Source organism: Kitasatospora sp. NPDC034533, assembly GCF_055575155.1.
On record NZ_JBVITE010000025.1, the window covers coordinates 57,084 to 100,980 of the forward strand.

The 43,897-nt window shown below is 75.8% G+C and carries 37 protein-coding genes and 1 pseudogene (1 of these 38 running past the window's edge); 22 read left to right on the top strand and 16 right to left on the bottom strand.

What is annotated here, in order from left to right; translation table 11 throughout:
* Together ACZ55U_RS19155 and ACZ55U_RS19160 are read right to left on the bottom strand one after the other, a co-directional pair.
* Positions 1-21, bottom strand: the beginning of a protein-coding gene (locus tag ACZ55U_RS19155) for a S8 family peptidase (protein WP_465527314.1). 822 nt of this gene lie to the left of the window's left edge; only the first 21 of its 843 coding nucleotides appear in the window; its start codon is at positions 19-21; the stop codon falls past the left edge of the window.
* On the bottom strand, positions 18-3,134 hold the full coding sequence (locus ACZ55U_RS19160) for an adenylate/guanylate cyclase domain-containing protein (RefSeq protein ID WP_465527315.1): 3,117 nt from the start codon (positions 3,132-3,134) through the stop codon (positions 18-20). The genes ACZ55U_RS19155 and ACZ55U_RS19160 overlap by 4 nt, the downstream gene beginning before the upstream one ends.
* 392 nt (positions 3,135-3,526) lie before the next feature.
* Here ACZ55U_RS19160 and ACZ55U_RS19165 point away from each other — a divergent pair, with 392 nt between their 5' ends.
* The 3 genes from ACZ55U_RS19165 to lanKC all read left to right on the top strand — a co-directional run bounded on the left by ACZ55U_RS19165 (position 3,527) and on the right by lanKC (position 7,644).
* Positions 3,527-3,694: a hypothetical protein gene (locus ACZ55U_RS19165; RefSeq protein ID WP_465527316.1), complete on the top strand. Its 168-nt coding sequence runs from the start codon at positions 3,527-3,529 to the stop codon at positions 3,692-3,694.
* A 155-nt stretch (positions 3,695-3,849) separates the two neighbouring features.
* Positions 3,850-5,070: an MFS transporter gene (locus tag ACZ55U_RS19170; RefSeq protein ID WP_465527317.1), complete on the top strand. Its 1,221-nt coding sequence runs from the start codon at positions 3,850-3,852 to the stop codon at positions 5,068-5,070.
* 51 nt (positions 5,071-5,121) lie between these two features.
* Positions 5,122-7,644, top strand: coding sequence for a class III lanthionine synthetase LanKC (gene lanKC, locus ACZ55U_RS19175; protein WP_465527318.1), 2,523 nt, complete (start codon positions 5,122-5,124; stop codon positions 7,642-7,644).
* 116 nt (positions 7,645-7,760) lie between these two features.
* On the opposite strand, the gene ACZ55U_RS19180 is transcribed toward lanKC, so the two are convergent.
* A complete protein-coding gene (locus ACZ55U_RS19180) occupies positions 7,761-9,641 on the bottom strand; it encodes an AfsR/SARP family transcriptional regulator (protein ID WP_465527319.1) in 1,881 nt (626 codons plus the stop codon).
* Between the two features lie 602 nt (positions 9,642-10,243).
* Between ACZ55U_RS19180 and ctaD the strand changes: the two genes are divergently transcribed.
* The 5 genes from ctaD to ACZ55U_RS19205 all read left to right on the top strand — a co-directional run bounded on the left by ctaD (position 10,244) and on the right by ACZ55U_RS19205 (position 15,055).
* On the top strand, positions 10,244-12,064 hold the full coding sequence (gene ctaD, locus ACZ55U_RS19185; protein ID WP_465527320.1) for an aa3-type cytochrome oxidase subunit I: 1,821 nt from the start codon (positions 10,244-10,246) through the stop codon (positions 12,062-12,064).
* Between the two features lie 136 nt (positions 12,065-12,200).
* The gene (locus tag ACZ55U_RS19190; protein ID WP_465527321.1) at positions 12,201-12,734 is read left to right on the top strand and encodes a hypothetical protein; all 534 of its coding nucleotides are present in this window, start codon (positions 12,201-12,203) and stop codon (positions 12,732-12,734) included.
* A gap of 141 nt (positions 12,735-12,875) precedes the next feature.
* A complete protein-coding gene (locus ACZ55U_RS19195; protein ID WP_465527322.1) occupies positions 12,876-13,595 on the top strand; it encodes a response regulator in 720 nt (239 codons plus the stop codon).
* A 132-nt stretch (positions 13,596-13,727) separates the two neighbouring features.
* Positions 13,728-14,138 carry a pyridoxamine 5'-phosphate oxidase family protein gene (locus ACZ55U_RS19200; RefSeq protein ID WP_465527323.1) on the top strand — a complete coding sequence of 137 codons (411 nt, stop codon included), beginning with the start codon at positions 13,728-13,730 and terminating at the stop codon, positions 14,136-14,138.
* Between the two features lie 86 nt (positions 14,139-14,224).
* Positions 14,225-15,055 (top strand): alpha/beta fold hydrolase, encoded by an 831-nt coding sequence (locus tag ACZ55U_RS19205; protein ID WP_465527324.1) that lies wholly within the window; start codon positions 14,225-14,227, stop codon positions 15,053-15,055.
* Positions 15,056-15,080: 25 nt separating this feature from the next.
* Here ACZ55U_RS19205 and ACZ55U_RS19210 read toward each other — a convergent pair whose 3' ends face one another.
* On the bottom strand, positions 15,081-16,778 hold the full coding sequence (locus tag ACZ55U_RS19210; RefSeq protein ID WP_465527348.1) for a sensor histidine kinase: 1,698 nt from the start codon (positions 16,776-16,778) through the stop codon (positions 15,081-15,083).
* Between the two features lie 391 nt (positions 16,779-17,169).
* Here ACZ55U_RS19210 and ACZ55U_RS19215 point away from each other — a divergent pair, with 391 nt between their 5' ends.
* Both ACZ55U_RS19215 and ACZ55U_RS19220 read left to right on the top strand, forming a co-directional pair.
* Positions 17,170-18,021 carry a universal stress protein gene (locus tag ACZ55U_RS19215; protein ID WP_465527325.1) on the top strand — a complete coding sequence of 284 codons (852 nt, stop codon included), beginning with the start codon at positions 17,170-17,172 and terminating at the stop codon, positions 18,019-18,021.
* A gap of 179 nt (positions 18,022-18,200) precedes the next feature.
* On the top strand, positions 18,201-19,214 hold the full coding sequence (locus ACZ55U_RS19220; RefSeq protein WP_465527326.1) for an Acg family FMN-binding oxidoreductase: 1,014 nt from the start codon (positions 18,201-18,203) through the stop codon (positions 19,212-19,214).
* Between the two features lie 77 nt (positions 19,215-19,291).
* Here the strand turns inward: ACZ55U_RS19220 and ACZ55U_RS19225 are convergent, their stop codons facing one another.
* From ACZ55U_RS19225 to ACZ55U_RS19235, 3 genes are read right to left on the bottom strand one after another with little or no spacing between them, the layout of a single operon-like run.
* On the bottom strand, positions 19,292-19,774 hold the full coding sequence (locus ACZ55U_RS19225; protein WP_465527327.1) for a copper chaperone PCu(A)C: 483 nt from the start codon (positions 19,772-19,774) through the stop codon (positions 19,292-19,294).
* Positions 19,771-21,963 (bottom strand): heavy metal translocating P-type ATPase, encoded by a 2,193-nt coding sequence (locus tag ACZ55U_RS19230; RefSeq protein ID WP_465527349.1) that lies wholly within the window; start codon positions 21,961-21,963, stop codon positions 19,771-19,773. The genes ACZ55U_RS19225 and ACZ55U_RS19230 overlap by 4 nt, the downstream gene beginning before the upstream one ends.
* A gap of 47 nt (positions 21,964-22,010) precedes the next feature.
* A complete protein-coding gene (locus tag ACZ55U_RS19235; protein WP_465527328.1) occupies positions 22,011-22,172 on the bottom strand; it encodes a hypothetical protein in 162 nt (53 codons plus the stop codon).
* A gap of 277 nt (positions 22,173-22,449) precedes the next feature.
* On the opposite strand from ACZ55U_RS19235, the gene ACZ55U_RS19240 reads away from it, so the two are divergent.
* Complete coding sequence (locus ACZ55U_RS19240; RefSeq protein ID WP_465527329.1) at positions 22,450-23,658, top strand: beta-ketoacyl-[acyl-carrier-protein] synthase family protein; 1,209 nt, start codon at positions 22,450-22,452, stop codon at positions 23,656-23,658.
* A 1-nt stretch (position 23,659) separates the two neighbouring features.
* Here the strand turns inward: ACZ55U_RS19240 and ACZ55U_RS19245 are convergent, their stop codons facing one another.
* The 4 genes from ACZ55U_RS19245 to ACZ55U_RS19260 are packed head-to-tail and all read right to left on the bottom strand — an operon-like array spanning position 23,660 to position 26,862.
* Positions 23,660-24,070: a PIN domain-containing protein gene (locus tag ACZ55U_RS19245; RefSeq protein WP_465527330.1), complete on the bottom strand. Its 411-nt coding sequence runs from the start codon at positions 24,068-24,070 to the stop codon at positions 23,660-23,662.
* Entirely contained in the window at positions 24,067-25,023 is a 957-nt protein-coding gene (locus ACZ55U_RS19250) for a hypothetical protein (protein ID WP_465527331.1), read from the bottom strand. Before ACZ55U_RS19250 ends, ACZ55U_RS19245 begins: the two co-directional genes overlap by 4 nt.
* Before the next feature lie 59 nt (positions 25,024-25,082).
* A complete protein-coding gene (locus tag ACZ55U_RS19255) occupies positions 25,083-25,496 on the bottom strand; it encodes a PPOX class F420-dependent oxidoreductase (RefSeq protein ID WP_465527332.1) in 414 nt (137 codons plus the stop codon).
* 31 nt (positions 25,497-25,527) lie between these two features.
* On the bottom strand, positions 25,528-26,862 hold the full coding sequence (locus tag ACZ55U_RS19260) for a D-alanyl-D-alanine carboxypeptidase family protein (RefSeq protein ID WP_465527333.1): 1,335 nt from the start codon (positions 26,860-26,862) through the stop codon (positions 25,528-25,530).
* Positions 26,863-27,029: 167 nt separating this feature from the next.
* Here ACZ55U_RS19260 and ACZ55U_RS19265 point away from each other — a divergent pair, with 167 nt between their 5' ends.
* Positions 27,030-27,227, top strand: a complete 198-nt coding sequence (locus ACZ55U_RS19265; protein WP_465527334.1) for a hypothetical protein — start codon at positions 27,030-27,032, stop codon at positions 27,225-27,227.
* 119 nt (positions 27,228-27,346) lie between these two features.
* Here ACZ55U_RS19265 and ACZ55U_RS19270 read toward each other — a convergent pair.
* Positions 27,347-28,120: pseudogene (locus ACZ55U_RS19270) on the bottom strand (TetR/AcrR family transcriptional regulator); the annotation flags it as partial.
* A gap of 81 nt (positions 28,121-28,201) precedes the next feature.
* Between ACZ55U_RS19270 and ACZ55U_RS19275 the strand changes: the two are divergent.
* From ACZ55U_RS19275 to ACZ55U_RS19285, 3 genes are all read left to right on the top strand, one after another.
* Complete coding sequence (locus ACZ55U_RS19275) at positions 28,202-29,053, top strand: siderophore-interacting protein (RefSeq protein WP_465527335.1); 852 nt, start codon at positions 28,202-28,204, stop codon at positions 29,051-29,053.
* Between the two features lie 275 nt (positions 29,054-29,328).
* A complete protein-coding gene (locus ACZ55U_RS19280; protein WP_465527336.1) occupies positions 29,329-32,745 on the top strand; it encodes a S8 family serine peptidase in 3,417 nt (1,138 codons plus the stop codon).
* Positions 32,746-32,881: 136 nt separating this feature from the next.
* Positions 32,882-33,865, top strand: a complete 984-nt coding sequence (locus tag ACZ55U_RS19285) for an alpha/beta fold hydrolase (protein ID WP_465527350.1) — start codon at positions 32,882-32,884, stop codon at positions 33,863-33,865.
* Positions 33,866-33,908: 43 nt separating this feature from the next.
* Here the strand turns inward: ACZ55U_RS19285 and ACZ55U_RS19290 are convergent, their stop codons facing one another.
* Positions 33,909-34,172 (bottom strand): nuclear transport factor 2 family protein, encoded by a 264-nt coding sequence (locus tag ACZ55U_RS19290; protein WP_465527337.1) that lies wholly within the window; start codon positions 34,170-34,172, stop codon positions 33,909-33,911.
* Between ACZ55U_RS19290 and ACZ55U_RS19295 the strand changes: the two genes are divergently transcribed.
* A complete protein-coding gene (locus ACZ55U_RS19295) occupies positions 34,150-34,707 on the top strand; it encodes a TetR/AcrR family transcriptional regulator (RefSeq protein WP_465527338.1) in 558 nt (185 codons plus the stop codon). The two genes, ACZ55U_RS19290 and ACZ55U_RS19295, sit on opposite strands and share 23 nt — an antisense overlap.
* Here ACZ55U_RS19295 and ACZ55U_RS19300 read toward each other — a convergent pair.
* The 3 genes from ACZ55U_RS19300 to ACZ55U_RS19310 form a co-directional block, all read right to left on the bottom strand.
* Positions 34,696-36,123: a vWA domain-containing protein gene (locus ACZ55U_RS19300; protein WP_465527339.1), complete on the bottom strand. Its 1,428-nt coding sequence runs from the start codon at positions 36,121-36,123 to the stop codon at positions 34,696-34,698. The genes ACZ55U_RS19295 and ACZ55U_RS19300 overlap by 12 nt on opposite strands.
* On the bottom strand, positions 36,120-37,001 hold the full coding sequence (locus ACZ55U_RS19305; RefSeq protein ID WP_465527340.1) for an AAA family ATPase: 882 nt from the start codon (positions 36,999-37,001) through the stop codon (positions 36,120-36,122). The genes ACZ55U_RS19300 and ACZ55U_RS19305 overlap by 4 nt, the downstream gene beginning before the upstream one ends.
* Positions 37,002-37,219: 218 nt before the next feature.
* On the bottom strand, positions 37,220-37,891 hold the full coding sequence (locus ACZ55U_RS19310; RefSeq protein ID WP_465527341.1) for a Tat pathway signal sequence domain protein: 672 nt from the start codon (positions 37,889-37,891) through the stop codon (positions 37,220-37,222).
* A gap of 518 nt (positions 37,892-38,409) precedes the next feature.
* Here ACZ55U_RS19310 and ACZ55U_RS19315 point away from each other — a divergent pair.
* From ACZ55U_RS19315 to ACZ55U_RS19340, 6 genes are all read left to right on the top strand, one after another.
* Positions 38,410-39,138 (top strand): TetR/AcrR family transcriptional regulator, encoded by a 729-nt coding sequence (locus ACZ55U_RS19315; RefSeq protein WP_465527342.1) that lies wholly within the window; start codon positions 38,410-38,412, stop codon positions 39,136-39,138.
* A gap of 188 nt (positions 39,139-39,326) precedes the next feature.
* A complete protein-coding gene (locus ACZ55U_RS19320; protein ID WP_465527343.1) occupies positions 39,327-39,983 on the top strand; it encodes a DUF6230 family protein in 657 nt (218 codons plus the stop codon).
* Position 39,984: 1 nt separating this feature from the next.
* Positions 39,985-40,518 carry a DUF6114 domain-containing protein gene (locus ACZ55U_RS19325; RefSeq protein ID WP_465527344.1) on the top strand — a complete coding sequence of 178 codons (534 nt, stop codon included), beginning with the start codon at positions 39,985-39,987 and terminating at the stop codon, positions 40,516-40,518.
* A 293-nt stretch (positions 40,519-40,811) separates the two neighbouring features.
* Positions 40,812-42,065: a globin domain-containing protein gene (locus ACZ55U_RS19330; protein WP_465527345.1), complete on the top strand. Its 1,254-nt coding sequence runs from the start codon at positions 40,812-40,814 to the stop codon at positions 42,063-42,065.
* Positions 42,066-42,192: 127 nt separating this feature from the next.
* On the top strand, positions 42,193-43,164 hold the full coding sequence (locus ACZ55U_RS19335; RefSeq protein ID WP_465527346.1) for a GlxA family transcriptional regulator: 972 nt from the start codon (positions 42,193-42,195) through the stop codon (positions 43,162-43,164).
* Entirely contained in the window at positions 43,164-43,793 is a 630-nt protein-coding gene (locus ACZ55U_RS19340) for a DJ-1/PfpI family protein (protein WP_465527347.1), read from the top strand. The genes ACZ55U_RS19335 and ACZ55U_RS19340 overlap by 1 nt, the downstream gene beginning before the upstream one ends.
* The last annotated feature ends 104 nt before the right edge of the window (positions 43,794-43,897 follow it).

The following is a 43,897-nucleotide window of genomic DNA, read 5'->3' on the forward strand; positions in this document are numbered from 1 at the left end:
GAGTCCGGCCGGGCCGCTCACCGGGTGCCCCCGAGCCGCTCGGCCCGGCGCGCGCCCGGCAGGTGGCCCTTGGCGGCGAAGCGGTCCCGGGCGGTGCCGGCGGCGGCCGCGGCCTCGGCGGGGCGGCCGAGCAGCAGCAGGGCGTGCGCGCGGTCGAGCGCGGTCAGCGCCTGGAGCAGCAGGGACTCGGTGGCCTCGGCGCCGGCCAGGGCGGCGGCGGTCAGGTCCAGCGCCGGGGCGGCCTCGCCGCGGGCGGCGGCGAGCCGGCCGCGCAGCGCCTCCAGCTCGATCGCGAGCACCGGCGGGAGCGCGGCGACGGCGTCCGCGCCGTCCAGGTGGCGGGCGGCCTGGGCCGGGCGGTCGGTGTCCAGCAGGACCCGGGCGGTGGTCAGCGCCAGGCGGGGCAGCGGGGCGACGGCGCCCTGGTGGCGGGCGATCTCGGCGGCGTCGGCGAGCAGGTCCAGCGCCTGGCCGCTCCGTCCGAGGGCGGCCGCCGCCTGGGCGGTCAGCGCGGGCAGCGCGACCATGGCCTCGGCCAGCGACAGCTCCCCGGCCAGGCCGTTGGCCTCGGCGAGCAGCAGCTCCGCCTCCTCGGGGCGGTCGCGCAGCGCCAGCAGCACGGCCAGCGGGCCGTTCAGCGCCACCCGGGCGGCCCGTCGGCCGGTGCCGTGCTCGGCGAGCAGGGCGCGCAGCCGGAAGGTGGCGTTCGGGACGGGCTCGGGGCCGGCCAGCAGCGAGGCGGCGATCGCGGCCAGCACGGCGGCCCGGTCCAGTTCCGCGTCGGTGCGCGAGACCTGGCCGAGCGCCTGGTCGAGCAGCTGCTCGGCCTCGGTGTGCCGGCCGGCCAGCAGGTGCTCCTCGGCCAGCCGCAGCCGGGCCCGGGCCTGGCCGAGGTCGTCCCCGGCGTCGGTGAACAGCGGCAGCACGGCGCGGGCGGTCGCGGCGGGCTGGTCCTGGCCGGGCGGCAGGCCGCGGGCGGCCAGCGCGAGCCGGGCGTGCGCGGCGTCCAGCGGGTCGGCGGCCGCGTCCCGCACCTGGGCGAGGACGGGCAGCGCCTCCTCGGCGCGGCCGAGGGCCAGCCGGGCCTCGCCGAGGCGGCGCAGCGCGGGGCCGGCGGCCCGCTCGCCCGGGTAGTGCAGCCGGACGGCCCGCTCCAGCAGGTCGGTGGCGGCGGGCAGGTCGGTGCGGGCCAGCGCGTCGGCCCCGGCGGCGCCGAGGGCGGCGGCCGCGCGGGTGCGCAGCACGTCGGTGCGGGTGTCCAGCAGGCCGAGTTCGAGCCGGTAGCGGTGGGCGTGCTCCAGGTGGCCGCCGACGGCGGCCGGTCCGGTGGTGCGGACGGCCGGCAGGTCGGCGGCGCGCTCGTGGCGCTCGGCGCGGGCCCGCTTGGACATCGACTGGTAGACCGACTCCTGGACCAGGCCGCTGCTGAACCGGTGGCCGAGGCCGGCCGGTTCGATCAGCCGCAGCTCGGCCAGCCGGGTCAGCGCGGCGTGCAGCCGCGGCGGGGTGTCGTCGCCCGCGGCCGGCGGGCCGGCCGGCAGACCGTCGAGCGGGCCGGTGAAGACGTCGTCCTCCGGGTCCGCGAAGGCGTCCTGGTCGGCGCCGCCGTGGGCGAGTTGGGCGAGTTCCGCGGCGGTGAAGACGCGGCCGAGGACGGCCGCCAGGTCGAGGGTGGCGCGCTCGTCGCGCTCCAGCCCGTCGATCCGGGCGCTGAGCAACGCCCTTCCGGTGGGCGGCAGTTCGTCGGTCAGGGCGGGGCCGTCGGCCTCGGTGAGGGCGGCCAGCAGCTCCTCCAGGTGCAGCGGGTTGCCTTCGGCGCGCTCCAGCAGCCGGGTGGGCACCGTGTCCTGGTGGGCGCTCAGCTCGGTCAACTGGGCGGCGAGCAGGGCTGATTCGTCCCAGGACAGGCTGCCGACCGGCAGCGTCGGGAGCTTCGGCCGGGCGGCCGGGAGTTCGGGCCGGGTCAGGCAGAGCAGCAGGACGGGGGCCGCGCCGAGTTCGGCCGTCAGCCGCTCGGCGGCGTCCAGCAGCGCCGGGCCGGCCCACTGGCAGTCGTCCAGCACGAGGACGGCCGGGCGCTCGACGGTGCGGCCGCGCAGGATCGCGGCCAGCAGCTCCAGCGAGCGGCGGGCGTCCAGCCCCGGCGCCGTCGCCTCGGCCAGCCGGGCCAGGGCCTCGGCGGGGGCGGCGCCCTCGGGCTCGTCCAGCAGGGTGCGGACCGCCTCGGCGAGCGGCGCGAGGAGGCCCTGCTCCCCGAAGCTGCGGCAGCGGGCGGTGCCGCAGCGGGCGGTGCGGCGGCCGACCCGCTCGCGCCACTCGCGCACCAGCCGGGTCTTGCCGATGCCCGCCTCGCCGGCCACCAGCAGCAGTTCGGCCCCCTGGCCGCCCGCCACCCGGGCCAACGCCGCGTCCAAGTGGCCGAGTTCGCGCTCCCGGCCGACCAGCGGGACGTCGAAGCGGCGCAGCAGTTCCGGGTCGTCCTCGTCCAGGCCGACCAGGCGGTAGGCGATGACAGGCTCGGCCTTGCCCTTGAGCCGCAGCGGGCCGACCTCGTCCACCTGGGCGGCCGGGCCGGCCGCGCGCAGCGTCTGCGCGCCGATCAGCACCTGCCCGGGCTCGGCCCGGGTCTGGAGCCGGGCGGCGATGTTCACGGTCTCGCCGGAGATCAGGGCCTGGCGTGCCGAGGCGTCCGAACCGGCCACCACCTGGCCGGTGTTGACGCCGATCCGGACGTCGAGGCGGACTCCGAGGGTGGCGTCCAGCTCGGTGTTGAGGTCCTCCAGGTCCTCCAGCATGGCGAGCGCGGCGGCCAGTGCCCGGTGGGCGTCGTCCTCGCGGATCACCGGAACGCCGAAGACGGCCATCACCGCGTCCCCGATGAACTTCTCCAGGGTGCCGCCGTGCGCCTCGATCCGGCGGTGCATCCGCTCGAAGTAGCGCAGGACCACCTCGCGCAGGGTCTCCGGGTCGAGCGCGCCGGACAGGGCGGTGGAGTCGACCAGGTCGCAGAAGACCACGGTGACCAGCTTGCGCTCCTCGGCGGCCAGGTCGAGCGCGGCGGACCGGGAGGTGCCGCAGGCGGGGCAGAACTGGTCGTTGGTGGCGACGAGTTGCGCGCAGTGTGGGCAGGGCATGGTGGCCGTCCTTCGGTCGTCCTTCGCGGTGCCGGGCGGAGCGGTTGCCCGGGGCCTGTGCGGTGGTGCGGGGCCGGTGCGGTGGTGTGCCTGCGTCGTGGTGCGGTGGTGCGGGGGCGCGGGCGTCCCGGGCCAGGGTCGCGGGCCCGGCTTCGGGCCCGGTTCGGGAACGCCTGGCGAACGGTATGGCCGCAGGCGGGGCGGGGTGCGCGGGCCTTCCCCCCGTCCCGTGCGGGGGCCGGACGGGCCGGTGGAGCGGCGCCGGCCTGCGGCCATACCGGTTCCCAACCGGCCCCGAAGCCGGGTACAGCCGGCCCCGCCCAACCTGGTGTCCAACGGCGGGCAGCCGCTCGCCGGAACCGTGACCACCCCATGCGGGAAGGAGTTCGACCATGGCCGAGAACATGGAGCAGCAGAACGGCGAGGAGACCCCCGAGGTCGAGGCGCACGCCGCCAACGTCCTGGACCTCCAGGGCCTGAAGGTCCTGAGCGACGCCTCCGACGGCAGCTGCTTCAGCCTGATCAGCTACGTCAGCGGCGCCGAGACCGTCGCCGAGTGACCTGAGCCCGGACATCCGGCCGTGCGCCGGGGCAGTGGCACCACCGCCCCGGCCGCCCGGTCGCCGCAAGGCTTCCGGGGCGGTCCCGTCGAAGGACGGGGCCGCCCCGGCCCGATGACGTGAACGCCCGGCGTCACCCACCACGGAGGACGGCCATGGAGCCCACCCCACTCGCCCGCAACCGGGACTTCCGGCTGCTCTGGATCGGCGGCCTGCTGGCCTCGCTCGGGTCCCAACTCGCTTCGATAGCACTGCCGTTGCTCGTCCTCCGGGAGACCGGTTCGGCGGCTTCGGCGGGCGCCATCGGCACCGTCTCGGTGGGCGCGCTGCTGCTCACCACGCTGCCCGGCGGGGTGCTCGCCGACCGGATCGAGCGGCGCCGGCTGATGCGGATCTGCGACGTCCTCAGCCTGCTCGCGGTCAGCGCCCTGGTCGTCGCCGTGCTGCGCGGCCACACCCCGCTGCCGCTGGTCCTGCTGGTCGCCGCCGCCGGGGCACTGATCTCCAGCGTCTACGGGCCCGCGGCTGGCGCCCTGGTGCGCGCGGTGGTGCCCACCGGGCAGGCTCGCGAGGCCTCCTCCCGGATGCAGGCGCGCGGCGCCGCCGCCCGGCTGGTCGGACCGATCGGCGGCGGGGCGCTGTTCGCCTGGCACCCGGTGCTGCCGTTCCTCGCCGAGGGCGTCGGGCTGCTGCTGTCCACCGTGTGCGTGACGCTGATGCGGACCCGCTCGCGGCCCGCCGCGAACCGCGGATCGGTGTTCAGCCGGGCCGAGTTGACCGCAGGGCTGGCCTTCATCTGGCACCAGCCCTATCTGCGCACCCTGCTGCTGATCTTCGGCCTCGGGATGAACTTCGCGTTCAGCGCGCTGATGTTCACCACCCTGGCCGTCGCCTCCGACGGCGGCCGCTCCGGGATCGGCGGCGGCACCGTCGTCTCCTGCACGGCCGTCGGCGCCCTGGCCGGGGCGCTGCTCGCCCCGAGGCTCGACGCCCGGGCCCGGGACGGCAGCCTGGTGGCGCTCGCCTGCTGGGCCTGCGCGCTGACCGCCGGGGTGCTGGTGCTGACCAGGGCGCCGCTGCTGATCGGGCTGCTCTGCGCCGTCTGCATGTGCCTGTCCACCGTCGCCAGCATCGGTTTCGTCTCCGGCATGATGGTCGCCGCGCCGCGCGACCGGATCGGCCGGGTGCAGAGCGCCGCGGGCTTCCTGTCCACCCTGATCCAGCCGTTCGGTCCGCTGGCCGGCGGCACCCTGCTCGGCGCGCTCGGCGGCACCCGGACCTTCGCCCTGCTGGCCCTCGCCATCGCGCTCTGCGCGGCCGTGGTCACCTGGGCGCCGCCGGTGCGGCGCGGACCGGCGCTGAGCCCCGCGGCCTGAACACCGCCCGCTCCCGGAAGACTTCGGAAGATTCGGAACAGGAGGCCCGCCATGGCCGACACCCAGCTGTACTGCCTCGCCGACCCGACGTACTACGACACCCCCGGACGGCTGCGCGACGAGGCGAGCCGCTACCCGCTGGGCCTCGGCGAGCCGCCCGAGGGCTGGCGGCGGGAGCGGCGCGGGCTGTGGACGGCCCTGCGGCCCGACGGTGTCCGGCTGCCGGAGCAGGGCTGGAAGCTGCACGTGTCGGCGACGGTGGAAGGCGCCGAGCGGACGTTGGCGGCCGTGGCGCGGATCTGCACCGACCGCCGGGTGTCATTCAAGTTCCTGCGCAGCCCCGTGGCGCTGCGGGTGACGAACGGCAAGTCCATGGGCCGGGGCGGCAGCGGCAAGTTCATCACCGTCTACCCCGTCACCGAGGACGAGTTCCTGGACCTCGCCGAGGAGTTGGCGAAGGAGCTGGACGGCCTCCCCGGGCCGTACGTGCTCACCGACCTGCGGATCGGCGACGCCCCGGTGTACGCGCGCTACGGGGCCTTCGTCGAACTGTGGTGCCTGGACGGCGCCGGGCGGACCGTCCCGGCCGTGCGGGACCCGTCCGGCGCGCTGGTGCCGGACTCGCGCGAGCCGGTGTTCCGCACGCCCGGCTGGGTCGAGCTGCCGCAGGCGCTGCGCCCGCACCTGGCCGCCCGGGAGGCGGCCACCGGGGACCTGCCGTACCGGATCGTCGAGGTGCTCCAGTTCTCCAACGCCGGTGGGATCTACCTGGCCGAGCGGGCCGGCGGGGAGCGGGTGGTGCTGCGCGAGGCCCGTCCGCACGCCGGACTGGACGGCAGCGGCGCGGACGCGGTGACCAGGCTGCGGCGCGAGCAGTGGGCGCTGGAGCGGCTGGCCGGGCTGGACTGCGTGCCCCGGCTGCACGAGGTGCGCACGGTGTGGGAGCACACCTTCCTCGTCCAGGAGCACATCGAGGGCGTCCAGCTGTTCGCCGAGGCGATCCGGCGCTACCCGCTGGTGCACCAGAACTGCACGGCGGAGCAGCGCGCCGAGTACGCGCGGTGGGTCGGCGGGGTGGTGGAGGGGCTGGAGAAGGCGCTCGGCGCCCTGCACGAGCGGGGCGTGCGCTTCGGGGACCTCCACCCGGCCAACGTGGTGCTGCGGCCGGACGGCTCCGTGGTGCTGGTGGACTTCGAGTACGCGGCCGAGCTGGACGACCGGCGGGTGCCGACGGCCGGCGCGGCCGGGCAGCACGTCCCGCCGGGCGTCCACGGCGCCGAGGCCGACCGCTACCTGCTGTGGGCCACCTGGCTGATGCTGCTGATGCCGGTGCTGGAACTGGCCGACTGCGAGCCGGGCAAGCTCCCGGCGCTGGAGCGGCGGGCCCGTGAGTGGTTCGGACTGGGCGAGGAGGCGGGGCCGGTGCGGCCGGGTGGCGTGGCGCTGGTGGAGTCGGCGAGCGAGCGCCGCGGGCGGGAACTGCTGGCCGGGCCCTCGCTGGAGCCGGCGCGCCGGGAGCTGGTCGCGGGCATCCACGCGGGCGCCGACCCGGACCGGACGGACCGGCTCTTCCCCGGGGACGCGGCCGGATTCGCGGACGGCGGCACCGGAGTGGCCCACGGCGCGGCCGGGGTGCTGTACGCCCTGCACCGCGCCGGGGCCGACTGGCCGCCGCAGTACGCGGACTGGCTGGTCGCGGCCGTGCGCCGGCGGCCGGACCGTCCGGACACCGGAGGGCTGTACGACGGGCCGCTCGGCACCGCGCTGGCGCTGGCCCGGATCGGCCGGACGGAGGCGGCCGAGGAACTGGTCGAGCGCACCCGCGCCGCCCGGCCGGCGCGCGAGGCGGGACTGTTCGGCGGCCGGGCCGGCGCGGCGCTCGCCCGGATGCGGCTGGCGGAGGCGCTGGACAGCCCCCGGGAGCTGGTCCACGCGGTGGTCGACGCCCGGGAGCTGGCCGCGGTGCTGCGCGGCGAGTCGGTGGCCGGGCTGGACGAGCCCGCGGCCGCCGGGCTGCTGTACGGGCTGACCGGGATCGCGCTGCTCCACCTGCGGCTGTACCGGCGCACCGGGGAGCGGTGGCTGCTGGACTCCGGGCGGACGGCGCTGGAACGGGCGGTGGCGCGGTGCGTCCGGGTGCCCGACGGGTCGGTGCAGGTGCTGGAGGCCGGGCGCCGGCTGGCCTACCTGGACCGGGGCAGCAGTGGGATCGCGCTGGTGCTGCGGGAGTACCTGGAGCACGGCGACGTGCCGGGCGGGGAGACCTTCCTGGCGGACGTGCGGAAGGTCTGCGCGCCGGGGTTCATCCGGGAGCCGGGGCTGTTCCGGGGGCGGGTCGGGCTGACCCTGGCGCTGGACCGGCTGGGCGGGGCCCGGGCGCGGGAGGACGTGCTCGGGCAGGTGCGGAAGCTGCACTGGCACCTGGCGGCCCGGCCGGAGGGGCTGCTGGTGCCGGGGATTCAGCTGCGGCGCTTCTCGGCGGACCTGCACACGGGAGCGGCGGGGGTGCTGCTGGCGCTCTACGGGCTGGAGGAGGAGCGGACGGACGTGCTGGACCTGCTGACGCTGGGATGAGGCTGCGCGGGCCCGGGGTCTCCCGGCCCCGCGCTTCCGGACCCGGAACTTCCGGCCTCCGAGCTCGCGGGCCCGCCACCTCCCCGCCTCCGGGCCCGGGAGGGCGGCCCGCGAGATCACCCCGGGGCGGGCGCTCCGGCCGCCTCGGCGGCCCGTTCGCGGGCGTGCAGGTGGACGAGCCGGGGGAGGGCGTACAGGGCCGCGTGGGCGGTGACCTCGCCGGCGGGTGAGGTGACGGCGCCGGTGTCCGTCAGGGCCTCCAGGGTGCGCAGGGCGAGGCGTTCGGGGCGGCCGAGGGCGGCGGCGGCCTCGGGCAGGGTGAAGAGCAGCGCGAGGGGCAGGGCGGCGAGCCGGGCGAGGCCGAGGCGGCCCTGGTCGGAGAGGTCGCGCCAGCCGGCGTCCAGCCGGGCCCGGACGGTGACGTCCCCGGCGACCAGCTCGTCCAGCGCGCCCGCCGGGTCCTCCAGCCGGGCCGCGTACTCGGCGAGCGGGAGGTGGCGCAGGACGGCCAGCCGGGTGCCCGCGACCCGGACGGCGAGCGGCAGCAGCCCGCAGGCGGCGACGATCCGGGCGGCGGCCGGGCGGTCGGCGCCGATCCGGCCTCCGCCGACGATCCGGCCGAGCAGGTCGAGCGCCTCGGCGGGGGCGAGCGGGGGGACGGCGACGCGCCGCACCGAGGCGAGGCCGGCCAGCTGGCTGCGGGCGGTGACCAGCACGGCGCTGGGGCCGAAGCCCGGCAGCAGCTCGCGGACCACGGCCTCGCCGGGGGCGTCGTCCAGGATCAGCAGCAGCCGGCGGCCGGCCAGCGAGGCCCGCCAGAGGGCGGCGGCCTGGGCGGTGCCGGCGGGTCTGGAGCCGTCCGGGCCGGGCCCGGCGGCGGCCGGGGGTTCGGCGGGTGCCGCGCCGGGGCGTCCGGTGAGGGCGGCGAGTTCGGCGAGCACCTCGGGCAGCGGGCGCGCGGTGCCGTCCTCGGTGCGCAGCCGCACCAGCACCCGGCCGTCCGGGAAGCGGTCGGCGAGCAGGTGGCCGACGCGCACGGCGAGGGCGGTCTTGCCGCTGCCTGCCGGGCCGGAGAGCACCGCGACGCGCCCGCTGCCCTCGCCCAACCGGTCGATCAGGTCCCGTAGTTCCTCGGTTCGGCCGGTGAAGTCGGGGGTGTCGGCGGGCAGCAGGGCGCCGGTCGGGGCGGCGCCGCGCCCGGGGCGGGCGGCGGTGGTCCGGGCGTGGCCGCGGGCGAGCAGTTCGCGGTAGCGGGCGGTCAGCGCGGGGCTCGGCTCCAGGCCCAACTCCCGTGCGAGCAGCTGGCGGTGGGTGTCGTAGACGGCGAGCGCCTCGGCCTGGCGGCCGCAGCGGTGCAGGGCGTTCATCCGGGCGGCCTGGAGGCGTTCGCGCAGCGGGTGGCGTTCGGCGAGTTCGGCCAGTTCCTCCACCACGGCGGCGGCGTTGCCGAGCTCCAGCTCCGTCTCCGCCCAGTCCTCGTGGACGCCCAGGCAGCGGGCCTCCAGCCGCTCGGCCTCGGTCTCGACGGCGGGGGAGCAGCGCAGGTCGGCGAGCGGCGGGCCCTGCCACAGGTCGAGGGCCTGCCGCAGCAGCCGGGCGGCGGGGGCGAGCGCCCCGCCGTCGGCGGCGGCCCGCCCGGCCCGGGCGAGGGCGCGGAACCGGAGCAGGTCCAGCTCGGGTTCGGCGGCCCGCAGGAGGTAGCCGCCGGCCGAGTGCACCAGCCGGTCGGGCCGGTCCTCGCGGCCGAGCAGGGTGCGCAGGGCGCAGACGTAGACCTGGAGGTTCTTGCGGGCGGTGCGCGGCGGCTCCTCGGGCCAGACCGCGTCGGTGAGCAGGTCGACCGGGACGGCCGTGTTGGCACGGCTCAGCAGGACGGCCAGCACCAGCCGCTGCTTCAGCGGCCCGAGAGGCAGCGGGCGGCCGGCGGATTCGCCGGCGAGCGGGCCGAGGACGGCGAAGCTCAGCCGGGTGGGGGCGGCGGTCTGGGCCAGGGGCATCGGCGTACCTCCGGGGCGTGGGCGGCGGCCGGGCCGGGCGGCGGCCGGGCGTCGGTGGGCGCAGGCTACTTGACGGCCGATCGGCGCTGAAGGGCACGGAATCGGCGGGGTTCGGTCACGTCATGCACACAACCGGGGCGTCGGCGGGCAGGACTGGGGGTGGTGCGGAGGCCATGGTCCCGGCGGTGTCCGCGCAGGTGGGAGGCGGTGGCGGGGACCGTCCGGGCGGGCCGGTCGGGCGGCTCGGGGGGAGCGTTCGGGCGGGTGTGCGAAGGCGAGGGGAGGGGGGCGTTCCGGCGGTTCTCGACCGGGGCTCCGCACACCGGCGAGCGCGGCCCGAGCGGGTGCGGGCCCCGCTGGGCCCCGAGCGGGTGCGGTCCGGGCGGGCGGGGGTACGGCCCCCGCGCGGACCCCGCCCCGGCCCCGCACCCGACGCCCGGTCAGGAGGTCCCGGGCGCCCGGTCGGGAGGTCCCGGTCGGGGCCCGGGAACTCGGGCCCAGCGGCCCCGGGCGGGCGGGCCGAAGGGCCCTGGGGTGCGCGGGCGCCCTGTTCGGATCATGGATCGCCATCCATTCGCACGACGTTCCGAAGGAGTGCGTCCTTGAGCGCCACCCAGGCACAGGGCGACCCCACCGCACCGCCAACAGCCCTTCCGACAGCGGCGGTCAGGGTCAGGAGGCCCGGTTCGGCCCTGGTCAGACTGCTGACCACCACCGACCACAAGACGATCGGCACCATGTACCTGGTGTCGGCGTTCGCGTTCTTCCTGATCGGCGGCATCCTCGCCCTGGTCATGCGCGCCGAACTCGCCCGGCCCGGAACGCAGATCCTCTCCAACGAGCAGTTCAACCAGGCCTTCACCATGCACGGCTCGGTGATGCTGCTGCTGTTCGCCATGCCGCTGTTCACCGGCTTCGCCAACTGGATCATGCCGCTCCAGATCGGCGCGCCGGACGTCGCCTTCCCGCGGCTGAACATGCTGTCCTACTGGCTGTTCATGTTCGGCTCGCTGATCGCCGCGGCCGGCTTCGCGACCCCGCAGGGCGCCGCGGACTTCGGCTGGTTCCTCTACGCGCCGCTGTCCGACGCGATCCACTCGCCCGGCGTCGGCGCCGACATGTGGATCATGGGCGTGACGCTGTCCGGCTTCGGCAGCATCTTCGGCGCGGTCAACTTCATCACCACCATCATCTGCATGCGCGCGCCCGGCATGACCATGTTCCGGATGTCCATCTTCTGCTGGAACGTGCTGCTGACCTCGATCCTGGTGCTGCTGGTCTTCCCGGTGCTGGCCGCCGCGCTGCTGGCGCTGGAGTGCGACCGCAAGTTCGGCTCGCACGTCTTCGACCCGGCCAACGGCGGGGCGATGCTCTGGCAGCACCTGTTCTGGTTCTTCGGGCACCCCGAGGTGTACATCCTGGCGCTGCCGTTCTTCGGGATCGTGTCGGAAGTCATCCCGGTGTTCAGCCGCAAGCCGATGTTCGGCTACGCCGGCCTGATCGCGGCCACCATCGCCATCGCCGGCCTCTCGGTGACGGTGTGGGCGCACCACATGTACGTCACCGGGCAGGTGCTGCTGCCGTTCTTCTCGTTCATGACCTTCCTGATCGCCGTGCCGACCGGGGTGAAGTTCTTCAACTGGGTCGGCACCATGTGGAAGGGCTCGCTGTCCTTCGAGACCCCGATGCTCTGGACGGTCGGCTTCCTGATCACCTTCCTGTTCGGCGGTCTGACGGGCGTGCTGCTCGCGGCCCCGCCGATCGACTTCCACGTCTCCGACTCGTACTTCGTGGTCGCGCACTTCCACTACACGCTGTTCGGCACCGTGGTGTACGCGATGTTCGCCGGCTTCCACTTCTGGTGGCCGAAGATGACCGGCAAGAAGCTCGACGAGCGGCTCGGCCGGATCACCTTCTGGACACTCACCGTCGGCTTCAACGCCACCTTCCTGGTCCAGCACTGGCTGGGCGTCGAGGGCATGCCGCGCCGGTACGCCGACTACCTGGCCTCGGACGGCTTCACCACCCTGAACACCGTCTCGACCATCGGCTCGTTCCTGCTCGGCCTGTCGATCCTGCCGTTCCTCTACAACGTCTGGAAGACCGCCAAGTACGGCGAGCGGGTCACCGAGGACGACCCGTGGGGCTGGGGCCGCTCGCTGGAGTGGGCCACGTCCTGCCCGCCGCCCCGGCACAACTTCGTCAAGCTGCCGCGGATCCGCTCCGAGTCCCCGGCCTTCGACCTCCACCACCCGGACATCGCGGCCCGGGACTTCCTGGAGTACAGCGGCAAGCCCGCCAAGCACCTGGCCGGCGTGGAGCCGGTGAAGTACGACCGGCCGCTGAGCCGGGCGGACCGGGCGGCCGCCGCCCTCGCCGCCAAGCGCTCCGCGCCCGCCGATCCGCCCTCCTCGGACGGCTGATCCCAGGGCCCGTCCACGGACCGGCCCCGCCCCGAGCGCCGTCCCCGCCCGCGTCGCCGCCCCCGCGGGCGGGCGGGGACGGCCCCGTCACATCCAGTCCAGTTCGATCTCTCGTTCGATCCAGGAAGGCCGGATCGTGAACCACACCGTTCTCGCCATCGGCACCGCCGCGCTCACCGCGAGCGGCTGCGTCTGGTACCTGCCAGCCATCGCCGACCTCCAGGCCGGCGCCGACCGGCCCCGCTCCACCCGCACCGCCGCCGCGGCCTGCGTGCTGTGGTGGGCCGGGCTCGCGCTCGCGGGCGGGCTGCTGCTCGTCCTGCCGGACTGGCGCCCGGCCGCGCAGGTCGCGCTCGCGGGACTGGTCGGCGGCGCCGCACTGCGCGTACGGGCCCTGTGGGACCGCCGCCGGGAGGTGCGGGAGACGGCGGCGCGCTGGGCCGCCCTGGACGCCGGGCCCGCCCCGCGCTCCGACCGGCCGCTGGCGCTCGCGCTGGCCGGCTGGCTGGTGGTGGGCGCGGCCGTCGCCTCGCTCGGGGCGGTGGCGATCCTGCTCTCGGGCGGCGGCGAGGTCGTGCCCCGGGTGGTGCTCGCGGCCGTCAGCGGGGCGGGCGTCGCGCTCGCCTTCCTGCTGATGGGCCTGGGGAGCGTCCGGCGCCAGGGGCGCTGAGCCTCCGCGAGCCACCCGGGCCCAGGCACTCCGGCCCCCTCCGAATGGGGCCGTTGGGCCCTGGGCCCGCGCCCGCTTCCGGGGGATGATGCCCTGGGCCCCGCTGGGAGTGTGCGGGGGTGACGAAGGTGGAGCCGCGTGATGGCGACCAAGACGGAGGGCGCCGAGGCCTCGGCGCCGGTCCGGGTGTTCCTGCTGGACGACCACGAGGTGGTGCGCCGCGGGGTGTACGACCTGCTGGACGGCGAGCCGGACCTGGAGGTGGTCGGAGAGGCGGCGACGGCCGAGCAGGCGCTCGTCCGGGTGCCGGCCCTGCGGCCCGACGTGGCCGTGCTGGACGTCCGGCTCGGCGACGGCGACGGCGTCTCGGTCTGCCGGGAGCTGCGCTCGCGGATGCCCGACCTGGCCTGCCTGATGCTGACCTCCTTCGACGACGAGGAAGCACTGCTGGACGCCGTGATGGCGGGCGCCGCCGGGTACGTGCTCAAGCAGATCAGCGGGACGGACCTGATCGCCGCCGTGCGCACCGTCGCCTCCGGGCGCTCGATGCTCGACCCCGGCGCCGCGACCCGCCTGCTGAACCGCCTGCGCAGCGACGCCGAGCCCGTCCAGCCGGTCACCACCGGGCCGGGCCTGACCGCGCGCGAGCAGGAGGTCCTCGAACTGATCGGCGAGGGCCTGACCAACCGGCAGATCGGCGAGCGGCTCTACCTCGCCGAGAAGACCGTCAAGAACCACGTCTCGCGGCTGCTCGCCAAGCTCGGAGTCGAGCGGCGGGTGCAGGCCGCCCTGATCGCCACCGAGCTGCGCCAGGCCTCCGCCGCCCCGCAGCCCTCCGGGCCGCGCTCCGGCCGCTTCTGACACCGGCGGGCCGCCAGGGCCGTGGCCGACGGGCCTTGGGTCCGTCGGCCTCCGCCCGCCGGGCGGAGGCCCGGGCGCGCCGGGACCATCGGCCCTCGCGACCCGGCCCGCCGCCGGGCGAGCATCGCTCGCATGAAGCGCGACCACGTTCCGTCCCCCCGGTCCTCCTCGTCCGGCCGAACCGATCTCCCCGGACTCCGTGAACTCGACCGGACGCGGTCGCTGGAGCTGCTCTCCCGGGCCGCCGTCGGCCGGGTGGTCTACACCGTCCACGCCCTCCCGGCCGTCCTGCCGGTGCCCTTCCGGCTGGGCCCCGGCGGGGTGCTGGTCTCGGCGCCGGCCGACTCCGAACTGGCCCGGGCGGTCGACGGCGCCGTGATCGCCTTCGAGGCCGACGAGGTGGACGGCCGGGACGGCTCCGGCTGGTTCGTCACCGTCCTCGGCCGCGCCCAGGTCCGCCCGGCCACCAGGGCGGCCGACCCGGAGCCCACGGTACGGATCCGGATCCGCCCGGAGGTGGTCATCGGCCGCCGCCTGGTCTGAACCCGGCCCGGCGGACGGCGGCAACGTCCGGAGGACGAAGGGGGGTTGGGGTCGGCCGGGTTCGGCCCCGGCCTAGGATCGGCACCATGACCGCCACCGCCTCCACCCCCGAGCCGCGCTCCTTCGACACCGGCCACGGCCGCCTCGCCTACCTCGACGCCGGGGCCGGCGAACCGCTGGTGCTGCTGCACGGCGGCCTGCTGGACCACCGGAGCTGGGCCGGCCAGCTCCCCGCCCTGCTGCCCGAGTACCGGGTGATCGCGCCGGACACCCGGGGCCACGGCGCCTCCGACACCGCGGACGGCCCCTTCCGCCCCGCCGACGATCTGGCGGACCTGCTGCGCCACCTCGGCCTCGGCCCGCTGGTCGTGGCCGGGCTCTCCATGGGCGGGACGATCGCCCTCGACCTGGCGCTCGAACACCCCGAGCTGGTCAGCGCGCTGGTGATCAGCGGCAACGGCACCAGCGAGCCCGAGTTCACCGACCCGTGGCTCGGCGAGGTCGCCGCCGAGCAGGAGGCCGCGCTGGCCCGCGGCGACGGAGAGGGCTGGATCGAGGCGTTCACCCGCCTCGCCGCCGGGCCGCACCGGAGCCTGGACGAGGTCGACCGGGAAGTGGTGCGCCGGCTCAAGGAGATGACCCGGAACACCGTCTCCAAGCACACCCCCGACGAGCCCCGGTACCTGGTGCCGGTGGCCGACACCTGGAAGCGGCTGGCCGGGATCACCGTCCCGCTGCTGGCGATCAACGGCGGCCTCGACTCGGTCGACCACATCGGCATGGCCGAGCGGGTCGCCGGCACCGTCGCCGACGGGCGGGTGGTGACCGTCGAGGGCACCGGGCACTACCCGAACATGGAGCGGCCGGAGGAGTTCAACGCCCACCTGCTGGGCTTCCTGCGCTCCCTGCGGGGCTGAGAGCAACCCCCGGCGAGGCGGGGCCTCAGGACCCGATCGGCGCCTGCCACACCAGCCGGGTGCCGCCGCCCTCGGCCGGCTCGACGGCGAAGGAGCCGTCGACCCGCTCGGCGCGCTCCGCCAGGTTGCGCAGCCCGCTGCGACGCCCGCCCTCGGGCACCCCGACGCCGTCGTCCGTCACCGTCAGCACCACCTGCCCGGCCAGGGCGCGCAGCGTCACCTCGACCCGGGACGCCTTGGCGTGCCGGGCGGCGTTGCTGAGCGCCTCGGCGAGGACCGCGACCACGTGCCCGGCCAGCTCCTGCGGCACGTCGGTGTCCAGCAGCCCCTCCATGCTCAGCCGGGGCGGGAACCCGAGGGTGCCCTGGGCGTCGGTGACCGCCCGGGTGGCGCGGGCGCGCAGGCCGCGGTCCGGCTCGCTGTGGGCGCGCAGGCCGAAGATGGTCGAGCGGATGATCTTGATGGTCTCGTCCAGGTCGGCCACCGCCCGGGCCACCCGGTCCGCCGCGGCCTCGCTCTCGATCAACCGGCCCGCGCTCTGGAGCGTCATGCCGGTCGCGAAAAGCCGCTGGATCGCCAGGTCGTGCAGGTCCCGGGCGATCCGGTCGCGGTCCTCCAGCAGGTTCAACTGCTCGGCGTCGCGCCGCCGTTCGGCCAGCTCCAGGGCCAGCGCCGCCTGGTCGGCGAAGCCCAGCAGCGGGCCGGTCTCCTCCGGGCCGAAGGGCGGCTGCCCCTGCCGCCGGGCCAGCAGCAGCACGCCCCGCCCGTACCCGGCGCCGGTGCCCAGCGGCACCGCCACCGCCGCGCCCAGCCCGTCGAACCGGCCCGCGGGGCCGGCCGGGAAGCGGGCGTCGGAGGCCAGCTCGTCGCTGGTGGCGGGCGAGCCGGAGAGGTACGCGGCGCCGGACAGCGTGCCGTCCACCGGCACCGTCACCCCCAGCCGCGCGGACGGCGTGCCGCCCAGCGCGACCTCCACGCTCAGCTCCTCGGCCCGCTCCTCAGGCCCGGCCACCGCCACCGAGACGTCCGCCAGCTCGGCGCCGGATATCTCCCGGGCCCGGCGGGCGATCAGCTCCACCACCTCCAGCCGCGGCGCCCCCGACAGCAGGCTGCGGGTGATCTCGGTGCTCGCCCGCAGCCAGCGCTGGCGCAGCTGGGCCTCCTCGTACAGCCGGGCGTTGTCGATCGCCACGCCGGCCGCGACCGCCAGGGTGGCGATCACCGCCTCGTCGTCCTCGTCGAAGTCCAGCCCGCCGCGCTTGTCGGTCAGGTAGAGGTTGCCGAACACCTCGCCGTGCACCCGCACCGGCACCCCCAGGAAGGTGTGCATCGGCGGATGGTTCGCCGGGAAACCGACGCTCGCCGGGTGGTCGGACAGCACCGGGCAGCGCAGTGGCCGCGGATCGCGGATCAGCTCGCCCAGGATGCCCCGGCCGGAGGGCGGCGGGCCGATCTCGGCCATCTCCTCGGCCGACAGACCCACGGTCAGGAACTGCGACAGCGTGTGCCCGTCCGGACCGATCACCCCGAGCGCCCCGTACCGGGCGTCCACCAGGTCGGCGGCGGCCTCCACGATCCGGTGCAGCGCCTGCGCCAGGTCCAGCTCCCGCCCGACCGCCAGCACCGCCTCCAGCAGGCTGTGCACCCGGTTCTGGGTGCCGCGCGCCGCGTCGATGCGCCACTGGAGCTCCTCCAGCAGCTCGTCCAGGCGCAGCCGTGGCATCCGCGCGCCGCCACCCGCCGCGCTGCCGTCCGCTCCGCCCACCGCTGTCCTCCTCGTCGTGCCCTGACCGGCCCGTCCGGCATCCGGACGCGTCCCGACCGCCTCGCGGACGGTCGCCCCCGCCGTCCCGCTCGGCCCGGGTGCCCGCCCGACCAGCGGGATTGCCGTGTTCACGGTAATGCCCACGTGTCGGTGGTGGGGACGGCGGGGTCGACCGTAGGCTCCGTCGGGCGGGCCTTTCGGCCCGTCGCGCAGGGTCCTGCGGCCTCTGCCGCCGGGCCGTGAGCGGCTGCCAGGGTGGGGACGGAGCGGACGGGGCGTCAGAGCGCACCGCGGCCCGCACCGAACCGCCGAGCGTCGACAGCGTGTCGACAGTGTTGGAGGAAGACTCATGACGTCAACCGTTCTGGTCGGGATCGACGGCTCGCCGCAGAGCACCGCCGCCGCCCACTGGGCCGCCGCCGAGGCGGTGCGCCGGGGCGCCTCGCTGCGCCTGGTGCACGCCTGGCCGTGGCTGACGGACGGGGTGTCCTCCTTCGCCGAGGCGGACGACCTGCCGGAGGCCGTCCGGCGCACCCTCGCCGAGGCCGCCGAGGAGGTCCGCGGCCCGCACCCCGACCTGACCGTGGAGACCGACGCCGTCCTGGACGCGCCGGTGGACGGCCTGCTGGCGGCCGCCGCCGAGGCGGAGCTGCTGGTGCTCGGCTCGCGCGGGCGCGGCGGGTTCACCGGGCTGCTGCTCGGCTCCGTCAGCATGTCGGTGGCCGGGCGCAGCACCGTGCCGCTGGTCGTGGTGCGCGAGGAGGCGACGGCCGGCGCGGCCGAGGTGGTGGTGGGCGTCGACGCCCACGCCCCCGAGGCCGAGGTGCTCGACTTCGCCTTCCGCGAGGCCGCCCTGCGCGGCGCCCGGGTGCGGGCGGTGCACGGCTGGGACCTGCCGCCGGTGTTCGGCTACGCGGGCGGCGCCGTCCCGGCGGCCGAGCTCGACCAGCTGGAGGCCCTGGAGGCCAAGCTGCTCTCGCTCGCCCTGGAGGGCCCGCGCGAGCGGCACCCGGACGTCGAGGCGGTCGAGGTCGTGCGGCTCGGCGCCGCCCGGGCCCTGGTCGAGGCCTCCGCCGGCGCCGCCCTGGTCGTGGTCGGCCGGGGCCGGCGCCCGATCGAGATCGGCCCCCGGCTCGGCCGGGTCGCGCACGCCGTCCTGCACCACGCCGAAGCCCCCGTCGCGGTCGTCCCGCACGGGTGACGGTCGGCCCGCCCGGTGGATCGGTCCCCGTCCCCGATCCACCGGGCGGGTTCCACCGGGCGGGTCTTTGGGCCCTGTCGTGGGCCGGTCCCGGGGCGCACGCTCGGAAGCAGCGGGCCCCGGGACGCCCGCCCCCAGGCCCCGCAGCCGAAGCCCCGCGGTTGAAGGAGTGGAACGCCATGACGCTCGACCCGGCTCTCACCCCGATGCTCAGCGCAGCCGACCTGCGCCTGCTGGCCGCCGCGGGCGGCGCGGCGCCGTCGCTGCACAACAGCCAGCCCTGGCGGTTCGTGCCGACCCCGGACGGCCGCGGGCTCGCCGTCCACGCCGACACCGGGCGCGCCGTACCGCTGGCCGACCCGGTTGGCGCCGCCGTGCACATCGCGGTCGGCGCGGCCGTGTTCAACCTGCGGGTGGCGGCCGGGCGGCTGGACCGGGAACCGGTGGTGCGGCTGCTGCCGGAGCCCGCCGAACCCGACCTGCTCGCCGTGCTCGACCTCTCCCGTCCCGCCGCCACGGCCACGCCCTTCGGCCGCGACCTCTACCCCGCCATCGCCGCCCGGCACACCAGCCGCGAGCCCTTCGCCCACCGCGACGTGCCCGAGGCCGTGATCGGCGAGCTGATCGACGCCGCCCGCGCGGAGGGCGTGGCGCTGGCCGCGCTGGAGGAGGAGGGCGTACGGCGGGTACTGGCCCTGACCGCCGAGGCGGAGAGCCGCAACGCCGCCGACCGGGCCCGCACCGCCGAGACCCGCGCCTGGCTGCGGCCCGACGACGGCACCGCCGAGGACGGCATCCCGCGCTCCGCGCTCGGCCCGCAGGACCACGAGGCCCGGGTGCCGATGCGCGAGTTCTCCGGCCACCCGCCGCAGGGCCCCGCCCAGCCCTCCCAGCGCTTCGAGGCGCTGCCCCAGCTGTGCACCCTCTCCACCCCCGGCGACGGTCCGCTCGACTGGCTGCGCACCGGCCAGGCGCTGGAGCGGGTCTGGCTGCTGGCCACCCTGCACGGCGTACGGCTCACCGTCTGGCACCAGGCGATCGAGTGGCCGGACACCCGCTGGGCGCTGCGCGACCCGGCCGCCGGGCCGGGCCACGTCCAGCTGGTGCTGCGCACCGGCTACGGCCCGCCCGGGGCCGCCACCCCGCGCCGCTCCGTCGAGGAGACCCTCGGCGAACGCGGCCCGGTGGCCTGAGCCGCGCCGCCCGGGTACGGCAGGAGGCCGGACCGCCCTCCCGGGGGTGGTCCGGCCTCCTGCCGTACGGCGGGCGGTCAGCGCGGTCGCCCGGCCGCCGGCAGGACCTGCGCGGCGAGCCGCAGCGGCGGGCTGTGGCGGAAGGTGAGGGTGAACTCCACCCACTGGCCGGCCCGCAACGGCGGCGGGTCGGCGATCATCAGATCGGCGTCCTCCGGGGACATCCGCAGTTCGCCGCCGCCCGGCACCGGCAGCGCCGCCGCCTCCCAGCGGCCCGCCGCGCCCTGGTGCAGATGCCGCTTCGGGGTGATCCGTCCGCCGAACTCCCAGTCGGCGCCGGTCAGTTCGTCGGGCACGTCGCCGGGGTTGCGGATCGTGAAGAACGCCGCCGTGGCGGGGGAGGCGCCCGCGACCGGCAGCAGCACCCAGCCGGGTCCGGCCTCGACCGGGCGGGCGCGCCCGGCCCCGCCGACCGCCGTCCAGCCGGTGAGCAGGACCAGGGCGAGCGCCGCCGCGCCGACCGGCGGGCCGGCCACCTTGAGCCGTTCGACCGCCTTCACCGCCGCCCTCCCCGTCGCGCGGAGCCGCCCCGGCCCGGCTCCCAGGTGCGCAGCCGCAGGCTGTTGCCCACCACGAGCAGCGAGCTGAGCGACATCGCGACCGACGCCAGCATCGGGTTGAGCAGCCCGACCGCCGCCAGCGGGATCAGCACCAGGTTGTAGCCGAAGGCCCACAGCAGGTTGACCCGGATGGTCGCCAGGGTCCGCCGGGCCAGCCGGACGGCGTCCACCACGGCCTCGATGTCACCGCGCACCAGGGTCAGCCCGGCCGCGCCGATCGCGGCGTCGCTGCCGGAGGCCAGCGCCACCCCGAGGTCGGCCGAGGCCAGTGCCACCGCGTCGTTGACGCCGTCGCCGACCACCGCGACCGTCCGTCCGGCGGCGCGCAGCCGCGCCACCACCGCGGCCTTGTCCTCGGGCGAGGCCCCGGCGTGCACCCGCTCGATGCCCAGCTCGGCGGCCACCGCCCGCGCCGCGCCGGGGCCGTCCCCGGTCAGCAGCACGGTCTCCAGGCCCAGCCCGCGCAGCCGGTGGAGGGCTCGCCAGCTGCCCGGGCGCAGGGGGTCGCCGACGGTCAGCACGGCCGCCGCCCGCCCGTCCAGCTCGACGGCGACCGCCGTGCGGCCCGCCTGCGCGGCGGCCTCGACCGCCTCGGCGAGGCGGCGCGGCAGCACGGCGCCGTCCGGCCGCACCACCCGGACGGCCCGGCCCTCGACCGTCCCGGACACCCCGAGCCCGGTCGCGGCCGCGAAGCCGTCCACGGCCGGCAGCGCACCGCAGCGCTCCCGGGCCGCGGCCGCGACGGCCCGGCCGATCGGGTGCTCGGAGCGGTGCTCGACGGCGCCCGCCCAGCGCAGCGCCTCCTCCTCGGTGACGTCGTCGGCCGTGGTGACGGCGGTCAGCTCCATCCGGCCGGTGGTCAGCGTCCCGGTCTTGTCCATCACCACGGTGTCCACCCGGCGCAGGCTCTCCAGCACCTCCGGGCCGCGCACCAGGACGCCCAGCTCCGCGCCGCGCCCGGTGGCCGCCAGCAGCGCCGTCGGCGTGGCCAGCCCGAGCGCGCACGGACAGGCCACCACCAGCACCGCGACGGCCGCCGTCACCGCCGCCTGCGGGGCCGCGCCCGCGCCCAGCCAGAAGCCCAGCACGCTCGCCGCGACGGCCAGCACACAGGGCACGAACACCCCGGCCACCGCGTCCGCGAGCCGCTGCGCCCGCGCCTTGCCGGCCTGGGCCTCGGCCACCAGCGCGGTGATCCGGGCCAGTTGGGTGTCCGCGCCGACGGCCGTGGCCCGGACCACCAGCGCGCCGCCGACGTTCACCGTGGCGCCCGCCACCAGGGCCCCGGGGCCGACCTCGACCGGGACGCTCTCCCCGGTCAGCAGGCTCAGGTCGAGCGCCGAACCGCCCTCGACCACCACCCCGTCGGTGGCCACCCGCTCGCCCGGCCGGACCACGAACTCCTGCCCGGGCAGCAGCAGTTCGACCGGCACCAGACGCTCCTCGCCGTCCGGCAGGCGCAGGCAGACCTGCTTGGCGCCCAGCTCCGCGAGCGCGCGCAGCGCGGACCCGCCGCTCCGGCGCACCCGGCCCTCCAGCAGCCGCCCGGCCAGGACGAACAGCGGTACGCCGACGGCCGCCTCCAGGTACACGTCGGCCGCGCCGCCGCCGTCGGCGGTCAGCGAGAACGGCATCCGCATGCCCGGATCGCCGGCCCCGCCGAGGAACAGCGCGTACGCGGACCAGCCGAAGGAGGCCAGGATGCCGAGGCTCACCAGGGTGTCCATGGTCGCCGCCGCGTGCCGCAGCCCCTGCCAGGCCCGGCGGTGGAAGCCCGCCGACCCCCAGGTCACCACCGGGACGGCGAGCGCGAAGCAGACCCACTGCCAGGCGGTGAACTGCGTCGAGGGCACCATCGACAGCACCAGCACCGGGACGGCCAGGGCGGCGGTGACCAGCAGCCGCCACCGCCCGTCCGGCTCCTCGGGGAGCGTGGCGACGGGCGCCCCGGCGGGCAGCGGCTCGGCGGTGTAGCCCGCCCGTTCGACGGCCGACACCAGCTCGGTGACCGGCACCCCGGCCGGGTGCAGCACCCGGGCCCGCCCGGTGGCCAGGTTCACCCCGGCCGTCACGCCGTCGATCCGGGACAGCCGCTTCTCCACCCGGCCCACGCAGGCGGCGCAGGTCATCCCGCCGACCGCGAGGTCCGTGGCGACCACGGCCCCGGTCACGGCGCTCACCGCATCCCGCCCATGTCGTGCCCGACCATCCCGGGCGACGATCCGCCGCCGCCGCTCGGCCGCAGCCCGGGCGCCACCGGCCCCACCTGACGGCCCACCGCGTAGGCCACCACGAACACCACCACCAGCAGCAGGACGAACCCCGCCAGCACACTCAAGGGCCGGACTCCCGGCGACTTCGCACTCACGCCCCAGCAGTCGGACGGGGCGCCGTGATGGTTCCCGTACGGCCGGAAGTTCTCCGGGTACGGAGCGGGGGAGCACCCGGGCCGCCGTACCGCATCGGAGGAACCCTACAAACCCTGCGCGGGGGAATCCGTCAGGAGCCGTACCTGGTGGCCGTCAATTCCCCTGGCAGGGTGGCAGATGCCAAGAGCGACTTCCGGCCGGTCCCGGTACGGGAGCTGTGCTCTGCCAACAAAGGAGGGCTGCCAGATGAACGCAGTGGTGACCGGTTTGGGAGCCACCACGCCGCTCGGCGGGGACGTCGCCTCGACCTGGGCCGGGCTGCTGGCCGGAGAGTCCGGGATCAGCGCGATCGAGGAGGAGTGGGCGGCCGGCCTGCCGGTGCGGATCGCCGGCCGGCTGCGGGTCGACCCGCGCGAGGTGCTGGACCGGGTGCAGGCCCGCCGGCTGGACCGGTGCGAGCAGACAGCGCTGGTCGCCGCCCGCGAGGCCTGGGCGGACGCCGGGCGGCCCGAGGTCGAGCCGGAGCGGCTGGCCGTGGTCATCGGCACCGGGACGGGCGGTGCGCTCACCATGCTCGGGCAGGACGACGTGCTGGAGGCCTCGGGCGTCCGCAAGGTCTCCCCGCACACCGTCCCGATGCTGATGGCGAACGGGCCGGCGGCCTGGGTGAGCATCGAACTCGGCGCGCGCGGCGGTGCCCACACCCCGGTCAGCGCCTGCGCGTCCGGGGCCGAGGCGATCGCGATGGGCCTGGACCTGATCCGGCTGGGCCGCGCCGACGTGGTCGTCGCCGGGGGGTCCGAGGCGTGCGTCCACCCGCTCCCGCTGGCCGGGTTCGCCCAGGCCAAGGCCCACTCCACCCGCAACGACGAGCCGCAGCGGGCGTCCCGGCCCTTCGACGTCGACCGGGACGGGTTCGTCATCGGCGAGGGAGCCGCCCTGGTGGTCCTGGAACGGGCCGAGTTCGCCGCCGCGCGCTCCGCCCGGGTGCACGCGGTGCTGGCCGGCGCGGGCGTCACCTCCGACGCCCACCACATCACCGCCGCCCACCCGGACGGTCAGATCCGCGCGATGCGCCGGGCCCTGGCCGAGGCGGGCCTCGCGCCGGGCGACATCGGGCTCGTCCAAGCCCATGCGACGTCCACCCCCTCGGGGGACCTCACCGAGGCCGAGTCGGTCCGGGCGGCCGTCGGCCGGCACCCGGCCGTCACCGCCACCAAGTCGATGACCGGCCACCTGTTCGGCGCGGCCGGCGCGCTGAGCGCCCTCGCCACCGTGCTCGCCGTCCGGGAAGGCGTCATCCCGGCGACCGCCAACCTCGACCGGCTCGACCCGGCGATCGACCTCGACGTGGTGGCCGGACGCCCGCGCCACGGCGCCGTCACGGCCGCGCTCACCAACTCCTTCGGCTTCGGCGGCCACAACGCCTCGCTGGTGTTCACCCCGGCAGGTTGAGTCAGCGGCGCACGCTGCGCGGCCCGGTCACCCCGGCGCCCAACGCGCCGACCCGGGCCCGCAGTTCGCGGTCGGCGGTGACCACCAGGCAGGGGCGCCGCGGCGCCTCGGCGCGGGCCGTCCGGACCAGTTCCACGATCCGGTCGTCCCCGCTACCGGCCGCCTCGACCACCCGCACCCCGGGCACCCCGGCGACGCCCCGGGCCGCGCCCTCCACCACCAGGACCACCTCCGAGGGCTCCGGACGCTCCGGCACGCCCCGTACGGCGACGGCGACCAGCGCGTCCCGCAGCCGCTCGGTGGCGCCCCGCCGGTCCCGCCACCAGCCGTCCGGGACGGAGCCGACCACGTTCGCGCCGTCCACCACCAGCAGGGGGAGCGGCGCGGCCTCGTTCCGTTCCCCGGCCGTCAAGCCCGCCACCCGGGGCCGGTCCGGCGGACGGGGTGGCCGGAGGGGTCGGTGGTGAGCCAGGAGCCGTCGCCGAGCGGCCGGATGTCGTCCGGGCCGGTGCCGTGGGCCTCGAACTCGCCCCGGACGCGGCCGGAGCGGGCGTCCACGCGGTAGCAGCGGAACCACTCCTCCTCGTCCTCGGTCTCGCCGACGAGGGTGGCGACCAGGGTGTCCGGGGTCAGGTGGCCGCCGCTCCACTCCAGGACGACGTCCTCCGGGTCGTGCCCGAAGTCCTCGACCGTCAGGGTGAACAGCACCTCGCCCCCGGGGAAGGCGTGGAGGGCGAGATCGGTCTGCCCGTGGTCGACGGTCAGGAAGCGCTGCCCGTCGGGCGACAGGTCGATCAGGCAGCGGTCGTCCCAGGGGTACCGGACGAGTTCCATCCGGCCCCCGGCCGGCGAGCCCAGGTAGACGGTCGTGCCGTCCTGCCCTTCGCCCACGCCGAGCAGCACCTGACCGCTCGCCGGGTGCACCAGCTGCACCCCGCCGTGGCCGGCCGTGTCCAGGTCCGCCCGGGCGAGGACGGCCCCGGTCGCGGCGTCCAGCGCGACCCACTGGTCCGGCCGGCCCCGGCCGGCCATCTCATCGGGCCGGTACACCCACACCACCCGCCCGTCCCAGGACAGCGCGCAGGCGGGGTGGTGGCCGAAGGCCCGGCCTGACTCCGGCTCGAAGCGCGAGCGCCAGAGTTCGGCGCCCTCCGCCGTCAGGCAGACGACCGCGTCCGGCGTCGTGTAGTACGCGTGCCGGTGGTCGGCGGCGACGGCGTGGGCGGTCACCTCGTCCCCGGCCGCGGGCCGGAAGACGACGGCGGGGGACAGCACGCCCACCGCGTCGGCGTCCAGGGCGTAGGCGTGGAGGAGACCGTCGACGAGCCGGGTGGTGGGCCGCAGCGGGCTGGGGGAGGAGGCCATCCCCGGAGGCTACCTGACCGGACCCGGGCCGCCGGACCACCCGGGGAGGCGCCGGCAGGTCAGTCCGCCAGGGTGATCCGGATGCCCACGGTGCCGCGCTCGCCGCGCCGCAGCCGGCTGCCGAGCAGGGTGAGCACGCCGAGCAGACCGTACTTCTGACGCAGCAGGGTGCGGTACGCGGCGGTGCGCTCGGGGCCGAGGACCTCGGCGGTGGCGGGGTACTGCTCGCCGGTCGGCCTGCCCTTGACGTCGCACGGGCCGACCAGCACGTCCGCGCGGTTGCGGATCCGCTTGACCTTCCAGGAGTCCGCGACGGTCCAGACGCCGAGCGCCTCGCCGTCGCGCACCACCCAGACCGGGGTCGGCACGGCGGTGCCGTCCTTCTTGTACGTGGTGACGAGCAGGTAGCTCCCGGAGGAGAGCCGGACGATCCGGGCGAGCCGGTCCGCGGCGGAGGGGTCGGGCGTGGTCATGGCCGGAAGTGTACGGCCGACGACAGGGCGCTCAACGCGGCGGCCGGGCCGCACGGGCACGGGCGGTGCGCAGCAGGGCGCGGGTGCGGCGGGCCAGCCGGCGGTGGCCGCGCCCGCCGATCCCGGTGGCGCCCCCGACGGCGGTGGCGCCGCCCCCGGGGTACGCCGGCTCCGGCAGGGCGGGGGCGGCGCGGCGCCGGGCGGTGACCCGGGCGGTGGCCCAGGCGGCCAGGCCGGTGCCGAGCGCGGCGGCCGTCCACAGGGCGGCGGCGAGGCCGGAGCCGGAGCCGGAGCCGCCGACCGCCGGGCGGGACCACGGCGGCAGCTGGTCGGCGGCCTCCGGACCGTCCTGGGCCCGGGCGGTGGGGGAGGGCGCGGCGGTGTCCTCGACCAGCTTGCCGACCGGCTGGACCTTCCCGGCGGCGGCGAAGCCCCAGTCGAGCAGGCTGGCGGCCTCGTCGTAGACGGTGCCCTGGGCCTCCGGGTGCATCACCGTCACCAGCAGGGTGCGGCCGTCGCGTTCGGCGGCGCCGGTGAAGGTGGCGCCCGCGTTGGTGGTGTAGCCGTTCTTGACGCCGATCAGGCCCGGGTACTTGCCGAGCAGCCGGTCGGTGTTGGCGATGTCGAAGCTGGTGCGCCGGCCGGTGGTCTTGTCCATCCCGCCGGGGAAGCGCGCGGTGCGGGTGGAGCAGTAGGAGCGGAAGTCGGCGTTGCGCAGTCCGGCCCGGGCGAACAGGGTGAGGTCGTAGGCGGAGGAGACCTGGCCGTCCATGTCGTAGCCGTCGGGGGAGACGACCTTGGTGTCGCGGGCCTGGAGCGCCCGGGCGCGCTCCTGCATCTCGCTGACGGTCCGCTGGATGCCGCCGTTCATGTGGGACAGGACGTGGACGGCGTCGTTGCCGGAGCTGAGGAAGACGCCCCGCCAGAGGTCCTCGACCCGGTAGGGCATGTCCTCCTTGACGCCGACCAGGCTGCTGCCGGCGCCCAGGCTGGCCAACTCGGCCGGGGTGACCTTGTGCTCCAGCGAGCGGTCGAACTTGGGCAGCACGGTGTCCGCGAACAGCATCTTGAGGGTGCTGGCCGGAGGCAGCGGCAGATGGGCGTTCCGGGCGGCCAGCACCTCACCGGTGGCCGCGTCGGCGACCAGCCAGGACCGGCCGGTCAGCTCGGACGGCAGCGCGGGCGCCCCGGCCAGCGGCGCGACCTGGACGGCCGAACGGCCGAGCCGCTCCCCGCCGACGGGGGTGACGGAGTCCTGGGCGAGGGCCGCCGGAGCGGCCACGGCGAGCACCAGGGCGGAGGCGGCGGCGCCGGCCGCGGCCCTGGTGGCGGAAGGTTTCTTCTGCGCCGCGTAGGTGGGGAGCACACGGCGAACGTACCCGGGCCGCCGCCGGGCCGCCGGACCTGCTGCTCCGTCCGGAGCCGCGCGGGGAGCGAACGACTTTGGTGGCGCTCGCCCGCACCGATTTGGTGGCGCCCGCCCGCACCGAAAGGCGGATGTCCGGCCCGGGGCGGCTTCCTACGCTCGGGAGCATGAAGACCCTGCTCGGCTACCTCGGTTTCGTGTTGATCGTCGGCGGCGCCTCCGGACTGGTGTCCGGCTGGATCGCCGGCTTCCGGCTGTTCGGGTTCGTCCGGTTCCTGGTGCCGGAGGGCCACGAGACCGCCGGGTACGCCGTCCTGATGGCGCTCGGCGTCCTGCTGGCGATCCCGGCCGCCCGCCGGGGTTAGCCCGCCGAAGGCCCCGACTCCGGAGCCTTGGCCGCCGAAGGCCCGGTCTCCGAAGGCTCGGTCTCCGAGGCCGCCGGCGCCGAAACCTCCGAAGGCTCCGAAACCTCCTGAACCTCCGAAGCCGCCGAAGCCGCCGAAGGCTCCGCCGTCGCGATGCCGTCGAGCAGGACGGCGAGCCCGCTGCGGAACGCCTCCCGGTGGCCGTCCTCCGGGGAGCCGTCGCCGGCCCCCCGCAGGGCGGTGAGCAGGGGGAAGCGCTCCGCGAAGTCCGGTGCCAGCTCCGCCAGCCGGGCCGACCGGGCGGACCACCAGTCCTCGTCGGTGACCCCGGTCGCGGCCGCCGCGCCGCGCGCGTCGGCGGTGGCGGCGGCCAGCCCCCGGACGAACTGCCAGAGCGCTGCGACCGCCCCGCGCAACCGCCGCGGCGGCAGGCCGGCCGGTCGCAGCGCCCCCAACAGCGCCTCCATCGCGGCGAGTTCGGCCGGGCCGAGGACCGGGCGGGCCTGTGAGACCTGGAGCACCCAGGGGTGGCGCAGGTAGCAGGCGTACAGCTCCTCGGCCCAGGCCGTGACGGCCTCACGCCAACCGCCCACCGCCGTCCGCCCGGTGGGGAGTCCGGCCAGCGCCCGGTCGTGCATCAGGTCGAGCAGTTCGGCCTTGCCGGGCACGTAGGTGTAGAGCGCCATCGCGGTGCGGCCGAGCCGCTCGCCGACGGCGCGCATCGACAGGGCGGCCATGCCCTCGGCGTCGGCCACCTCGATCGCGGCGGACACGATCGCCTCCACCGTCAGGCCCGGCCTGGGGCCGCTGCGCCCGGTACGGGGCTCCTCGGGCGCGCCCCAGAGCAGGGCCAGTGAGCGCTGGGCGTCGCCCTGCCCGGCGTAGACGGTCATCCGGCATCTCCTTATGGCGTAAAGTATCGCTGCCACGGCAACTCTTTATGCCGTAAGGTTACCAATCGGAGGGGTTTCGCGATGACACTGCCCGTCACCTTCGTCGAGGTCGTCGAGGTCCACCGGATCACGCCGCGCACCGCCCGGATCACCTTCGCCGCCGAGGAACTGCCCGACACCGTCGGCGGCACGCCCGACCAGCAGCTCAAGCTCTGCTTCCCGCGCCCCGGCCGGCGCGAGCCGCTGCTGCCCGCCCGGCAGGACGACCCGATGGGCTGGTACCAGGCCTACCTGGCGATCCCCGAGGCCGAGCGCCCGCTGCTGCGCAGCTTCACCCTGCGCCGCCGGCGGCCCGGCACCCGGCTGATCGAGATCGACTTCGTGCTGCACGGCGACACCGGTCCGGCCGCCGCCTGGGCACTGCGCGCCGCGCCCGGGGACCGGCTCGGCATGGTCGGCCCCTCCGCGCTGTACGGCCCGGCGGTGCCGTTCACCGAGGCCGCGGCCGCCGCCGACTGGGTGCTGCTGGCCGGGGACGAGACCGCGCTGCCGGCCATCGCGACGCTGGTCGGGGCGCTGCCCGAGGGGACGCGGGCACACCTGTGGATCGAGGTCGCCGACCGGATGGAGCGTCAGCAGCTGGACAGCCGCGCCGAGCTGGAATTGGCGTGGCTGCACCGCGACGGCGCCGCCCCGGGCACCGTGCTGGCCGAGGCCCTGCGGCGGGCCGCCCTGCCGGGCGGGGAGCCCTTCGCCTGGCTGGCCGGGGAGGCGGGCGCGGTCCGGGCGATCCGGCGGCACCTGGTCGAGGAGCGGGGGGTGCCGAAGGCGAGCATCGACTTCACCGGCTACTGGCGCCACCGGCTCACCCAGGACGACGCGCCGACCGCCGAGGACCTGGCGGACGCCCGGGAGCGGTCGGCCGGGTACTGACCCGGCCGGTTCGCCGTCCGGCCGACCCGGTCCGACCAGGGCCGATCGGCTGAAACATGCCGATTCGGCCCGATATCCTCCGTGAATTTTACTGATTGATGGTCAACTTTACTTTCTGATGGGGATTTACCCTCTTGTCGTGATCCTCTCAGGTGCGTTGGAATGCGTCAGCTCTTTCATTTGACGAGAGGATTTACATGATCGGCTGGCGGAAAACCCAGCTAGCGGCCGCCGTCACGGTCACCGCCGCGTCCATGGTCCTGAGCCTGGGAACCATGGCCACCGCGGCTCCGGCCCCCGAACCGCAGGACGCCCGGGCGGCGTCCGCGGACGGGCCCCCGGTACCGGTGATCGTGATCCTCAAGGACCAGATCGCGGACGCCCCGGCCGACCACGGCCACCTCGGCGTCCGGCAGCAGAAGGCCGCCGCCGCGCAGGCGCCGCTGCTGGACGAGGTCAAGGCGGCCGGCGGTACCGATGTCAAGACGTTCGTGGTCGGCAACGCCTTCTCGGCCAAGGTCAGTCCCGCCCTGCGCGCCCGGCTCCAGGCGGACCCGGCCGTCTCCGCCGTGGTGGCGGACACCCAGGTCCAGGTCGCCCCGCCGGCCGCCGGCCAGGCGAAGGCGGCCAAGGAGGCCGCCGCCGGTGCCAAGGCGCCCAGGAACGCCACCGCTCCGCAGGCCGTTTCGGGCAGCAACGGCCAGGGCTCCGAGGAGAACGCCACCAACACGGTCTGCCCCTCCGATCCGGGCAAGCCGCTGCTGGAGCCGGAGGGCCTGTACTCGACCCGGGCCGTCACCGGCAACGGCAAGCCCGGCGTGGAGGACCTGGCCACCGGCAAGGGCGTCAAGGTCGCCTACATCGCCGACGCGCTCGACCCGAACAACCCGGACTTCATCCGGGCCGACGGCTCCCACGCCGTCGTCGACTACCAGGACTTCGCGGGCGACGGCTGGGACGCGCCGAGCGGCGCGGCGGAGGCCTTCGGCGACGCCTCGGCGGTCATCGCCCAGGGCCGCCAGGTGTACGACGTCTCGAAGTTCGTCAACGCCTCGCACCCGCTCCCGGCCGGCTGCAACATCCGCATCCGCGGCCTCGCCCCGGACGCCGACCTGGTCGCGCTGAAGGCCGGCGGCGAGATGATGTCCAACTCCTCGATCCTCCAGTCGATCGACTACGCGGTGCGGGTCGCCCACGTGGACGTCCTGAACGAGTCCTTCGGCGGCAACGTCACCCCGGACAGCGGCGCGCACGACACCATCTCGCTCTTCAACGAGCAGGCCGTCAAGGCCGGTGTCACCGTGGCCGTCTCCAGCGGCGACGCCGGCATCAGCGGCACCGTCGGCACCCCGGCCACCGACCCGTACGTGATCGCGGTCGGCGCCTCCACCGACAACCAGAACTACCAGCAGACCGGCTACGCGGCCTCCCAGTTCTCCAACAGGACCTGGAGCGACAACCGGATCTCCGCGCTCTCCTCGGGCGGCTTCACCCAGGCCGGCCGGACCGTCGACCTGGTCGCCCCGGGCGAGTCGGACTGGTCGGTCTGCACGCCGGACCCGGCCAAGTACACCGAGTGCACCGGCTACAACGGCCAGCCCTCGCCGATCCAGCCGTTCGGCGGCACCAGCCAGTCCGCCCCGTTCGTCACCGGCGCCGCGGCCCTGGTCATCCAGGCCTACCGCGACACCCACGGCGGCGACTCGCCCTCCCCGGCGCTGGTGAAGAAGTTCCTCACCGGCACCGCCACCGACCTCGGCGTCCCGGCCGAGGAGCAGGGCGCCGGCCTGCTGAACGTCCGCGCCGCCGTCGAGGCCGCCCGCGGCTACGACGACGGCGACGGCACCCCCGGCGCGAAGACCGTCGTGGTCAACACCGGCCAGGTCGACATCGCCGGCGCCCCCGGCTCGACCCACACCGCCGACGTGTCCGTCACCAACACCGGTGACAGCACCCAGACGGTGAGCGCCGCCACCCGCCGCTTCGCCCCGCAGTCGGCGAACCAGCAGACCGTTCAGCTGGACTCGGCCTCGGCGGACACCTTCAAGTACGCGACCAACGGCGCGGACTGGGTGCAGAAGCAGGTCAAGTTCACCGTCCCGGCCGGCGCCGACCGCCTCGCGGCCTCGATCGCCTGGCAGGGCGCGCCCAACCCGGTCTCCAACGGGCCGGTGGTCCGCCTGACGCTGCTCGACCCGTCGGGCCGCTTCGAGACCAACACCCGCCCGCAGGGCGGCGCCACCCCGGCGAACTTCGGCCTGGTGGACGTCCCGCACCCGGTGGCCGGCGAGTGGACCGCGGTCCTCTACACCCCGGCGGGCAAGGCCGGGTACACCGGCGCCGTCCAGCTCGGCACCGCCACCCAGCGCGCGGTCCCGGCCGGCGCCGTGAGCCCGAGCACCACCGACCTGAAGCCGGGCCAGACCAAGACCCTCAAGGTCCAGCTCACCACCCCGGCCACCAGCGGGGACTCCAGCGAGGCCGTCGTGGTCTCCGGCTCCGGCGGCAGCACCACCAGCGTCCCGGTCACGCTGCGCAGCCTCGTCCCGGTGAGCAACGGCAAGGGCGGCTTCACCGGCACCATCACCGGTGGCAACGCCCGCAACGTCTCGCCGACGCAGAGCTTCTCCTACGCCTTCGACGTCCCGAAGGGCCAGAAGGACCTGCGGGTCGGCCTGACCGTCGCCAAGGACCCGAAGCTGCTCATGCAGGGCGCGCTGATCAGCCCGAACGGCACGCCGATCGACATCGAGGGCAACGGGCTGTTCGACGCCAAGGGCACCCTGACCGGCACCGGTAGCGGCGTCTCCGCCACCGCCGTCAACCCGGCGGCGGGCCGCTGGCGGTTCGTCCTGAACGTGCTCGGCCCGGTCAGCGGCCAGGAGCTCTCCCAGGACTTCACCGGCACCGTGGAGTTCAACCGGAACCAGGCCACCGCGGCCGGGCTGCCGAACGACCCGCGCACCAGGCTGGCGGCCGGCAAACCGGTCACCGTCCAGGTGAACTACACCAACAACACCGTCGCCACCCAGCGGATCGCGGCCGACGGCCGGCTGGACCGCCGGGTCGACCTGCCGCTGGTGCCGCAGGGCGCCTCCGCGACCGTCACGCTGCCGCTGAGCCTCGACTCCACGGTGCCGTCCTTCCTGGTGCCGCCGGGCACCGACCGCCTCAGGACCGTGGCGGCGTCCTCGACGCCGGCGCAGGTCGAGATGAGCGGCACCGCCGGCTCGCCGGACCTGTTCGGCGACCTGACGAAGGCCCAGAACGGCTCGACCGTCTCGGTCGCCACCGACAACGGAACCGCCGAGCAGCCGATCGTCCCCGGCACCTGGAGCACCTTCGTCCAGCAGATCGGCCCGTTCGGCAACGCGGGCGCGCCGGCCGGCACCTCCACCATCACGGCCACCGCGCACACCCAGGCCTTCGACCCGGCGCTGACCTCCAGCACCGGTGACCCGTACGCCGCCTCGGTGAACGCCTCGGCCCCGGCCGCCGCCCCGGTGACCGTCGCCCCCGGCGCCACCGGCTCGCTCCAGGTGACGCTGACCCCGACCGGCCCGAAGGGCAGCACCGTCAAGGGCGTGCTGTACCTGGTGTCCGGTCCGACCGGCGTGGCCACCGCCAACAACGCCCTGAACACCACCGGTTCGGTGCTCGCGGCGATCCCGTACAGCTACACGGTGAACTGACCGACCGTCAATTCCCCTGGTGTCGAGGCCGCTCCGGAACCCCGGAGCGGCCTCGGTCGTTTCCCGGGCGACGGCGATCGGTGGGGTTCCGGTGCCGGGCGGGTGGGCAGGGTCGGGAGTGGACGTGGCCGAACGGATGGGGAGTTGCGAGTTGAACGACGCGATCAGGCACCACGAGGTCGAGGTCAACGGCGTGCGGCTGCACTACGCGGAGCAGGGCGAGGGGCCGCTCGTCCTGCTGCTGCACGGCTTCCCGGAGAGCTGGTACTCCTGGCGCCACCAGTTCGCGCCGCTCGCCGAGGCCGGCTACCGGGTGGTCGCGCCGGACCAGCGCGGGTACGCCCGCAGCGAGCAGCCCGAGCGGATCGACGCGTACACCGTGCTGCACCTGATGGGGGACATGACCGCGCTGATCGGCGCGCTGGGCGGGGGCCCGGCGGTCGTGGTCGGGCACGACTGGGGCGCGCCGCTGGCCTGGGGCCTCGCGGCGCTGCGGCCGGACCTGGTGCGCGGGGTGGCCGGGCTGAGCGTGCCGCCGCTGCCGGCCGGGCCCGGCGCTCTGTCGACGGCCCGGGAGACGTTCGGCGAGGGCTTCTACCAGATCTACTTCCAGGAGCCGGGCCGGGCCGACGCCGAGCTGGCGGCCGACGTGAAGTCCAGCCTGCGGCGGATCTACTGCGGCCTGCGGCCCGACGGCGGGCCGCAGGTCTGGGTCGTCCCCGAGGGCAAGAAGCTGCTGGACACCGTCCCGGAGCCGGAGCACCTCCCGGAGTGGATCACCGACGCGGACCTCGACGTCTTCGCCGCCGACTACGCCCGGCACGGGGAGCGCGCCTTCACCGGGGGCCTCAACTGGTACCGCAACATCGACCGGAACGCCGAGCTGATGGCGCCGTTCACGGGCGTGCGGATCGACGTGCCCGCCCTGTACGTCGTCGGCGAGCGGGACCTGGTGAACGCGATGATCGCGCCGGAGACGGTGGAGTGGCTGCTGACGCACCTGACGCCCAGGCTGCACCGGCACGTCCGGCTCCCGGAGACGGGGCACTGGACGCAGCAGGAGCGTCCGGCCGAGGTGACGGAGGCGCTGCTGGACTTCCTGGCGCACCTGGACAAGTAGCCGGTGGCGCCGGTCGCGGGACGGCCGCGACCGGCGCCCGTGCTCAGTCGAGGGGGCCGCGCAGGGCGTCGCGCAGGGCGGCGGACTCCAGTGGGTTGCCGTAGTCGCGAGAGGAGACGATCAGCCCGTCGACGACCCGGACGACGTTGATGTAGCCGAGGCTGAACGGCTCGCCGGTGGCGGTGATCCGCCCGTGCACGCGGAACTCGGCGATCACGACCTCCGGGTCGGCGGTCTCGTGCAGGGTCACGTCCTCGACGGCGTGGAAGCTCCACAGGCCGGCGGTGGCCGCCGACGCGCGCCGCAACCGGGCCAAGGTCCTGGCGGCGGCCCGTGAGGCCTTCACCGCCGAGGGCCTGGCGGTGCCGCTGGACGAGATCGCCCGCCGGGCCGGGGTCGGGGCGGGCACGGTGTACCGTCACTTCCCCACCAAGGAGGCGCTGTTCGAGGCCGTCGTCACCGACACCCTGGAGACCCAGGCCGAGCGCGGGCGCGCGGCGCTGGGCGGGGACGGCCCCGGCGAGGCGCTGTTCGCCTTCCTCGCCGAGCTGGTGGCCGAGGCGGCGGTGAAGATGGACCTGGCCGACGCCCTGGTCGGCGCCGGCGTCGAGCTGGGGCCGGGCACCTTCGAGGCCGCCGGGCGGCTCCGCGAGGTGCTCGGCGAACTGCTGGAGCGGGCCCAGCGGGCCGGCGCGGTGCGGGCCGACATCGGCGCCGGGGACCTCCAGGCGCTGATCGCCGGGGCCGTCGCGGCCGAGCGCCGGGCCCCCGCGGGCTCCCGGCCCGGGCGGCTGACCGGCGTCCTGTGCGACGGGCTGCGGGCCGACCGGCTACACCGGTAGCAGCCGGGCGATCAGTTCGCCGAGGCGGCGGGCGTTGCGGCAGGAGTGCATCTCCACGACGCCCGCGTAGGCGAGGGCGGCGGAGTCGCCGGTGGGCCAGAGCGCGGGCTGCTCGGGATTGAGCCAGAACACCCGGCGGGCCCGGGCGTCGATCCGGCGCAGCGCGTCCAGGTTGGGGTCGCGGTGGTTGGTGCGGGCGTCGCCCAGGACCAGCACGCAGGTGCGCGGGCCGACGGCGTCCAGGTGGAGGTCGGCGAACTCGCCGAGCGCGGAGCCGTAGTCGCTGTTGCCGTGGTAGCCCGTCACCCCGGCCTCGGCGAGGATCCGGGCGGCCAGCCGTGCCGGGTCGTCGCCGCCGCGCAGCAGGCCGGTGACCTCGGCGGTGCGGTTGACGAAGGCGAACACCCGGACCTTGCTGAACTGTTCGCTCATCGCCTGGACCAGCAGCATGGTGAAGTCGGCGAAGCCCGCCACCGAGCCGGAGACGTCGCACAGCAGCACCAGCTCCGGGCGGGCCGGGCGGCGCAGCCGGTACGCGGGGCGCAGCGGCACCCCGCCGGTGGTGAGCGAGCGGCGCAGGGTGCGGCGCAGGTCGATCTCGCCGCGGGCGGCGCGGCGGCGCCGGGCGGCCAGCCGGGTGGCGAGCTTGCGGGCCAACGGGTGGACGGTACGGCGCAGTTCGGCGAGCTGGGTGCGGCCGGCGTAGAGGAAGTCGACCAGGTCGGCGGTGGGGGCGACGGCCCGTTCGGCGATCCGCTCGGGGCCGCGCAGCTCGGCGACCCGGCGGCGGGCCTCGCCGGCGGCCATGGCGCGGAAGTCCCGGATGCGGCGGCGGACCTCGTCGGCGAGCACCCGGTCGGAGAGGTCGACGGCGCCCGGGTCGGCCTCGCGCAGGGCGGCGAGGACGCGGGCGAGCAGGGTCTCGGGGGAGAGCCGGCCGAGGGCCTGCTGGGCGGACCAGCCGTCGGAGCCGGGCGAGGAGCCGGTGCCGTAGCGGCCGAAGGCCTCCACCACCTCCCCGGCCAGCCGAGCCTGGGCGGCGCGGTCGTCGGCGGCCAGTGCGGCGGCCAGGCGCTCGCGCAGCCGCTCGCGCAGCGGGTCGGGGCGGCCGAAGCGGGGCGGTTCCGGGTCGTCGGGGACGGGCGGCGGGTCGGCCCGGACGGCCTCGGGGGTGCCGACGCCGAGCGGGAAGAACAGGTCGAAGGCGGCGTCGAAGACCGTCCGCCCGCTCTCCGAGCGCAGCAGGGCGGCGGCGAGGCCGGCCCGCACCTGCTCGCGGTCGTCGAAGCCGAGGACGTCCAGCACGGCGGCGGCGTCCACCGTCTCGGCCGGGCCGATCGGCAGGCCGTGCCCGCGCAGGGCGCGGACCAGGCCGGTGAGGCGGGCGGCGGTGTCCGCCGGGGCCGGGGTGGTCATGCGAGGGTGAGCTTCCGGGCGGCCTTGCGGACGTCCTCCTGGTGCTTGAGGATCACCCCGAGGGTGTCCCGGACGACGGCCTCGTCCAGGGTGCCGGCGCCGAGGGCCAGCAGGGTGCGGGCCCAGTCGATGGTCTCGGCGACGGACGGCGCCTTGCGCAGGTCCATGGCGCGCAGCGCGCCGACGATCCGGACCAGCGACTCGGTCAGCGCCGCGTCCAGGCCGGGCACCTTGAGCCGGACGATCCGGCGCTCCAACTCGGCCTCGGGGTAGTCGAGGTGGAGGAAGAGGCAGCGGCGGCGCAGCGCCTCGGAGAGCTCGCGGGTGGCGTTCGAGGTGAGCAGGACGAAGGGGCGGCGGCTCGCGGTGATGGTGCCCAGCTCGGGGACGGTGACCTGGAAGTCGCTGAGCACCTCCAGCAGCAGTGCCTCCACCTCGACGTCGGCCTTGTCCATCTCGTCGATCAGCAGCACCGTCGGCTCGTCGCCGCGGATCGCGGTGAGCAGCGGGCGGGTGAGCAGGAACTCCTCGCCGAAGATGTCGGTGCGGGCCTCCTGCCAGCCCTCCTCGCGGCCGGCGGTGATCCGCAGCAGCTGCTTGGCGTGGTTCCACTCGTAGAGGGCACGGGCCTCGTCGATGCCCTCGTAGCACTGGAGGCGGACCAGCCGGGCGCGGCCGATCTCGGCCACCGCCTTGGCGAGTTCGGTCTTGCCGACTCCGGCGGGGCCCTCGACCAGCAGGGGCTTGCCGAGCCGGTCGGCGAGGAAGACGGTGGTGGCCACGGCGGGGGAGGCCAGGTAGCCGGTGGCGGCCAGTCGTTCGGCGGCGTCCGCCACCGAGGTGAAGAAGCCCGTGCCGTGTCCGTCGCTGCCGCTCATCAACCCGCCCCGTTCCGGTTCGCCGTCTCCGTGCGGCGCCACCCTACCGGCCGGTCACTTCGCTGTCTCGGGGTGCGGCCGGTGGCGTCGGGCGCGGTCCGGCGGCGTACGGGCGGGCGTGGCGGGCGCGGTGCGGCGGCGTACGGCCCGGTGGGGGTGCCGTACGCCGCCGTCGTCATGCCGTCATGCCGGCACGGCGGGCCGCTCGTGCCCCGGCGTCAGTTGACGAAGAGGACCGGCTGGCCGGGCGCGGTGACGTCGACGACCGGGCCGTAGGTGGCGCTGAAGTACCCCGTCGAGAAGCACAGGCTGGAGCCGGTGACCAGGGTGAACGGCTGGGCGGAGAAGCCGATGGTGTTGCCCGTGTTCGAGGTGGTGCCGCTGATCCCGCTGGTGTTCTGGTACACGCAGTTGACGCTGCCCAGGATGGTGTTGAGCACCACGGTGGTGCCCAGCGCGCCGGAGGCGCCGGGGGTGAGCGAGACCGGGTTGCCGGGGGCGTCGCTGACCGTGTTGACCCACGGCAGGTTGTTGACGGTGATGCTCTTGACGCCGGTGACACCCACGACGTTGGAGGTGCAGGAGCCGAAGTTCTGGGTGTTGAGCTGCTCGGTGGCGCTGCCGGGGGCGGCCGGGTTGGAGGTGACGGTCGCCGAGAAGGAGGAGGTGGCACACTTGACGCCACTCGTCCCGGTGGCGCTGTTGTAGAAGGTCGCGTAGGTGCCGGACACCAGGTTGGCGGACAGCACGTCGCCGACGGCGACGGCCGGGCCGGACGGGCTGCCGGTGGTCAGGACCGCCGGTCCGGCGGCCTGGGCGGGGGCCACGGCGGCGCCGGTGAGGGCGAGCGAGGCGAGGGCGGCGGTGGCGAGGGTGCGGCTGATGCGCATGAGGGTGCCTCTCTCCGTCCAGCGGACGGGTGGGGGAACCCCCGCGTGCGGGTGTGGTGGTGTGCACGGCGGGGGGAGGTGCAGGTCGTACCGGGGGCTTCGTACCGGAGGGGTTCGTACCGGTTGCCCCGGCCCAGGCCGAGGGGCGGGCGGGCCCGGCGCCACGGGCCCGTCCGTGCGGTACGGCGGTGCGGACGTACGCGGAGTGCGCGTACGGCGGTGCGGCCTTGCGGTGGTGCGACGGTGCGGTGGTTCGGCCTCGCGGACGGACGGCGGCGTGGAGCGCCGCGGCACTGCGCCGTTCGGTCGGGGACGTGCGGTGCCGTGGCGGCACGTCGACGGCTGCCACCGTCGCGGTCCCGCCTCCGCTGTGGTCCCGTGGCCTGGGCGAACGCCCGGGCCCGACGGAGCCCCCGGAGGTCCGACCGGTGGAGGCGTGCTGGCCCACCGGTTGGAAACCTGTCAGTGTTGTAAACCCGGTGTTCCGCCAATGTCAATACAGGACACAGGAGTTGGTGATGGATCGGAAACACCTCCGCGGAGCCGACGTGGCGCTGCTGCCGGGTGCCCGGACCGGCCGTGATCCGGCCCGCTCGATCAAACCCGGGCCGCGTCGGCTGCCCGCCGGCGTGGTCGCCGCGACCCAGCGCGAACGGCTGCTGGACGGGCTGGTGCGGACGGTCGCCGAACGCGGCTACCAGCACGCCACGGTGAGCGACATCTGCCGCGCGGCGGGTGTGACCAGGCCGGTCTTCTACGAGCTGTTCAGCGGCAAGGAGGACGCCTTCCTGGCCGCGCACCGGTACGGCACCGGCGTGGTGATCCGGCGGATGGCGGCGGCCTTCACGGCCGAATCCGACTGGTGCCGGGGGATCCGCAAGGCGCTCGGCGTGATGCTGCAACTGCTGGCCGGAACACCGGCGTTCGCCACCATGGCGGTGATCGAGATCGAGGGGGTCGGCCCGGCCGGCCGGCGTGAGCGGGCGCAACTGCTCACCAGGTTCCGGACGTTCTTCGCCGAGGTGCCCCAACTTCCGGGCGGGGTCGAGTCGAAGGAGCTGGTGGACGCCGTGGTGGGCGGGGTCTACAGCGCGGTCTACCGGTGGATCGACTCCGGCCGGACGGATCAACTCCTCGATCTCCTCCCGGTGTTGAGCATGTTCTGTCTGTCCCCGTTCCTCGGGCCGGCGGCGGCGGCCGAACGGCTGGGGGTGCGGGACTGGCCGCAACGTGTCGCGGATTGGTGAAGAAACCTTCGCGCACCTGTATTGACCCGGCCAATACCGGGCAGTAGCTTCCCAGTTACTTACCGCGCGCCGACCAGGCCCGCCCCGCTGCCGAGGGGCCGGCGGTCCGGTCGCGCCGGGGAACGCTGTCCGCGCCAGGGCAACGTGCCAAGTGCCTGCACACCCATCTCCACCCACAGGGAGCACACATGGCCATGTCCGAGGACGCCGCCACGGCGGCCGAGACCCCGCAGACGCCGAGCGGGCCGAGAAGGGGCCGGGTCCGGATGAAGCGGACCGCCCTGATGGCGGTACCGGCCGTCGCGGCCGGGGGAGTCCTGATGGCACTCACCGCGCAGGGCGTGCTCGCCGCCCAGTTCTCCATCTCCGGAATGCCGTTCACCATCACCGCCGACAAACTGGACGGCGAGGGCTTCGCGCAGTTCGGCGCGCTGGACTCGATGATCCCCGACAGCCCCAACGCCGGCTCCACCGGCGGACAGGTGCTGGTCGCGGTGTCGGCGATCAAGAAGGCCGAGATCACCAACCTCTGCCAGAGCGTCGACCTCGGCGGCATCAACCTGCTGATCCGCGCGGGCGACAAGGGCACCCCCGTGTCCGCCTCCGACCTCACCACCGACTCCGACCTGCTCTCCGGCAACGCGGAGTTCAAGAACATCGAGATCGGCGGCGACGCCAGCACCTACACCAAGGCCGGACCGGTCGGCAAGGGCAACCCCGGCGTCTTCGGCCAGCAGGCCGACCACGTCACGCTGACCAACCTGAACCAGCACAACTACGCGAGCACCGCCGTCGGGTTCAAACTGCCGAACCTGCGGCTGAGCTTCAGCTCCACGGGCTGCTGACATGGCGGAGTCCGTACCGGAGCCGGCCGACACCGGCGAGGGCACCGCGGTCCGGGCCGAGGGGGTGGCAGCCGAGGGGACGGCGGCCGCGCCCGTCGCCCAGGCCGTCGCCGCCCCCGACGCCGGTCCTGCCGCACGCCCGGTCAAACGCGACTGGCGGGGCAAGCGACCGTTCTGGGGCGGACTGCTGGTGACGCTCGGCGGTGCCGAGATCCTGTTCACCCTGAAGGCCCCGCTGCCCGTCATGCTGCACATCGGGATGCAGGGGCTGGCCGGGTACCTGGTGCCGGCGGTGATGGTGCTGTGCGGCCTGCTGATCCTGTTCAACCCGGCTCAGCGGCTGTTCTACTCCTTCGTCGCCGTGCTGGCGTCGCTCGGCACCTGGGTCACCTCCAACCTGGGCGGCTTCGTGATCGGGATGCTGCTCGGGGTGATCGGGTCCTGCCTCACCTTCGGGTGGCTGCCCGACCAGCCGCTGCGCCAGGGCCGGCAGCGGCGGCTGGAACGCCGGGAGGCGCGCCGGGCGGGAGTCTGACGGCGGTGCCCCGGGTCCTGGTGGTAGGAGAGCGCCAGGGCGCGGGGCGCCCTTCCGTCGTGCCCGCTCCGCCGCCCGCCCCGCCGCCCGAACCGCCGTCCGGTACGCCGCCCGAACCGCCGTCCGGTCCCGCTCCCGTGCCCGTCCCCGCCCGAGTGTCCGGATTCGCACCCCGGCGGCCGGGAACCGTTCCGTCACGCCCGTCACATCCGCAAGGGGTCGTTGGTCCCGGGTCCGTCCGGGGCGATCGGCCCTTCTCGTGTTCGACGGCTCGGCAGTTCACTGGGCGGGACATGGACAACAGCAGCAGCATCAGCACTGGCACCGCCACCGCCACCGCCGAGTACGACCGCCTGATCGCCCGCCATCACGCGATGCGCCTGCGACGCCAACTCCTCGCCCCGTCCGCGTCCGGCGGCGGCGACTTCGGGTACGGCGCCTACGGCGAGGACGGCGGCTACGACGGCGCCGCCGACCAGCACCTGATCCGGCGCGACCTCGACGTGATCTCCCCGCTCGCGGACCTGATCGACCACCTCTACCTGGTGATGTTCAGCCACCGCCCGTACCTGCGATCGCTCTTCCCCGCCTCGATGGAGTTCCAGCAGCTCCACCTGGAGCGGATCTTCCACCACCTGATCGACAACCTCCACCGCCCGGCCGAACTGGAGCGGACGCTGCGCCAGCTCGGCCGCGACCACCGCAAGCTGGGCGTGCGCCCGGTGCACTACGAGGCCTTCGAGGAGTCCCTGTGCGCGGCCGTGCGGCACCGGGCCGGCGAGCGCTGGACGGAGGAACTGGAGGGCGCCTGGGTGCGGATGCTGCGGTTCGCCGTCGGCGCGATGGTCGCCGGCGCCGACTCGGCGCTCACCGAACCCCCGTACTGGCACGCCGTGGTGACCGGCCACGAGCGCCGCCGCCCCGACCTCGCCGTCGTGCGGGTGCGCACCGGCGAGCCCTACCCGTACCGGGCCGGCCAGTACGGCACCGTCGAGCACCCGGCGCTGCCGCACACCTGGCGGCAGTACTCGATGGGCTGCGCCCCGCGCGCCGACAACGAGCTGGAGTTCCACGTCCGCCGCACCGGCCCCGGCGGGGTCAGCGCCGCGCTCGTCGAGCACACCTCCGTCGGCGACCGGCTGCGCCTCGGCCCGCCGCGCGGCAGCCTGATGCCCGACGGGGACCCGCGCGACCTGCTGCTGGTCGCGGGCGGCACCGGCCTCGCCCCGATGAAGGCGATCATCGAGGAGCAGACCGCCCACCGGCCGACGGGCCGGATGGTCCACCTGTTCGTCGGCGCCCGGGACCGCGCGGACCTCTACGACTGGCAGGCGCTCTCCGAACTCGGCCTGCACAAGCCGTGGTTGACCGTCACCCCGGTCACCGTCGGGGAACTCGCCGGCACCGTCGCGGCGGCCGGCGACTGGCGCGACCACCTGGCCTGCGTCACCGGTCCGATCGGCATGGTCGGCTCCGTGCGCACCCGGCTGGCGGCGGCGGGGCTGCCCTCCACCCAGATCCGCTTCGACCAGGCCCTGTACCGCTGACCCCGGCTCCCGAGAGAGCCCGCCGCCCGCCGGCTCCCGGGCGGCCCCGCCCCGCTCCGCGTCCGATGGCAGGAAAGGTGGGGAACAGGTCATTGCTGCCACCGCGGCCCGCTGCCAGGCTGGCCGCATGAGAGCGCGCCACGTGGTCATCGTCCTCTTCGAGGGCGTCCAGAGCCTCGACGTGACCGGGCCCCTGGAGGTGTTCGCGGGGGCCGCCAGGGCCGGCGGCCCCTCGGGGGCGTACCGGGTGACCACCGCTTCCCCCGGTGGCTCCCCGGTGCGCACCCAGAGCGGACTGCGGCTGCTGCCGGACGCGGACCTCGCCGAGGTCGCTGCGGCGCACACCCTGCTGGTTCCCGGCGGGGAGGGCACCGGCTGCCCCGACACCGCCCTGGTGGCGGGCATCCGGGACCTGGCCGACCGGGCCGAGCGGGTGGTGTCGGTGTGCACCGGCGCCTTCCTGCTCGCCGAGGCCGGGCTGCTGGCCGGGCGCCGGGCGACCACGCACTGGGCGTACTGCGAGGAGCTGGCCCGGCGGTTCCCGGACGTGGAGGTGGTCCCGGACCCGATCCACGTCCGGGACGGGCACGTCGCCACCTCGGCCGGGGTCACCGCCGGGATCGACCTCGCGCTGGCCCTGGTCGAGGAGGACCTCGGGCGGGACACCGCGCTGCTGGTCGCCCGTCACCTGGTGGTCTTCCTGCGCCGGCCGGGCAACCAGGCCCAGTTCAGCACCCAGCTGGCCGCCCAGGTGGCGGTCCGCCGGCCGCTGCGCGAGGTCCAGCGGTGGATCGCCGAGCACCCGGAGGCCGACCTGTCGGTCGAGGCCCTGGCCGACCGGTCGGCGCTGTCGCCACGGCACTTCGCCCGCGCCTTCACCGCCGAGGTGGGCGTCACCCCGGGCCGGTACGTGGACGGGGTCCGGCTGGAGGCCGCCCGGCGGCTGCTGGAGGACACCGACGACGGCGTCGAGCAGATCGCGCGCTCCTGCGGCTACGGCACCCCGGAGGCGATGCGGCGCGCCTTCGTCCGGGCCCTGGCCGCCCCGCCCGCCGAGTACCGCCGCCGCTTCCGTCCCGAACCCATCGGAGGTCACTGATGCGCGTCGCCGTTCTGCTGTACGACGAGTACACCGCCCTGGACGCGGTCGGCCCCTACGAGGTGCTGTCCCGCATCCCCGGCGCCGAGGTGGTGTTCACGGCCGCCCGGCGCGGGCCGCTGCGCACCGACATGAAGAGCCTGGCGCTCACCGCCGACGCCACGCTGGACGAGGTGGACTCGGCCGACGTGCTGCTGGTGCCCGGCGGGCCGGGGACTCCGGCCCAGCTGACCGACCGGGCCGTGGTCGAGTGGGTGCGCGCGATCGACGCGACCACCACCTGGACCACCTCGGTCTGCTCCGGCTCGCTGCTGCTGGGCGCGGCCGGGCTGCTGGAGGGGCGCCGGGCGACCTCGCACTGGATCTGCCTGGACCAGCTGTCCACCTTCGGGGCGCGACCGACCGGCAGCGAGCGGGTGGTGGTCGACGGCAAGTACGCGACCGCGGCCGGGGTCTCGGCCGGGATCGACCTCGCGCTGACCATGACCGGCCTGATCGCCGGGGACACCGTCGCGCAGGCGATCCAGCTGACGATCGAGTACGACCCGCAGCCGCCGTACGCGTCGGGCTCCCTCGCGAAGGCGTCCCCCGAGGTGGTGGCGAAGGCCAGGCAGCTGCTGCTGGGCTGACGCCCGGCCGGGGGGGGGGGGGGGGGGGGGGGGGGGGGGGGGGGGGGGGGGGGGGGGGGGGGGGGGGGGGGGGGGGGGGGGGGGGGGGGGGGGGGGGAGGGGGG

Coding starts and splice junctions, on each gene's coding strand:
- ACZ55U_RS19160 (WP_465527315.1), bottom strand. CDS start 3,134: ATGCCCTGCCCACACTGCGCGCAACTCGTCGCCACCAACGACCAGTTC.
- ACZ55U_RS19170 (WP_465527317.1), top strand. CDS start 3,850: ATGGAGCCCACCCCACTCGCCCGCAACCGGGACTTCCGGCTGCTCTGG.
- ACZ55U_RS19325 (WP_465527344.1), top strand. CDS start 39,985: ATGGCGGAGTCCGTACCGGAGCCGGCCGACACCGGCGAGGGCACCGCG.
- ACZ55U_RS19240 (WP_465527329.1), top strand. CDS start 22,450: ATGAACGCAGTGGTGACCGGTTTGGGAGCCACCACGCCGCTCGGCGGG.
- ACZ55U_RS19165 (WP_465527316.1), top strand. CDS start 3,527: ATGGCCGAGAACATGGAGCAGCAGAACGGCGAGGAGACCCCCGAGGTC.
- ACZ55U_RS19340 (WP_465527347.1), top strand. CDS start 43,164: ATGCGCGTCGCCGTTCTGCTGTACGACGAGTACACCGCCCTGGACGCG.
- ACZ55U_RS19230 (WP_465527349.1), bottom strand. CDS start 21,963: ATGACCTGCGCCGCCTGCGTGGGCCGGGTGGAGAAGCGGCTGTCCCGG.
- ACZ55U_RS19275 (WP_465527335.1), top strand. CDS start 28,202: ATGACACTGCCCGTCACCTTCGTCGAGGTCGTCGAGGTCCACCGGATC.
- ACZ55U_RS19300 (WP_465527339.1), bottom strand. CDS start 36,123: ATGACCACCCCGGCCCCGGCGGACACCGCCGCCCGCCTCACCGGCCTG.
- ACZ55U_RS19215 (WP_465527325.1), top strand. CDS start 17,170: ATGACGTCAACCGTTCTGGTCGGGATCGACGGCTCGCCGCAGAGCACC.
- ACZ55U_RS19280 (WP_465527336.1), top strand. CDS start 29,329: ATGGCCACCGCGGCTCCGGCCCCCGAACCGCAGGACGCCCGGGCGGCG.
- ACZ55U_RS19285 (WP_465527350.1), top strand. CDS start 32,882: ATGGGGAGTTGCGAGTTGAACGACGCGATCAGGCACCACGAGGTCGAG.
- lanKC (WP_465527318.1), top strand. CDS start 5,122: ATGGCCGACACCCAGCTGTACTGCCTCGCCGACCCGACGTACTACGAC.
- ACZ55U_RS19205 (WP_465527324.1), top strand. CDS start 14,225: ATGACCGCCACCGCCTCCACCCCCGAGCCGCGCTCCTTCGACACCGGC.
- ACZ55U_RS19255 (WP_465527332.1), bottom strand. CDS start 25,496: ATGACCACGCCCGACCCCTCCGCCGCGGACCGGCTCGCCCGGATCGTC.
- ACZ55U_RS19195 (WP_465527322.1), top strand. CDS start 12,876: ATGGCGACCAAGACGGAGGGCGCCGAGGCCTCGGCGCCGGTCCGGGTG.
- ACZ55U_RS19315 (WP_465527342.1), top strand. CDS start 38,410: ATGGATCGGAAACACCTCCGCGGAGCCGACGTGGCGCTGCTGCCGGGT.
- ACZ55U_RS19265 (WP_465527334.1), top strand. CDS start 27,030: ATGAAGACCCTGCTCGGCTACCTCGGTTTCGTGTTGATCGTCGGCGGC.
- ACZ55U_RS19200 (WP_465527323.1), top strand. CDS start 13,728: ATGAAGCGCGACCACGTTCCGTCCCCCCGGTCCTCCTCGTCCGGCCGA.
- ACZ55U_RS19335 (WP_465527346.1), top strand. CDS start 42,193: ATGAGAGCGCGCCACGTGGTCATCGTCCTCTTCGAGGGCGTCCAGAGC.
- ACZ55U_RS19210 (WP_465527348.1), bottom strand. CDS start 16,778: ATGCCACGGCTGCGCCTGGACGAGCTGCTGGAGGAGCTCCAGTGGCGC.
- ACZ55U_RS19305 (WP_465527340.1), bottom strand. CDS start 37,001: ATGAGCGGCAGCGACGGACACGGCACGGGCTTCTTCACCTCGGTGGCG.
- ACZ55U_RS19180 (WP_465527319.1), bottom strand. CDS start 9,641: ATGCCCCTGGCCCAGACCGCCGCCCCCACCCGGCTGAGCTTCGCCGTC.
- ACZ55U_RS19330 (WP_465527345.1), top strand. CDS start 40,812: ATGGACAACAGCAGCAGCATCAGCACTGGCACCGCCACCGCCACCGCC.
- ACZ55U_RS19220 (WP_465527326.1), top strand. CDS start 18,201: ATGACGCTCGACCCGGCTCTCACCCCGATGCTCAGCGCAGCCGACCTG.
- ACZ55U_RS19320 (WP_465527343.1), top strand. CDS start 39,327: ATGGCCATGTCCGAGGACGCCGCCACGGCGGCCGAGACCCCGCAGACG.
- ACZ55U_RS19250 (WP_465527331.1), bottom strand. CDS start 25,023: ATGGCCTCCTCCCCCAGCCCGCTGCGGCCCACCACCCGGCTCGTCGAC.
- ACZ55U_RS19310 (WP_465527341.1), bottom strand. CDS start 37,891: ATGCGCATCAGCCGCACCCTCGCCACCGCCGCCCTCGCCTCGCTCGCC.